General features: G+C 63.4%; 56 protein-coding genes and 1 other RNA gene (2 of these 57 running past the window's edge). 21 read left to right on the plus strand and 36 right to left on the minus strand.

The genetic code is table 11. From position 1 onward, the window contains the following. Positions 1–396, minus strand: partial view of an amidase gene (locus tag G4D77_RS26605; protein ID WP_047470508.1) — the 5' portion only. The gene continues 915 nt to the left of window position 1, outside the view; the window shows 396 of its 1,311 coding nt (coding positions 1–396); its start codon is at positions 394–396; its stop codon lies beyond the left edge, outside the window. A gap of 281 nt (positions 397–677) precedes the next feature. Here G4D77_RS26605 and G4D77_RS26610 point away from each other — a divergent pair, with 281 nt between their 5' ends. Both G4D77_RS26610 and G4D77_RS26615 read left to right on the plus strand, forming a co-directional pair. Then, positions 678–1,337: a GntR family transcriptional regulator gene (locus G4D77_RS26610; RefSeq protein ID WP_016454373.1), complete on the plus strand. Its 660-nt coding sequence runs from the start codon at positions 678–680 to the stop codon at positions 1,335–1,337. A gap of 169 nt (positions 1,338–1,506) precedes the next feature. Further along, positions 1,507–2,829, plus strand: coding sequence for an MFS transporter (locus G4D77_RS26615; RefSeq protein ID WP_016454372.1), 1,323 nt, complete (start codon positions 1,507–1,509; stop codon positions 2,827–2,829). Positions 2,830–3,008: 179 nt separating this feature from the next. On the opposite strand, the gene G4D77_RS26620 is transcribed toward G4D77_RS26615, so the two are convergent. Next, positions 3,009–3,557 (minus strand): phasin family protein, encoded by a 549-nt coding sequence (locus G4D77_RS26620; protein ID WP_016450488.1) that lies wholly within the window; start codon positions 3,555–3,557, stop codon positions 3,009–3,011. 323 nt (positions 3,558–3,880) lie between these two features. Between G4D77_RS26620 and G4D77_RS26625 the strand changes: the two genes are divergently transcribed. The 6 genes from G4D77_RS26625 to G4D77_RS26650 all read left to right on the plus strand — a co-directional run bounded on the left by G4D77_RS26625 (position 3,881) and on the right by G4D77_RS26650 (position 10,996). Further along, on the plus strand, positions 3,881–4,342 hold the full coding sequence (locus G4D77_RS26625) for an acyl-CoA thioesterase (protein WP_017404735.1): 462 nt from the start codon (positions 3,881–3,883) through the stop codon (positions 4,340–4,342). 115 nt (positions 4,343–4,457) lie between these two features. After that, a complete protein-coding gene (gene pncB, locus G4D77_RS26630; protein ID WP_047218007.1) occupies positions 4,458–5,678 on the plus strand; it encodes a nicotinate phosphoribosyltransferase in 1,221 nt (406 codons plus the stop codon). Positions 5,679–5,739: 61 nt separating this feature from the next. Then, complete coding sequence (locus tag G4D77_RS26635) at positions 5,740–7,167, plus strand: sodium:proton antiporter (protein WP_034363676.1); 1,428 nt, start codon at positions 5,740–5,742, stop codon at positions 7,165–7,167. Between the two features lie 37 nt (positions 7,168–7,204). Next, entirely contained in the window at positions 7,205–8,212 is a 1,008-nt protein-coding gene (locus G4D77_RS26640) for a 2-hydroxyacid dehydrogenase (RefSeq protein ID WP_016450492.1), read from the plus strand. A 110-nt stretch (positions 8,213–8,322) separates the two neighbouring features. Continuing rightward, positions 8,323–9,813, plus strand: a complete 1,491-nt coding sequence (locus G4D77_RS26645) for a DNA recombination protein RmuC (protein WP_154836342.1) — start codon at positions 8,323–8,325, stop codon at positions 9,811–9,813. 1 nt (position 9,814) lies between these two features. Next, positions 9,815–10,996 (plus strand): MFS transporter, encoded by a 1,182-nt coding sequence (locus tag G4D77_RS26650; RefSeq protein WP_016450494.1) that lies wholly within the window; start codon positions 9,815–9,817, stop codon positions 10,994–10,996. Between the two features lie 70 nt (positions 10,997–11,066). On the opposite strand, the gene G4D77_RS26655 is transcribed toward G4D77_RS26650, so the two are convergent. The 17 genes from G4D77_RS26655 to gyrA form a co-directional block, all read right to left on the minus strand. Continuing rightward, on the minus strand, positions 11,067–11,936 hold the full coding sequence (locus tag G4D77_RS26655; RefSeq protein WP_016450495.1) for an LOG family protein: 870 nt from the start codon (positions 11,934–11,936) through the stop codon (positions 11,067–11,069). Between the two features lie 242 nt (positions 11,937–12,178). Then, positions 12,179–12,565, minus strand: a complete 387-nt coding sequence (locus G4D77_RS26660) for a monovalent cation/H(+) antiporter subunit G (protein WP_016450496.1) — start codon at positions 12,563–12,565, stop codon at positions 12,179–12,181. Then, entirely contained in the window at positions 12,562–12,840 is a 279-nt protein-coding gene (locus G4D77_RS26665; RefSeq protein WP_012206532.1) for a K+/H+ antiporter subunit F, read from the minus strand. The genes G4D77_RS26660 and G4D77_RS26665 overlap by 4 nt, the downstream gene beginning before the upstream one ends. After that, a complete protein-coding gene (locus tag G4D77_RS26670; RefSeq protein ID WP_016450497.1) occupies positions 12,837–13,328 on the minus strand; it encodes a Na+/H+ antiporter subunit E in 492 nt (163 codons plus the stop codon). Before G4D77_RS26670 ends, G4D77_RS26665 begins: the two co-directional genes overlap by 4 nt. Then, positions 13,325–15,121, minus strand: coding sequence for a monovalent cation/H+ antiporter subunit D (locus G4D77_RS26675; protein WP_154833927.1), 1,797 nt, complete (start codon positions 15,119–15,121; stop codon positions 13,325–13,327). Before G4D77_RS26675 ends, G4D77_RS26670 begins: the two co-directional genes overlap by 4 nt. Further along, positions 15,118–15,483, minus strand: coding sequence for a Na+/H+ antiporter subunit C (locus G4D77_RS26680; protein ID WP_016450499.1), 366 nt, complete (start codon positions 15,481–15,483; stop codon positions 15,118–15,120). Before G4D77_RS26680 ends, G4D77_RS26675 begins: the two co-directional genes overlap by 4 nt. Continuing rightward, entirely contained in the window at positions 15,483–18,461 is a 2,979-nt protein-coding gene (locus G4D77_RS26685) for a monovalent cation/H+ antiporter subunit A (RefSeq protein ID WP_016450500.1), read from the minus strand. The genes G4D77_RS26680 and G4D77_RS26685 overlap by 1 nt, the downstream gene beginning before the upstream one ends. 139 nt (positions 18,462–18,600) lie before the next feature. Next, on the minus strand, positions 18,601–19,002 hold the full coding sequence (locus G4D77_RS26690; protein WP_016449520.1) for a ComEA family DNA-binding protein: 402 nt from the start codon (positions 19,000–19,002) through the stop codon (positions 18,601–18,603). Between the two features lie 260 nt (positions 19,003–19,262). Then, positions 19,263–20,438: a lipopolysaccharide assembly protein LapB gene (gene lapB, locus G4D77_RS26695; protein ID WP_016449519.1), complete on the minus strand. Its 1,176-nt coding sequence runs from the start codon at positions 20,436–20,438 to the stop codon at positions 19,263–19,265. Then, a complete protein-coding gene (locus G4D77_RS26700; protein WP_047218011.1) occupies positions 20,428–20,745 on the minus strand; it encodes a LapA family protein in 318 nt (105 codons plus the stop codon). The genes lapB and G4D77_RS26700 overlap by 11 nt, the downstream gene beginning before the upstream one ends. A gap of 80 nt (positions 20,746–20,825) precedes the next feature. After that, entirely contained in the window at positions 20,826–21,164 is a 339-nt protein-coding gene (locus G4D77_RS26705; protein ID WP_017404723.1) for an integration host factor subunit beta, read from the minus strand. Positions 21,165–21,254: 90 nt separating this feature from the next. Continuing rightward, complete coding sequence (rpsA, locus tag G4D77_RS26710; protein ID WP_016449516.1) at positions 21,255–22,940, minus strand: 30S ribosomal protein S1; 1,686 nt, start codon at positions 22,938–22,940, stop codon at positions 21,255–21,257. A 184-nt stretch (positions 22,941–23,124) separates the two neighbouring features. Next, positions 23,125–25,152, minus strand: a complete 2,028-nt coding sequence (locus G4D77_RS26715; RefSeq protein ID WP_154833928.1) for a bifunctional 3-phosphoshikimate 1-carboxyvinyltransferase/cytidylate kinase — start codon at positions 25,150–25,152, stop codon at positions 23,125–23,127. A gap of 102 nt (positions 25,153–25,254) precedes the next feature. Continuing rightward, positions 25,255–26,133, minus strand: a complete 879-nt coding sequence (locus G4D77_RS26720) for a prephenate dehydrogenase (RefSeq protein WP_016449514.1) — start codon at positions 26,131–26,133, stop codon at positions 25,255–25,257. Further along, complete coding sequence (pheA, locus tag G4D77_RS26725; RefSeq protein WP_016454364.1) at positions 26,133–27,233, minus strand: prephenate dehydratase; 1,101 nt, start codon at positions 27,231–27,233, stop codon at positions 26,133–26,135. The genes G4D77_RS26720 and pheA overlap by 1 nt, the downstream gene beginning before the upstream one ends. An 18-nt stretch (positions 27,234–27,251) precedes the next feature. Then, positions 27,252–28,361, minus strand: a complete 1,110-nt coding sequence (serC, locus tag G4D77_RS26730) for a 3-phosphoserine/phosphohydroxythreonine transaminase (RefSeq protein ID WP_154833929.1) — start codon at positions 28,359–28,361, stop codon at positions 27,252–27,254. 123 nt (positions 28,362–28,484) lie between these two features. Next, on the minus strand, positions 28,485–31,151 hold the full coding sequence (gene gyrA / locus G4D77_RS26735) for a DNA gyrase subunit A (RefSeq protein WP_016454362.1): 2,667 nt from the start codon (positions 31,149–31,151) through the stop codon (positions 28,485–28,487). A gap of 229 nt (positions 31,152–31,380) precedes the next feature. Between gyrA and ompA the strand changes: the two genes are divergently transcribed. From ompA to ssrA, 4 genes are all read left to right on the plus strand, one after another. Continuing rightward, positions 31,381–32,040, plus strand: a complete 660-nt coding sequence (gene ompA, locus G4D77_RS26740) for an outer membrane protein OmpA (protein WP_016449510.1) — start codon at positions 31,381–31,383, stop codon at positions 32,038–32,040. Positions 32,041–32,125: 85 nt separating this feature from the next. Then, a complete protein-coding gene (gene ubiG / locus G4D77_RS26745) occupies positions 32,126–32,848 on the plus strand; it encodes a bifunctional 2-polyprenyl-6-hydroxyphenol methylase/3-demethylubiquinol 3-O-methyltransferase UbiG (protein ID WP_017406940.1) in 723 nt (240 codons plus the stop codon). 5 nt (positions 32,849–32,853) lie between these two features. Next, on the plus strand, positions 32,854–33,519 hold the full coding sequence (locus tag G4D77_RS26750) for an HAD-IA family hydrolase (protein ID WP_016449508.1): 666 nt from the start codon (positions 32,854–32,856) through the stop codon (positions 33,517–33,519). A gap of 12 nt (positions 33,520–33,531) precedes the next feature. After that, positions 33,532–33,909: a transfer-messenger RNA gene (gene ssrA / locus G4D77_RS26755) on the plus strand. Between the two features lie 76 nt (positions 33,910–33,985). Here the strand turns inward: ssrA and G4D77_RS26760 are convergent. Next, entirely contained in the window at positions 33,986–34,204 is a 219-nt protein-coding gene (locus tag G4D77_RS26760) for a hypothetical protein (protein ID WP_016453327.1), read from the minus strand. Between the two features lie 62 nt (positions 34,205–34,266). Continuing rightward, positions 34,267–34,563, minus strand: a complete 297-nt coding sequence (locus tag G4D77_RS26765; RefSeq protein ID WP_016449506.1) for an H-NS histone family protein — start codon at positions 34,561–34,563, stop codon at positions 34,267–34,269. A 466-nt stretch (positions 34,564–35,029) separates the two neighbouring features. On the opposite strand from G4D77_RS26765, the gene G4D77_RS26770 reads away from it, so the two are divergent. Next, positions 35,030–38,851, plus strand: coding sequence for an ExeM/NucH family extracellular endonuclease (locus G4D77_RS26770; protein ID WP_154833931.1), 3,822 nt, complete (start codon positions 35,030–35,032; stop codon positions 38,849–38,851). A gap of 973 nt (positions 38,852–39,824) precedes the next feature. After that, complete coding sequence (locus tag G4D77_RS26775; RefSeq protein ID WP_016453324.1) at positions 39,825–40,151, plus strand: tetratricopeptide repeat protein; 327 nt, start codon at positions 39,825–39,827, stop codon at positions 40,149–40,151. A gap of 17 nt (positions 40,152–40,168) precedes the next feature. On the opposite strand, the gene G4D77_RS26780 is transcribed toward G4D77_RS26775, so the two are convergent. Beyond that, a complete protein-coding gene (locus G4D77_RS26780; RefSeq protein ID WP_016449503.1) occupies positions 40,169–40,522 on the minus strand; it encodes a ribonuclease HI family protein in 354 nt (117 codons plus the stop codon). A 212-nt stretch (positions 40,523–40,734) separates the two neighbouring features. Between G4D77_RS26780 and G4D77_RS26785 the strand changes: the two genes are divergently transcribed. Further along, on the plus strand, positions 40,735–41,358 hold the full coding sequence (locus G4D77_RS26785; protein ID WP_016449502.1) for a glutathione S-transferase family protein: 624 nt from the start codon (positions 40,735–40,737) through the stop codon (positions 41,356–41,358). A gap of 71 nt (positions 41,359–41,429) precedes the next feature. Here G4D77_RS26785 and G4D77_RS26790 read toward each other — a convergent pair whose 3' ends face one another. Beyond that, on the minus strand, positions 41,430–41,864 hold the full coding sequence (locus G4D77_RS26790; protein WP_016449501.1) for a YbaY family lipoprotein: 435 nt from the start codon (positions 41,862–41,864) through the stop codon (positions 41,430–41,432). 663 nt (positions 41,865–42,527) lie between these two features. Between G4D77_RS26790 and G4D77_RS26795 the strand changes: the two genes are divergently transcribed. Beyond that, positions 42,528–42,815 carry an H-NS histone family protein gene (locus G4D77_RS26795; RefSeq protein ID WP_016449500.1) on the plus strand — a complete coding sequence of 96 codons (288 nt, stop codon included), beginning with the start codon at positions 42,528–42,530 and terminating at the stop codon, positions 42,813–42,815. A 642-nt stretch (positions 42,816–43,457) separates the two neighbouring features. Here G4D77_RS26795 and G4D77_RS26800 read toward each other — a convergent pair. Continuing rightward, on the minus strand, positions 43,458–44,567 hold the full coding sequence (locus tag G4D77_RS26800; protein ID WP_154833933.1) for an extracellular catalytic domain type 1 short-chain-length polyhydroxyalkanoate depolymerase: 1,110 nt from the start codon (positions 44,565–44,567) through the stop codon (positions 43,458–43,460). A gap of 10 nt (positions 44,568–44,577) precedes the next feature. After that, positions 44,578–44,997, minus strand: coding sequence for a ribbon-helix-helix domain-containing protein (locus tag G4D77_RS26805; RefSeq protein ID WP_154833934.1), 420 nt, complete (start codon positions 44,995–44,997; stop codon positions 44,578–44,580). A 204-nt stretch (positions 44,998–45,201) separates the two neighbouring features. On the opposite strand from G4D77_RS26805, the gene trhA reads away from it, so the two are divergent. After that, positions 45,202–45,855 carry a PAQR family membrane homeostasis protein TrhA gene (trhA, locus tag G4D77_RS26810; protein WP_052151651.1) on the plus strand — a complete coding sequence of 218 codons (654 nt, stop codon included), beginning with the start codon at positions 45,202–45,204 and terminating at the stop codon, positions 45,853–45,855. 248 nt (positions 45,856–46,103) lie between these two features. Here trhA and G4D77_RS26815 read toward each other — a convergent pair whose 3' ends face one another. The 5 genes from G4D77_RS26815 to G4D77_RS26835 all read right to left on the minus strand — a co-directional run bounded on the left by G4D77_RS26815 (position 46,104) and on the right by G4D77_RS26835 (position 49,908). Further along, complete coding sequence (locus G4D77_RS26815; RefSeq protein ID WP_213757760.1) at positions 46,104–47,132, minus strand: tyrosine-type recombinase/integrase; 1,029 nt, start codon at positions 47,130–47,132, stop codon at positions 46,104–46,106. Further along, positions 47,129–47,359, minus strand: coding sequence for a DUF4224 domain-containing protein (locus G4D77_RS26820; RefSeq protein ID WP_123695802.1), 231 nt, complete (start codon positions 47,357–47,359; stop codon positions 47,129–47,131). Before G4D77_RS26820 ends, G4D77_RS26815 begins: the two co-directional genes overlap by 4 nt. A 66-nt stretch (positions 47,360–47,425) precedes the next feature. After that, a complete protein-coding gene (locus G4D77_RS26825; protein WP_213757761.1) occupies positions 47,426–49,264 on the minus strand; it encodes a DNA cytosine methyltransferase in 1,839 nt (612 codons plus the stop codon). 79 nt (positions 49,265–49,343) lie between these two features. After that, on the minus strand, positions 49,344–49,535 hold the full coding sequence (locus G4D77_RS26830) for a hypothetical protein (RefSeq protein WP_213757762.1): 192 nt from the start codon (positions 49,533–49,535) through the stop codon (positions 49,344–49,346). 124 nt (positions 49,536–49,659) lie between these two features. Continuing rightward, positions 49,660–49,908, minus strand: coding sequence for a DUF7220 family protein (locus tag G4D77_RS26835; RefSeq protein WP_213757763.1), 249 nt, complete (start codon positions 49,906–49,908; stop codon positions 49,660–49,662). Between the two features lie 82 nt (positions 49,909–49,990). On the opposite strand from G4D77_RS26835, the gene G4D77_RS26840 reads away from it, so the two are divergent. The 3 genes from G4D77_RS26840 (at position 49,991) to G4D77_RS26850 (ending at position 52,128) form a co-directional block, all read left to right on the plus strand. Next, positions 49,991–50,257 (plus strand): hypothetical protein, encoded by a 267-nt coding sequence (locus G4D77_RS26840; protein ID WP_213757764.1) that lies wholly within the window; start codon positions 49,991–49,993, stop codon positions 50,255–50,257. A 446-nt stretch (positions 50,258–50,703) separates the two neighbouring features. Beyond that, on the plus strand, positions 50,704–51,675 hold the full coding sequence (locus G4D77_RS26845; protein WP_213757765.1) for an endonuclease/exonuclease/phosphatase family protein: 972 nt from the start codon (positions 50,704–50,706) through the stop codon (positions 51,673–51,675). A gap of 9 nt (positions 51,676–51,684) precedes the next feature. Beyond that, a complete protein-coding gene (locus tag G4D77_RS26850) occupies positions 51,685–52,128 on the plus strand; it encodes a hypothetical protein (protein ID WP_213757766.1) in 444 nt (147 codons plus the stop codon). A gap of 180 nt (positions 52,129–52,308) precedes the next feature. Here G4D77_RS26850 and G4D77_RS26855 read toward each other — a convergent pair whose 3' ends face one another. From G4D77_RS26855 to G4D77_RS26875, 6 genes are read right to left on the minus strand one after another with little or no spacing between them, the layout of a single operon-like run. Beyond that, the gene (locus tag G4D77_RS26855; RefSeq protein ID WP_213757767.1) at positions 52,309–52,638 is read right to left on the minus strand and encodes a hypothetical protein; all 330 of its coding nucleotides are present in this window, start codon (positions 52,636–52,638) and stop codon (positions 52,309–52,311) included. Positions 52,639–52,663: 25 nt separating this feature from the next. Next, positions 52,664–52,879, minus strand: a complete 216-nt coding sequence (locus G4D77_RS26860) for a hypothetical protein (protein ID WP_213757768.1) — start codon at positions 52,877–52,879, stop codon at positions 52,664–52,666. Then, positions 52,857–52,985 (minus strand): hypothetical protein, encoded by a 129-nt coding sequence (locus G4D77_RS31015; protein ID WP_255247323.1) that lies wholly within the window; start codon positions 52,983–52,985, stop codon positions 52,857–52,859. Before G4D77_RS31015 ends, G4D77_RS26860 begins: the two co-directional genes overlap by 23 nt. Positions 52,986–52,998: 13 nt before the next feature. Continuing rightward, positions 52,999–53,232: a hypothetical protein gene (locus G4D77_RS26865; RefSeq protein WP_213757769.1), complete on the minus strand. Its 234-nt coding sequence runs from the start codon at positions 53,230–53,232 to the stop codon at positions 52,999–53,001. A gap of 28 nt (positions 53,233–53,260) precedes the next feature. Further along, entirely contained in the window at positions 53,261–53,512 is a 252-nt protein-coding gene (locus G4D77_RS26870; RefSeq protein ID WP_213757770.1) for a hypothetical protein, read from the minus strand. Beyond that, positions 53,509–53,844, minus strand: a complete 336-nt coding sequence (locus G4D77_RS26875; protein ID WP_213757771.1) for a hypothetical protein — start codon at positions 53,842–53,844, stop codon at positions 53,509–53,511. Before G4D77_RS26875 ends, G4D77_RS26870 begins: the two co-directional genes overlap by 4 nt. Positions 53,845–54,050: 206 nt before the next feature. Between G4D77_RS26875 and G4D77_RS26880 the strand changes: the two genes are divergently transcribed. Continuing rightward, on the plus strand, positions 54,051–54,743 hold the 5' portion of the coding sequence (locus G4D77_RS26880) for a hypothetical protein (protein WP_213757772.1). 639 nt of this gene lie beyond the right edge of the window; only the first 693 of its 1,332 coding nucleotides appear in the window; the start codon lies at positions 54,051–54,053; its stop codon lies beyond the right edge, outside the window.

Below are 54,743 nucleotides of genomic sequence, written 5' to 3' on the forward strand. Positions count from 1 at the left end.
GTTGAGCAGCCGTGGTGAATGGAGGCTCTCTGCCGTGGCGCCGCATGCAAATTCCGCCATGGTGAGCGCGCCCAGGTGCAGTGCGCCCTGCGCCTTCAGCCGTTGCAAGACGGTGGCGGCCGGCCGGATCTGCCCCGTTGTGCGAGGCCGGCCCAGACCTGGTACGTGCAGGCCCGTGTCGAAGACGTCCTTGTGTGCTAGTGGCACGCCGGAGAGCAGGCCGCCGGGTTGGGGCGACGGTGCGGCAAAGATGTGCTCCGCGCAGTGCCACTGCGCGTTGCGGCGCCTGAATTCGGTGGCCAGTGCTGCCGCATGACTGTCATGTGCCGAGGGAGGCAGCAGGGCGAAGCGCCGGAGCATTTCGTCCACTGAAGGAAGCGTCTCGAACTCAGCCATGGCCGGGCTCCGTGCACTCCAGTTCGTTCGCCACGGCGCTCAATCGGGCCAGTGTTTGAGCAATGGCCTGAAGGTCCTGCGGTGGCAAAGCCAGGCCCCGCAGTCGGCAGGCCAGCGCAGCCCAGGCCAGCCAATCATGTGAGCAGTCTTCGTGCATGGTGCTTGTCTCCTGCTACGCTTGTGCATTGATCTAATTTTGAGTGTCATAAATATATTTATGAAAGTCAAGGAAATAAAATCAGGCGGCGATCCGTTCTGTTTTTGCGAAGGGGAGGCTTGCTATGAAGGCTGCTGAGCGCATCCGCCTTTCCATTGAGGAATCCATACGCGACGGCAGCCTGCTGCCCGGGGATGCGGTGGATGAACAGGCGCTGATGCAGACCTATGACGTGTCACGCACACCCGTACGCGAGGCTCTGCTGCAGTTGCAGGCCCAGGGCCTGGTGGTCAATCTGCCGCGCGCCGGCATGGTGGTGGCCAAGATGGATGTGGGCCAACTGCTGGCCATGTGGGAGTTGCTGGCGGAACTGGAGGGCATAGGCGCAAGGCTGGCCTGCGAGCGCATGACACCAGCAGAGCGCGAGGAGCTGGCCGCCATCCATGAACGCGCGTCAGCCGTGGCGCGTCGAGAGGACGCACAAGCCTGGCAGGAGCACAACCGGCGCTTCCACGAGGCGCTGTACCAGGGGGCGCGCAATCCCTATCTTCGGCAGGAGATCCTGCGTATGCGTTCACGCACCGGTGCCTACAGACGCCATGCATTTTCGGCCTTTGGCCAGACGGCCCTGTCCTGGGCTCAGCATGGAGAAATGGTCGAAGCAGTCCAGGCGCAGGATGCTTCGCGGGCGGCCTCCCTGATGACCCGGCACATGAGTCCTGGCCAGGGCTCGGCCAGTTTCGCGTCGTTCATCGCGGCCCTGCCCAAGCACCTGCTGGCTTGAGCGCACGAGGGCGCAGGCAGGACATCTGCGGGAAGTCCCGGGGTATATAAGTTATTTGCGCGATCAAAAATATATTTATAGAAATCAAAAAAATTTGATCGTGCATCCTGACCTCGCTGTTTCGAGGGGGATGTCTTGTGCAGGCATACCTACCAAGGAACCACCCATCATGGACGCTCTTTCCCCGCAGTTGCCTTTGCCCCAGGCGCTGGTCCAAGCGCCGGCTTTCGATTCGGACGCCGTGCATCGCAAGGTTGCATGGCGGCTGATCCCCTTTCTTGTCTTCCTGTTTCTGTTGGCCTGGATAGACCGTGTCAATGTCGGCTTTGCCAAGCTGCAGATGCTGCAGGACCTGCGATTCAGTGAGGCTGTCTACGGACTGGGCGCAGGCATCTTCTTCATCGGCTACTTTCTCTTCGAGGTCCCCAGCAATCTGTTGCTGCAGCGCATAGGTGCGCGCAAGACGCTGGCGCGCATCACCATCCTGTGGGGGCTGGCGTCCATGGGCATGGCTTTTGTGACCACGCCCGAGGCCTTTTATGCGCTGCGCTTCCTGCTCGGTGTGTTCGAGGCGGGGTTTTTCCCGGGCGTCATGCTTTACCTGACCTACTGGATTCCGGCTGCCAGGCGAGGCCGCATCAACGGATGGTTCATGACTTCCTTCGGCATCGCGGGCGTGGTGGGCGGGCCCATCGCTGGGCTCATCATGAGTGGAATGGAGGCAGTGGCCCCTCTGCGAAACTGGCAGTGGCTGTTCGTCCTGGAAGGCATTCCCTCGGTGATCGCTGGCTTGGTGGTCCTGGCATGGCTGCCCGACAGGCCCTGCCAGGCTCACTGGCTGTCCGAGGCAGAGAAAAGCGCGTTGGAAATGCAACTCGACGCCGAGCGGCAGGGTGCGGGCAAGCATGCAAGCTTCATGCAGGCACTGCGTCTGCCCGCGCTGTGGCTGTGCACGGCGGCGTACTTCTGCATCGTGGGCGGCAATGCCACGCTGGCCTTCTGGATGCCTTCGCTGGTGCGTGAGCTGGGTGTGCACAGTGCGTTGCACATCGGCCTGCTGTCGGCGATTCCGTTCATGCTTGGCACGGCGGCCATGGTGATCAACGGGGCACATTCCGACGCCACCCGCGAGCGCCGTCTGCATTGTGCGGGTGCCACCTTGGTCGGTGCTGTCGGGCTTGCGCTGACTGGCGCCACCATGGGCAACCCGGTGCTGGCCATGGTGGCCTTGAGCATTGCTGCCATTGGTGTTCTGGGCGCCTTCCCGGTGTTCTGGGCCATGCCAGCTTCGTTTCTGACCGGCACAGCGGCTGCTGCGGGCATTGCCTTCATCAATTCGGTAGGCAATCTCGCAGGCTTTGCCACGCCGTTCATGATGGGCTGGGCCAAGCAGTGGACCGGTGGTGTCGGCGCGGGCCTTTATGGAGTGGCCGCAATGCAGCTGGCCGCATCGGCCATTGTGGCTTTGGCCATGCGCAGGCTCAAACCATGAACAGGCCATGGCAGGCGAAAAAAAAACCCAGTCCAAGGACTGGGTTTTGAAAGGATCCAGAAACGGGGGTTTCGAGAGGATCCAAGGAGACAACTGGTCAGGTCTTGCGACCCGGGATGCATGCAATTATGAGGGTAATCACTGATTCTTGCACGCAACCCTGTTGTAAGACGGCGTGATCAACGCTTGCGGGTCTGGGCCGACTGGACGGCTTCGCTGGCGGTGTTGGTCACGGCCGTGAAGTTGGCTTCCGCCAGGTCCGAAGCCTGCTTGACGGCCTTTTGCACCGACTCGAAGGCATTGTTGGCAGCCGACACGGCGCTCTTCATCACGGCCACGGCGGTTTCGGAACCTGCGGGTGCGTTCTTGGCGGTGGTGTCCACCAGGGCGCTGAAGTTCTTCTGCAGATCGGACGCCTGGCTTTCGAAGGCCTTGGCCAGCTCGGCACCGGTGCCGCTGGCGATGTCGTACAGGTGGCGGCTGTAGGCAGCGGTCTTTTCAGCCAGGGGCTGGAACAGGTTGGCCTGCAGCGACAGCAGCTCCTGCGCATCCTTCACGCTCAGGACGGCCTGGGTGTGCTGGGCGGCTTCGTTCAGTGCGGCGCGCGAGGCGGTCACATTCAGTTCCACCAGCTTTTCAACGCCTTCGAAGGCCTTGCTCGTCAGGCCGAACAGGGTTTCCAGGTTGGCCTTTTGTGCGCTCAGGATTTGGTCAGGGGTCAAGCTCATGTCAGTCTCCAGAAAAACGGACCACAGGGGTCTCGGGTTACGGGGAATTGCCTGCGCTGACCTGACTGAGTGTCATGTTGCAGTGCAGCATGGGTCTTATTGTAGGGATTGCAAAAAAGGAATCAAGTACCTGATGCTGCGGTGCAGCAAAAAAATCGGCAAAGCTGTGGGTTTTTTGTAAGTCTTTGATTTTGAATTGGTTTTATGTCGGTTTGACGACATTTTTCGGTTTGCATGCTTACTCGCTTGGCGAGTGATTGGCAGCAGTGCGCGTCGTGATGGCGACAGTGGCTGGGGACAGGGCGCATTCGGCCGGCGGCACAATGGCCGCCATGAATGAATCGCCCCCGAGCCGCCCCGCGCCGCAGCCCCGTTCGGCCTATGCGGCATTCCGACGCATCAGCACGCGCTGGTCGGACAACGACGTCTACGGGCACGTCAACAACGTCGTCTATTACAGCTGGTTCGATACGGCGGTGAATGCCCATCTGATCGAGCAGGGCGCGCTGGACATTCATGCGGGCGAGACGATAGGCCTGGTCATAGAGACGCAATGCAATTACTTTGCGCCGCTGGCCTTCCCGCAGGAGGTGGAGGCCGGTATCCGGGTGGCCCGCATCGGTGGCTCCAGCGTGCGCTACGAGGTGGGGCTGTTCGCGCAGGGCGAGCCATTGACGGCGGCGGCCGGGCATTTCGTGCATGTCTATGTGGACCGGCATACGCGCCGGCCTGCCCAGATTCCGCAGGCGCTGCGACAGGTGCTGGAGCCGCTGCTGCGCGGTTGATGGCGTTCGGGGCGCATGCAAGGCGCCCGCTCGCAGCGCGGCAGCGTGTGTATGGCCTACACTCGAAAGCTGTCTGCCATCTGACCGCTGGGGCGCTTACCGCCCGGCTCTGTCCATGATCATCACCAGCCTGCTCGATACCGACCTGTACAAATTCACGATGATGCAGGTGGTGCTGCACCAGTTTCCCGGAGCACAGGTCGAGTACCGCTTCAAGTGCCGCAACCCCGGCGTGCAGCTCGCACCCTATGTGAACGAGATCCGCTCCGAGATCCGCTCGCTGTGCAGCCTGCGTTTCCAGGACGCGGAGCTGGCCTATCTGAGCTCGCTGCGCTTCATCAAGAGCGACTTCGTCGATTTCCTGGGCCTGTTCCACCTCAACGAGAAATGCATCACGGTGCAGGCGCTGCCCAATGGCGAGATCGACATCACCATCCGCGGGCCTTGGCTGCACACCATCCTGTTCGAGATTCCCGTGCTGGCCATCGTCAACGAGGTGTACTTCCGCAACACCCAGCCGGTGCCCGATTTTCCGGAAGGCCGGCGCCGTCTCGACGCCAAGATTGCGCTGCTGCAGCAGCCCGGCCTGGAGCAGCTCAAGATTGCCGACTACGGCACGCGCCGCCGCTTTTCGCGGGCCTGGCATGAAGAGGTGCTGCGCGTGCTGTGCGCACGCCTGGGCCGGCCCGGCACATCCGTGGAGTCCGAGGGCCAGTTCGCCGGCACCAGCAATGTGCTGTACGCCATGAAGCTGGGCGTGCGGCCCCTTGGCACGCTGGCGCATGAATACCTGCAGGCCTGCCAGTCCCTGGGCCCGCGCCTGCGCGACAGCCAGATCTTCGGCTTCGAATCCTGGGCGCGCGAATACCGGGGCGACCTGGGCATTGCGCTGTCGGACGTCTACGGCATGTCGGCCTTCCTGCGCGATTTCGACCTGTACTTCTGCAAGCTCTTCGACGGTGCGCGCCACGACAGCGGCGACCCGTTCGAGTGGGGCGAGCGGCTGCTGGCCCACTACCGTGCCAACCGCATCGATCCGCTGACCAAGACGCTGATCTTCAGCGACGGCCTGACGGTGCCGCGCACCATCGAGCTGTTCCAGCGCTTCCATGGCCGCTGCCAGCTGGCCTTCGGCATAGGCACCAACCTGACCAACGACCTGGGCGACGCGCCCGACCATGTGCCGCTGCAGATCGTCATCAAGATGACCCGCTGCAACGGCCAGCCCGTGGCCAAGCTCTCGGACACGCCGGGCAAAAGCATGTGCGATGACGAGAAGTACCTGGCCTACCTGCGTCAGGTGTTCGAGATTGCGCCGCCTGCGGCGCAGGCTTGATTGCGGCACCATCTGCCGCCAGGAGGGGACAGTGAATAGAGAACAAAGAGGAGACGGGACCATGAAGGCATTGCGCGGATTGCTGGCGCTGCTGGCCACCTGCGTGCCATCCTGGGCCCTGGCCGCCGATATCGACGGCGGCCAGCTTTCGGTACTTTGGGGCGTGCCGTTTGCGGGCATGCTGTTGTCAATCGCCCTGGTGCCGCTGGCGGCGCCCCATTTCTGGCACCGGCATTTCGGCAAGGTGACGGCCGCCTGGGCGCTGGTCTTTCTGCTGCCCTTCGCGGCGGTGTTCGGCGTGGGCGCGGCCATGGCCAACCTGGTGCATGCCCTGCTGGCTGAATACCTGCCGTTCGTGATCCTGCTGACGGCGCTGTACACGGTGTCGGGCGGCATCTATGTGCGCGGCAATCTCAAGGGATCGCCGGGGCTGAACACGGCCATTCTGGCGATCGGCGCCGTGCTGGCCAGCTTCATGGGGACCACGGGCGCCTCGATGCTGCTGATCCGGCCGCTGCTGCGCGCCAACGACAACCGCAGGCACCAGGTGCATGTGGTGGTGTTCTTCATCTTCATCGTCTCCAATGCCGGCGGCTCGCTGACGCCGCTGGGCGATCCACCGCTGTTCCTGGGCTTTCTCAAGGGGGTGGATTTCTTCTGGACGGTACGCCACATCTTCACCGAGACGCTGTTCCTGGTGGGCGCGCTGCTGGCGCTGTTCTACGCAATCGATGCCTGGCTGCTGCGCAAGGCCGGCGAAGCGGATCTGCCCGATCCCACGCCCAGCGTCGATGCCTTGGGCCGCGCCAGCCGCCTGGGCTTTGATGGCGGCGTGAACTTCGTGCTGCTGCTGGCCGTGGTGGCACTGGTGCTGATGAGCGGCCTGTGGCGTACCGATGCCGGCCTGGTGCTGGCCGGCACGCATGTGGGCCTGCCGGGTCTGGTGCGCGATGCGGGCCTCGTCGCCGTGACTGTGCTGTCCCTCAGGCTCACGCCGCGCAGCGTGCACCAAGCCAATGAATTCGGCTGGGGGCCGATGCAGGAAGTGGCCAAGCTGTTCGCGGGCATCTTCCTGACCATCATTCCCGTGATCGCCATGCTCAAGGCGGGAACGGCCGGACCCTTCGGCGCCATCGTGGGGGCCGTGACGCGTGCCGACGGCACGCCCGATCCGCTGATGTATTTCTGGGCCACGGGCCTGCTGTCCTCGTTCCTGGACAACGCGCCGACCTACCTGGTGTTCTTCAATACGGCGGGTGGAGACGCCGCTCAGATGATGACGGCCATGGCCTCGACGCTGGCCGCCATCTCGGCGGGCGCGGTGTTCATGGGCGCCAACACCTATATCGGCAATGCGCCCAACCTGATGGTCAAGGCCATTGCCGAGGAGCGCGGCGTGAAGATGCCCAGCTTCTTCGGCTACATGGCCTGGTCGCTGTGCATTCTGGTGCCGCTGTTCGTATTGATGAGCTTCATCTGGTTCCGCTGAAGAACCGCCTAACGCCAAGACAAGGAAAGAGACAGACATGGCAAGCAAACCCCGCATCCTGATCGCCCGTGCCATCCCGCCCGAAGTGGTGCGCAAGCTGGAGCAGCACTTCGAGGTCGAGTCCAACCAGGATGACGTGGTCTGGAGCCCGCAGGAACTGGCCCGGCATCTGCAGGACAAGGATGGAGTGCTGACCACGGGCTCGCAGACCATCGATGCGGCGCTGCTGGCCGCCTGCCCGCGCCTGAAGGTGGTGGCCAACATGGCCGTGGGCTACAACAACTTCGACGTGCCTGCGATGACGGCTGCAGGTGTGCAGGGCACGAATGCCCCCGACGTGCTGACCGAGACCACGGCCGATTTCGGCTTTGCCCTGCTGATGGCCACGGCCCGCCGCGTGACCGAAAGCGAGCACTACCTGCGCGCAGGAAAGTGGAACTCCTGGCGCTACGACCTGTTTGCCGGCTCGGAAGTGCACGGCAGCACGCTGGGCATCATCGGCATGGGCCGCATCGGCCAGGGCATCGCCAAACGCGGGGCGCATGGCTTCGGCATGAAGGTGGTCTATCACAACCGCTCGCGCCTGTCGCCCGAGCTGGAAGCCGAATGCAAGGCCGGCTACGTGGGCAAGGATGAACTGCTGGCCATGGCCGACCATGTGGTGCTGGTGCTGCCCTACACCAAGGAAAACCACCACACCATAGGCGCGGCCGAGATCGCCCGGATGAAGCCCACGGCCACGCTGATCAACATCGCGCGCGGCGGCATCGTCGATGACGCGGCGCTGGCCAGGGCACTGCGCGACAGGACCATTGCTGCAGCAGGCCTGGACGTGTTCGAGGGCGAGCCCTCGGTCCATCCCGACCTGCTGACCGTGCCCAACGTGGTGCTGACCCCGCACATCGCCAGCGCCACCATGGGCACGCGCAGCGCCATGGCCGAGCTGGCGGCCGACAACCTGATCGACTTCCTGTCCGGCAAGGGCCCGCGCACGCCCGTGAACCAGCCCGAAGCGGCGGCCGCCGGCGCGCGCGCCAAGGCCTGAACACGGTGTTGTGACAATCGCGGGAAGGCTGGCCGTGGCCGCTTCCCGCTGCATGGAGCGCAAGCAAAATCTTGACCCAGATATCCGGAGTGTGGTGGGCGGCCTGGGCCGTGCTGCTGTTGGGGCAGGCGGCCGTGATCTGGCTGCTGTGGAGGCGCTCGGCGCAGCGCGAGGACGGGGTGGCGCCCCAGCAGGTGCTGCAGGCGCTGCAGATGCTGGACGTGCGGCTGCAGCAGCTCGAGCGCGGTGCCCAGGCCACGCAGATGGCCGTGGCCAAGAGCGATGGCGGGCTGGACCGCGTGTCGCAGCAGCTGCAGGCCCATCTGGCCCAGGCCCAGCTCGATGCCCAGGCGGCGCGGCGCGAGCAGGGCGAGGCGCTGGCAGCCTTTCGCATGGAACTGGGCCGGCTCACCGTGCGGCTGGCCGCCGACAGCGCCCAGGCCCGCGAGGCCCAGGGCGAAAGCACGCAGCGCTTCAACGCCCATGTGCAGGAGCGCTTCGAGGCGCTGGCGCAGACCACGCGCAGCACGCTGGACTCCCTCAAGAACGACATCCAGCAGCAGCTGGGCGGGCTGGCGCAATCCAGCCAGGTCCATGCCGAGCAGCTGCGCGGCACGCTCAACGAGCGGCTGGCCACCATCCAGTCGGACAACGCGGCGCGCCTGGAAGAGATGCGGCGCACGGTGGACGAGAAGCTGCATGCCACGCTGGAGCAGCGCCTGGGCGAATCGTTCAAGCTGGTCAGCGACCGGCTGGAGCAGGTGCACAAGGGCCTGGGCGAGATGCAGACGCTGGCCGGCAGCGTGGGCGATCTCAAGCGCGTGATGACCAATGTGAAGACGCGCGGCACCTGGGGCGAACTGCAGCTGGGCGCCATCATCGAGAACGTGCTCACGCCCGAGCAGTACGCGCGCAACGTCAAGACCGTGCCCGGCAGCGACGACATGGTGGAGTTCGCCATCCGCCTGCCCGGACGCAGCGACGAGACGCCGGTCTGGCTGCCCATCGACGCCAAGTACCCGGTGGAGCAGTACCAGCGCCTGCTCGACGCCCAGGATGCGGCGGACAAGGCGGCCATTGTCTCGGCAGGCAATGCCTTCGAGGCATCGATCAAGTTCGAGGCGCGCAAGATCCACGGCAAGTACGTGAGCCCGCCGCACACCACGGACTTTGCCGTGCTCTACCTGCCTACCGAAGGCCTGTTTGCCGAGGTCATGCGCCGCCCCGGCCTGGTCGAGGCCGTGCAAAACGGCTGCCGCGTGATGGTCACCGGCCCGGCCAACCTGGCCGCCATGCTCAGCAGCCTGCAGATGGGCTTCAAGACGCTGGCCATCGAAAAGCGCTCGTCCGAGGTCTGGGCGGTGCTCGGCCAGGTCAAGACCGAGTTCGCCAAGTTCGGCGAAGTGGTGGATGCCACGCGCAAGTCCATAGACGCGGCGGCCAAGCGCTTCGAGCAGGTGGGTGTGCGCACGCGCGCCATCCAGCGCCAGCTGCGCGACGTGCAGGAGCTGCCCGCGCCGACCTCTAGTGCAGCGCGGCCCGGCCTGCCGGATGACAAGGACGCTGCGGCCGGAATGGAGCCGGGATCGGATCAGGATTGAGATGAACCTGGCCCTGTTCAAGGTCATCATGGCGCAGGTCAGCGTGCATGCCACCATGGCCGGCATGCGGCTGGCAGCGCCCTTGCTGGCGCTGCAGCAGGGCTATAGCGCGGCTGCCGTGGGCATCTTGCTGGCGCTGTTCGCGCTGACCCAGGTGTTCCTGGCGCTGCCGGCCGGGCGCTTCGCGGACAAGCATGGTTTTCGAAAGCCGTTTTTCCTGTCCATGCTGGCGGCCAGCGGGGGCTGCGCGCTGGCGCTGGCATTGCCGCTGTATCCGGTGCTATGCCTTGCGGCGTTGTTGACGGGCGGAGCCAGCGGCGCCGTGGTGATTGCCGTGCAGCGCCATGCGGGCCGTGTCACGCACGATGCGGTGGCGCTCAAGAAGGTGTTCAGCTGGTTGGCCATAGGCCCGGCCATCTCCAACTTCATCGGGCCCTTCAGCACCGGGCTGCTGATCGATCACGCGAATTTTGGCGGCGAGGGCAGCACCATGGGCTACCGCGTCGCCTTCGGCCTGCTGGCCCTGGTGCCCGTGCTGGCCTGGAGCTGGGTGCGCCACACGCAGGAGCTGCCGCCCGTGCGTGCGCCCATAGGCGGTCCGAAGCAGCATGCCTGGGACCTGCTGCGCGACCGCAATTTCCGCAACCTGCTGCTGGTCAACTGGCTGCAGTCCGCATGCTGGGACGTGCACACCTTCGTGCTGCCGCTGCTGGGCCATGAGAAGGGCCTGAGCGCCTCGGTCATCGGCACGCTGCTGGGCATTTTTGCCGTGGCGGCCGCCGCCATCCGCCTGGCCATGCCGCTGGTGGCCGAGCGCCTGCGCGAAGGCGCCGTGATCTCCGGTGCCATGGCCATCACCGCCTTCGTCTTTGCGCTGTACCCCTTCATGGACTCGGCGCTGACCATGGGCATGTGTTCGGTGATGCTGGGTTTTTCGCTGGGGTCTGTGCAGCCCATGGTCATGAGCATGCTGCACCAGATCACGCCCGAGCACCGCCATGGCGAGGCACTGGGCCTGCGGCTCATGGCCATCAATGCCTCCAGCGTGGCCATGCCCGTGCTGTTCGGCTCGGCGGGGGCATTGATTGGCGTGTCTGCGCTGTTCTGGGTGGTGGGCGCGGCCGTGGCCTCGGGCATCCGCACGGCCTGGTTCATGGGGCTGACGCCGCGCAAGCCGGAATGAAAAAAAGCGACCTGCGCCTTGGTGCGCAGATCGCCTTGCGATGCGGTGGCGGCCTGCCGGCCGCTGCGGCTTACCAGCCGCCAGCGTGGAACTGCTTGATCAGCGCCCAGGCTTCGACCGGATCATCGGTATAGCGGAACAGCTGCAGGTCCTTGGGCGAGATCGTGCCTTCCTCGATCATCAGGTCGATGTTGAGCAGGCGCTTCCAGAACTCGGTGCCGAACAGGATCACGGGCACGGAATGCGTCTTGCCGGTCTGCATCAGGGTCAGCACCTCGAACAGCTCGTCCAGCGTGCCGAAGCCGCCGGGGAAGGCCACCAGGGCCTTGGCGCGCATCATGAAATGCATCTTGCGCAGGGCGAAGTAGTGGAACTTGAAGCTCAGGTCCGGCGAGATGAAGCGGTTGCCGTTTTGCTCGTGCGGCAGCTCGATGTTCAGGCCGATGCTGGGCGCGCCCACGTCATGGGCGCCTCGGTTGGCCGCCTCCATGATGCCGGGGCCGCCGCCGGTGCAGATGTAGAGGCGCTCCTCGGGCGGCTGGTTCAGGCTGTCGGCGGCCACGATGCGCGTGAAGGCGCGGGCCTGTTCATAGCGGTGCGCATTGCGCACGGCGCGCTCGGCCAAGGCAACGCGCTGGGGATCGCCGCTGGCCTGTGCGTCGGCCAATTGCTGCTCGGCCTGCTCCAGGTCCACGAAGCGCGCGCTGCCATAGACCACGACGGTGTGCTCGATGCCGCGCTCGATCTGGGCCAGGTCCGGCTTGAGCAGCTCCAGCTGCATGCGGATGCCGCGGGTTTCGCGGCGGAACATGAATTCCGGGTCCGCGAAGGCGAGGCGATTGGAGTTCTGCTGCAATGCCATGCCGTTGTGTGCCTGGTTGTGAAGGGCCGACCAGCCGTTGGCCAGATCGGTATCGGTCAGGGGGGAAGAGATTTGCATGAACCCTCGTACACAGGAAAAACCAGGGCGGCCACGCCTGTGGCCGTTCCATCAAATACGTTGCCAGCGCAGATGATGACTGCACTATACGCTCACAAACTCATAGCCGCGGGGCTCGCGCACCGGGTGCTTTGGCGCATTGACGCAGCCGTGGGCGAATTCGTATGCTGGACAGTTGGCAGTAGGGCTTTTGCCTGCCGCTGCCTGCCGCATCGGCGGGTATTTTCAGGCCCGATTGCGCTTCAGACGTCCGGGTGTTCGGCCGGCTCGTTGCGCACGACGCTGCTCAGCGGTGGCGGCACGTCCTGGCCCGCACGGCGTGCGCGGAACAGGGCTGCACGCATCAGGAAGATGGTCGTGATGGGAACGGTCACCGAGATGAACACCGCAATCAGCAGCGCATGCACGGCCAGGCTCTGTCCGCTGACGGAAAAGTAGATCCAGGTGGCATGCATGATCAGCCAGCAGCCCATGGTGGCGATGATGGAAGGCGCATGCACGCGCTCGAAATAGCTGTCCAGGCGCCACAGGCCCATGGAGCCCAGAAAGGCGATGATGGCGCCGCCCAGCGCCAGCACAGCCACCAGGATCTGGCACCACAGCGGCAGCGTGGTGGTTTCCGGCATCATTCGATCACCTCGCCGCGCAGCAGGAACTTGGCCATGGCCGTGGAGCCCACGCAGCCGAACAGCGCAACCAGCAGGGCGGCCTCGAAATAGCTGGTGCTGTCATAGATGATGCCCATCAGCAGCATGGCCAGCATGCCGTTGAGGTACATGCAGTCCAGCGCCAGCACGCGATCCTGGGCGTGCGGGCCCTTGAGCAGGCGCAGCACGGCGCAGCCCATGGCGGCGACCAGCAGGCCCAGCGCGAACATCAAAGTCCAGTGGAACCAGGGCATCATTCGAAAATCTCCATCAGGGGGCGCTCGTAGGAGCGCTTGACGTGCTGGACGATCTCTTCGGGGTCATCGACCTCCAGCACATGCAGCATGAGCTGGGAGCGGTCGCGCGAGATCTCGGCCCAGGCCGTGCCGGGCGTGATGCACACGATCATGGCGAGCACGGCCAGGCCGTTGGGGTCGCGCAGTTCCAGCGGGATGCGCACGAAGTTGGCCGGGTGCTTGCGCATGCCCGGAAACAGCATGAACCGCACGACGTTGAAGTTGGACACCGAGGTGTCCCAGACCACGCGCAGCCCCAGGCGCACGATGGTCAGCGGATGGCGCACGCGCACGGGCAAGGGGCGCAGGCCGCGCAGCAGCAGCGGCAGCAACAGGCCCAGCAAGGCGCCCAGCAGGATCTGGCCGCTGCTGAACGAGCGGTTGAGCAGCAGCCACAGCAGGAACAGCGCCACCGACAGCAGCGGCGCGGGCAGCAGGGTTTTCATCATCGGGAATCCTCCTTGCCGGCCGTTGGGCCTGCATCGCCTATGCCTGCGGGCATGGGGGCGCCGCTGGCCTGGGCAGCGGCGCGCGCGGCGCCTTCGGGGCCGGCTTCCAGCCGCGCCTTCTTTTCTGCCGGGCTCGGCTCCGGCTGCGTGCCCATGACGGAGCGCACATAGACATCGGGCGCCAGCAGCGCATCGGCCGCACGCTGCGTGTAGCCCATCAGCTGGCCACCCTGCACGGTGAGCGCCACGCAGCAGGCCAGCAGCACGGCGATGGGCAGGCCTTCGGCCACACGCAACGAGGGCGAGTTCTGCTCCTCGGTCGCCCAGAAATGGCGTATGCCGGCGCGCACCAGCGACAGCAGGGCGAGCAGTCCCGTGGCGATCATCAGCGCCACCAGCGCCCAGCCGGCCCAGCCGGCCTGGAAGCCGCTGGAGTTGCCCAGGCCCAGCGGGTTGAGCAGGGCAGACAGCATGGCGAACTTGCCCACAAAGCCCGAAAGCGGGGGCAGGCCGGTGACCACCAGGGTGGCCAGCATGAAGCTCAGGCCGATGAAGGCGGCCGCTGCGGGAATCGCGCGGCCGATCAGCACCTCTTCGGATTCGTCGAGGTTGAAGCCCTCCGTGGGCAGCAGTTCGGCGTTGAGGAAGGGAGCCTCGTCATCCTCATAGGGCTCGCCCGCATCGTCATCCACGCGCCAGCGGTCCACCACGTCGGCGATCAGAAACAGGGCGCTCACGGCCAGGGTGGAGCTGGGCAGGTAGTACAGCAGCCCCGCCGTCAAGGCGTTCTGGCCAAAGCCCGTGGCGGCCAGCAAGGTGCCCGAAGAGAGAACGGCCGCAAAGCCTGCGATATGCGTCAGGCGCTGCGAGCCCAGCATGCCCAGGCCGCCGAAGGCCATGGTCAGCATGCCGCCGACGATCAGCCAGGTGCTGCCGAACAGGGCGGAGGCGCCGGCCTCGGAGCTGAACAGCAGCGTCCACAGCCGCAGCACCACGTAGACGCCCACCTTGGTCATGAGCGCGAACACGGCGCCCACGGGAGCGGTGGCTGCGCTGTAGGCCGGCACCAGCCAGAAGTTCAGCGGCCACATGGCTGCCTTGGTCAGGAAGGCAATGCCCAGGATGGCAGCGGCCGAATGCAGCAGCCCGCGGTCGTCGCTGCTGACCTGGGGGATGGCACGTGCCAGGTCGGCCATGTTCAGCGTGCCGGTCAGGCCGTAGAGCATGGACACGCCGATCAGGAACAGCGACGAGGCTGCAAGATTGATGGCGATGTAGTGCAGGCCCGCCTGGATGCGCGTCCGCCCGGAACCATGCAGGACCAGTCCATAGGAGGCCGCGAGCATGATCTCGAAGAACACGAACAGGTTGAACAGGTCCGCCGTGAGGAAGGCGCCGCTCAGGCCCATCAGCTGAAACTGGAACAGCGAGTGAAAGTGCATCCCCGCGCGGTGCCAGCGGGCGCTGGAGAAGACCAGCGAGGCCAGGGCCACCGTATAGGTCAGCACCAGCATCATGCCGGTCAGGCGGTCCAGTGCCAGCGAGATGCCGAAGGGCATGGGCCAGTTGCCCGGCATGTAGACGCCCAGGTTGACGGGCGCGCCGGCCTGGTCGGTCCACAGCATCAGCATCACGGCCACGCCCAGCCCCATCAGGGTGGATACCAGTCCAAGAGCGAATTTGAGGCGCTGGCGCTCTTCGCGCAGCAACAGCATCAGCGCTGCCGAAAGCATGGGCAGCACGATGGGCGCCAGCATCAGGTGCGGCATGAGACGGGCGGTCAGCTCGTTCATGGCATCTCCTGCTCGGTGCGGGAATGGGCTCCGTCCACATGGTCGGTGCCCGTGGTGCCGCGCGATGCCAGCAGCACCACCAGGAACAGTGCCGTCATGGCAAAGCCGATCACGATGGCCGTGAGCACCAGCGCCTGCGGCATGGGGTCCGCATAGTGCGCAAGATCCTGCGGCACGCCGGCGCGCAGCACGGGCTCCTTGTCGATGGCCAGGCCCTGGCGGCCCATGCTGAAGATGAACAGGTTGACTGCGTAAGACAGCAGGGCCAGGCCCATGATGACCTGGTAGGTGCGTGGGCGCAGCAGCAGCCACACGCCCGAGCCCGTCAGTACGCCGATGGCAATGGCAAGCACGACTTCCATCAGAAACCTCCTCGTGCAAGCGCTGCAGCGGTGGCTTGCTGCACGGCGGCTTCGGCCTCTTCGGCCTGTTGCTGCTGCTCCTCCAGCAGACGGGCGTGGTAGCGGTGGCTGCGCACCGATTGGTGGGCGATGGCCGTCAGAATGAGCATGGTCGCGCCGACCACCAGCGAGAACACACCGATGTCGAAGAACAGGGCGCTGGCGAGATGCACGTCGCCGACGACTGGCAGGGTCATATGGAAGGTGTGGCTGGTGAGAAAGGGATAGCCGGCCACGATGGAGCCCATGCCGGTACCCAGTGCGAACAGCAGGCCGACACCGATCCATCGGCGCGGGAAGATCGGCAGGTGGGCCTCGACCCACTGCGTGCCGGAGATGATGTACTGCATCAGCAAGGCGACCGAGAACACCAGGCCGGCCACGAAGCCGCCGCCGGGCTCGTTGTGGCCACGCATGAAGATGTAGACGGAAACCAGGGCGGCAAACGGCAGCAGCAGCCGCACCAGCACGGCGGGCACCATCAGGTAGCCCACGGCCGTATCGCCTGCGTTGCGCGGATTGAACAGATCGGTCTGCAGGTCGCCAGGCATGTAGCGCTGCTGCTCGGGCAGGTCCAGCGTCTCGCGGGCCGGGCGAAAGCGCCTGAGCAGCGCATAGACGACCAGGGCCACGATGCCCAGCACCACGATCTCGCCGAAGGTGTCGAAGCCCCGGAAGTCCACCAGCATGACGTTGACCACATTGGTGCCGCCGCCATCGCTGAGCGCATGTTCCAGGAAGAAGGTGGAGGCCCCGTCATAGAAGGGGCGGCTCATCATGGCGAAGGCCAGCCAGGCCATGCCGCCACCTGCAACCAGCGACAGCAGCAGGTCACGCATGCGGCGCGAGCGGGCGCGCAGCTCGGCGGACAGCACGGGAATGTGCAGGCTTTTGTCGCGCTTGGGCATCCAGCGCAAGCCCAGCAGCATCAGCACCGTGGTGGCGACCTCGACGACCAGCTGGGTCAGCGCCAGGTCAGGCGCCGAGAACCACAGGAAGGTCAGGCAGGTGCACAGCCCGGCGCCGCCCAGCATGATCAGCGCCGTCAGCCGGTGGTACTTGGCCTTCCAGGCCGTACCCAGGGCGCAGAGAATGCCCACGGCCCACAGCATCACGAAGGCGGGCGACAGCGGCAGCATGCTCCGGTCTCCAAGCTTGATGCCTTGCAGCCACAGCGGCAGAACGCCCGCCAGCACGGCGGTGCAGACCAGCCACAGCATCTGCCACTGCAGGCGCATGGTGGACAGGCGCCGGCGCGACCAGCGGCCCAGCAGGGACAGGCGGGCCAGCAGGTTCTCGAAAACACGCTGGCCGCTGAGCGTCCCCACCAGCGGCGCGGTATCCATATGGCCGGCCTGGCGCTGCCAGCGCAGCAGCATGTACAGCAGGATGCCGCCAATCAACGCCACAAGGCTCATGATCAAGGGCATGTTCCAGCCGTGCCAGATGGCCAGGCTGTACTCGGGCAGGTCGCCGCCGACCACGGGCGTGGCGGCCGCTGCGAGAAAGCTGCCCACGGCCCACGCCGGCAGCATGCCCACCACCAGGCAGGCCAGCACCAGCAGCTCGACGGGCACGCGCATCCAGTGCGGAGGCTCGTGCGGGTCGTGCGGCAGGTCGGTGGCCTTGGGGCCGAAGAAGACGTCGATGGTGAAGCGCAGCGAATAGGCCACGCTGAACATGCCCGCCACCGTGGCGGCCACCGGCAAGGCCGTGCGCACCCAGGGAGCGGCATCCAGGTAGACGGTCTCGGCGAAGAACATCTCCTTGGACAGGAAGCCGTTGAGCAGCGGTACGCCCGCCATGGCCGCACTGGCCACGCAGGCCAGCGTGGCCGTGATGGGCATCATGTGCCGCAGGCCGGAGAGGCGGCGGATGTCGCGCGTGCCGCTTTCATGGTCGACGATGCCCGCGGCCATGAACAGCGAGGCCTTGAAGGTCGCGTGGTTCATGATGTGGAACACCGCAGCCACGGCGGCCAGCTTGCTGTTCAGGCCCAGCAGCAGCGTGATCAGGCCCAGGTGGGAAATCGTCGAATAGGCCAGCAATCCCTTGAGATCGTGCTGGAACATGGCCAGATAGCCGCCGATGAGCAGGGTTGCCGCGCCGGCTCCGCCCACCAGCCAGAACCAGGCATCGGTGTCACCCAGCACGGGCCACATGCGCGCCAGCAGGAACACGCCGGCCTTGACCATGGTGGCGGAGTGCAGATAGGCCGACACCGGCGTGGGCGCGGCCATGGCGTGCGGCAGCCAGAAGTGGAACGGGAACTGCGCACTCTTGGTCAGCGCGCCCAGCAGGATCAGCACCAGTGCGATCAGGTACAGCTGGTGGTCACGCACCTGCTGGCCGGCGATGAGCACGTTGTCCAGGTCATAGCTGCCCACGATGTGGCCCAGCACCAGCATGCCGGCCAGCATGGCCAGGCCGCCTGTGCCCGTCACCGTCAGCGCCATGCGCGCGCCGCGGCGTGCATCCTTGCGATGGTGCCAGTATCCGATCAGAAGAAAGGAGAAGAGGCTGGTCAGCTCCCAGAAGAAGGCAATCTGGATGATGTTGCCCGACAGCACCACGCCCGCCATCGCGCCCATGAAGGCCAGAAAGAAAGAGAAAAAGCGCGGCACTGGATCGGCCGGCGACATGTAGTAGCGCGCATACAGCACGACCAGCGAGCCTATGCCCAGCACCAGCATGCAGAACATCCAGGCAAAGCCGTCCATGCGGATCACCAGGTTCAGTCCCAGTGCCGGCAGCCACTCGATCTCCTGGCGCAGCACTTCCCCATCGGCGATCTGTGGAAACAGCAATGCGGTCTGTATGGCACAGCCCAATGCGATCACGCCGGCCAGAGTCGACTCCGTATTGCGCGCATTGGCGGGCAGCATTGCGGCAATCAGGCTGCCGATGAAGGGTAGGAGTATGAGGGTGATCAGGGGCATGGGCGGTCCATTTTACGGGCAAGGTTTTTTGCTTCGCTATGAAAACCTGAGCATGTTTCAGGCTATGGCCGCGCATACCCCGAGGGTCGTACGCATGAAAAACCCGCCGAAGCGGGTTGGATAGAGACAGTTCGCGTCTTCAGGAGGCCGAGCCGGCCTTGGCTGGAGTGGCCGGCTTTGCCGCCTGCTCCTTGGTCGGCTTGGCGCCCTGGGCCGCCGTGTCCTTGCCCCCCTTGGCCGCAGTGTCCTTGGCATCAGGCTTGGCGCTGTGGCCTTTGTAGCTGCTGCCGTTGACAGTCAGGCCTTCGCCCGAAAACTTGGTGGCGGTCGGTTCCGCCACACCCTTGACCCGTGCGATGAAGTCGGGCCAGTCCTTGAAGGGGGCGGATTTGCGTTCCTCGAGAATGCGTGCCGACATGGCCGGGCCTATGCCCTTGATGGATGTCAGTTCGGCTTCATTCGCCTTGTTGGCTTCCACAGCGGCCAAAGCCATCACGGACCACAACAGCGCAATGAAGCCAGCCATCAATTTTCTGAACATACAAACCTCCTGATCCCTCAATGTTGAGGGCCGCAACATTGCGACCCAGAAGCATCTTATGCAGGCCTCTGGCGTGCCGCCAGGCAGTCGCGGGCTCCAGGAGGCCGGCGCAGGCACGGCCGCACGCGCCCAAAGCCAATGGCCACGCGCCCTCCAGGGCGGTTTCTAGGAATACTCTGAAAATACACTGGCCATGCCGTGTTTGCCAATGGGGGTGACGCGGTGCCGGGGATATGGCCGCCTTTCGCCACCCCGGCCCATCACAGCTCCTCGACGCGCCGGGCCGGGTAGCTGTCCCAGCTCTGGCAGCCGGGGCAGTGCCAGAAATGCTGGCGCGCCTCGAAGCCGCAGGCCGCGCAGCGGTAGCGGGTCAGCGGTTTGGCGGCGTGGTCCAGCGCGCGTTGCACGGCTGGGTGGTATTGCTCCTCGGACAGTTTCTCGCCAGCCAGCCACTGCGCAGCAGCCACCAGGGAAGGTTCCCGGTCCAGATGCTGGACCAGGCGGGCGCGTCCCGGTGCCTTGGTTTCACCATCGGTGCTCTGTTCTTCAATTTGAGCGTCCAGCGCAACCAACGCCTGCAGCAGGTCCAGCGAAGGTGCCTGGGCGTATTGCTGGCTGAGCAGCTGGTGGACATGCTGGCGTTGGCCTGTGGCGGCTGCGATGTCCACCAGCAACTGAGCTGCCAGCGGCAGCGCGGCGGGGGACTGCTCGGCCAGGCTTTCCAGCGTTTGCAAGGCCTGGGCCGATTGCCCCATGCGATGCTGCAACTGGGCATGCTCCAGGCGCGGTCGCGCAGCCTGGGGTGCTGTGGTGATGGCTTGCTGCAGCCGCTGCAGCGCCTCGGCCTGCTGGCCCTGCGTGAGCAAGGACTGGGCGTCTTCGCACAGGTAGTGCGCCAGCCGGCCACTGAAGTCCCCCTGGTTGGCATCCTGCATGCGGCGAGCAATGGCGGCGGCCTGTGTCCAGTCGCGCGAGCGCTCGTAAATGGCCAGCAGGGCCAGGCGGGCCTCGGCCTCGAAAGCCGTGCCTTCCAGGCGGCGCAGCGCGTCCTCGGCGCGATCGAGCAGGCCTGCCTTCAGAAAGTCCTGGGCCAGCGCGTGCTGGGCGCGGTCGCGGTCCACGCGGCTGAGGTCGCCGCGCGACAGCAGGTGCTCATGCACGCGCACGGCGCGGTTGTATTCGCCGCGGCGGCGAAAGAGATTGCCCAGGGCGAAGTGCAGCTCCGAGGTGTCGGGGTCGTTCTGCACGGCTTCGATGAAGGCGTCGATGGCCTTGTCCTGCTGCTCGTTGAGCAGGAAGTTCAGGCCCTTGAAATAGGCCTTGGGCGCCTGGCGGTTTTCGGCGCGGATCTGCCTCAGGTCCCAGCGCGAGGCCAGCCAGCCCAGCACGAAGGCCACGGGCAGGCCCAGCAGTATCCAGCTCAGATCAAATTCCATGCACGTCGCCCGGCAGGATGGGGGAGGGGGGCGCCTTGGGCGCCGTGGCTGGCGCCGCTCCTTCGGCTGCAGGCGCGGTGCCCTGGGTCGAGCGCGCGGCATTGCGGTGCTTGAGCCAGCGCGGCACCATGCCCAGCACGCCCACGATCAGGCCCAGGGCGAAGGCGGCCAGCACCACCAGTACCAGCGGCGCAGTCCAGGAGGTGCCGAAGAAGAAGTGCACCGTCGCGTCCTGCTGATTGTTCAGTGCGAAGGCGAACAGCGTAAAAAAAATGGCCGCCTTGAGCAGCCACAGGAAGTACTTCATGTGTTCCCTTGTGTGACGGGAACGATTCTAGAGCCTGGCGGTGACGACGGCTGCAGTGCGCGCAGCCGGCAAGCCGGCTTTCAGGCGGCAGGGCCGGTGCCTGCGGAACTGGCGGCAACCGTGTCGGGCGCCGCGCCGGGGCGCAGGTCCACGGCTTCGCGCAGGGCCTTGCCGGGCTTGAAGTGCGGCACGCGCTTGGACGGAATGTGGACGGCCTCGCCGCTGCGGGGATTGCGGCCCATGCGGGGCGGGCGGTGGTTGACCGAGAAACTTCCAAAGCCGCGGATTTCGATGCGATGGCCGCGCACCAGGGCATCGCTGACGGCGTCAAGAATCGTCTTGACGGCCTGCTCGGCGTCGCGCTGGCTCAGTTGGCCAAAGCGTGCTGCGAGTTCTTCGACGAGATCGGATCGGGTCATCAAGGATAGGAATCAGGGGTTGAAATGGCGACGGGCGCCCGGAGGCACCCGTCGCATCCGACCTTCAGCGGTCAGCAGACTGGCTGCTGATTACTTGTCGGAGTTGTCCAGCTTGGCGCGCAGCAGGGCGCCCAGGCTGGTCGTGCCGGCGTTTTCCTTGGCCGACTGGGCGGACAGGGAAGCCATGGCTTCTTGCTGGTCAACCTGGTCCTTGGCCTTGATCGACAGCTGGATGTTGCGGGTCTTGCGATCCACATTGACCACCACGGCGGTGATCTCGTCGCCTTCCTTCAGCACCGAGCGGGCATCTTCCACGCGGTCCACGGCGATTTCCGAAGCGCGCAGGTAGCCGACGATGTCTTCGCCCAGATCGATTTCAGCACCGCGTGCGTCCACCGTCTTGACCTTGCCCGACACGATCTGGCCCTTGTCGTTCACGGTCACGAAGGTCGTGAAGGGATCGCTGTCCAGCTGCTTGATGCCCAGGGAGATGCGCTCGCGCTCGACGTCCACGGCCAGCACGATGGCTTCGACTTCCTGGCCCTTCTTGTAGTTGCGCACGGCAGCTTCGCCGGGCTCGTTCCAGGACAGGTCGGACAGGTGCACCAGGCCGTCGATACCGGCAGCCAGACCCACGAACACGCCGAAGTCGGTGATCGACTTGATCGGGCCCTTGACGCGGTCGCCGCGCTTGGTGTTCTGCGCGAACTCTTGCCAGGGGTTGGCCTTGCACTGCTTCATGCCCAGCGAGATGCGACGCTTGTCTTCGTCGATCTCCAGCACCATGACTTCGACTTCGTCACCCAGGGTCACGAGCTTGGTCGGAGCAATGTTCTTGTTGGTCCAGTCCATTTCGGAGACGTGCACCAGGCCTTCGATGCCGGGTTCCAGCTCGACGAACGCGCCGTAGTCGGCAATGTTCGTGACCTTGCCGAACAGGCGGGTGCTGGAGGGGTAGCGGCGCGAAACGCCCATCCACGGGTCGTCGCCCATTTGCTTCAGACCCAGCGAGACACGGTTCTTCTCGGTGTCGAACTTGAGGATCTTGGCCGTGATTTCCTGGCCAGCCTGCACGACTTCCGAAGGATGACGCACGCGGCGCCATGCCATGTCGGTGATGTGCAGCAGGCCGTCGATGCCGCCCAGGTCCACGAACGCACCGTATTCGGTGATGTTCTTGACCACGCCTTGAACGATGGCGCCTTCCTTCAGCGTCTCCATCAGCTTGGCGCGCTCTTCGCCCATCGAGGCTTCGACCACGGCGCGGCGGCTCAGCACCACGTTGTTGCGCTTGCGGTCCAGCTTGATGACCTTGAACTCCATCGTCTTGTTTTCGTACGGAGTCAGGTCCTTGATCGGACGGGTGTCGATCAGCGAACCGGGCAGGAAGGCGCGGATGCCGTTGACCAGCACCGTCAGACCGCCCTTGACCTTGCCGGAGGTCGTGCCGGTCACGAATTCGCCCGATTCCAGGGCCTTTTCCAGAGCCAGCCACGAGGCCAGGCGCTTGGCGGTGTCGCGCGACAGGATGGTGTCGCCGTAGCCGTTTTCGATCGAGCCGATGGCGACCGACACAAAGTCGCCCACCTGGACTTCGATTTCTCCCTGGTCGTTCTTGAATTCGTCGATCGGCACATAGGCTTCCGACTTCAGGCCAGCGTTCACGACGACGAAGTTGTGCTCGACGCGCACGACTTCAGCGGTGATGACCTCGCCAGGACGCATTTCCGTGCGTTGCAGCGATTCTTCAAACAGGGAGGCAAAAGATTCAGACATGTATTTCCTTGCCCGCAAACAGGTTTCCGTTGGCACCATTGCCAAGCGTTTCTAGGACTGTTTGCGGAGGTGTTGTGGGTTCAACCACGGGGTTGGAGTCTATGAACCTCGGGCCGTACACGGGGCGGTGCCGCCATGTCTGGGCCCTGAGGGCGGGTTGCCGACCGTGCGGCGCAACTGGCAATCAGTCGCGGCCGAACGGCTGGCGTTCCTGCCACCATGAAAGCACCTGCTCTGCCACCTCTTCGATGGAAAGCTCGGAGCTGTCAAGCAGCATGGAATCCTGGGCGGGCTTGAGGGGGGCAACGCTGCGGTTCATGTCCCGCGCATCGCGTGCTTCAAGGTCTGCCCGAAGGGCGCTTATGTTAGCGGCAATTCCTTTGGAAATCAACTGCTTATGCCGGCGCTCGGCGCGACAGGCGGCGGAGGCCGACAAATAGACCTTGAGGGGAGCATGGGGAAAGATCACCGTGCCCATGTCGCGGCCGTCGGCGACCAGTCCCGGCAGCTGCTGGAAGGACAGTTGCAGGTCCACCAGTGCATCGCGCACGGCCGGCAGGGCCGAGACGCGCGAGGCGTTCATGCCCGACTCCTCGCTGCGCAGGATCAGGGTGACATCCTCGTCGCCCAGCCAGATGCGCTGCTCGGCATCAAAGCGCACGGGCAGCGCGCGCGCCAGCGCGGCAATCTGCGGGGCGTGGGATTCGTCCAGCACCATGCCGGCCCGCGACGCGGCCAGTCCTGTGAGGCGGTACAGCGCGCCCGAGTCCAGCAGGTGGTAGCCCAGGGCCTCGGCCACCTCGGCGGCGATGGTTCCTTTGCCGGAGGCGGTGGGGCCATCGATGCAGATCACGGGGATGCGGGCACGGGCGGTCTCGCAGACCGAGAACAGGGCCTCGAAGTAGTCGGGGAAGGTCTTGGCGACGCACTTGGGGTCTTCGATGCGCACCGGCAGGGCGGCCGGGTTGAAGGCCGCCAGCGAGAAGCACATGGCCACGCGGTGATCGTCGTAGGTGTGGATGCTGGCCGCGCGCCATGCGGCGGTGGATGCGGGTGGTGTGACGCGGATGAAGTCCGCGCCTTCCTCGACTTCGGCGCCCAGCTTGCGCAGCTCCTTGGTCATGGCCGCGATGCGGTCGGTCTCCTTGACGCGCCAGCTTGCGATGTTGCGCAGCGTGGTCGTGCCATCGGCATACAGGGCCATGACGGCCAGCGTCATGGCGGCATCGGGGATGTGGTTGCAGTCCAGGTCGATGGCCTTGAGCGGCCAGGCGCCACGGCGGATGCGCAGCCAGTTCGGGCCTCCCTCCACCTCGGCGCCCATGGCGCGCGCGGCTTCGACAAAGCGGATATCGCCCTGGATGGAGTCCAGTCCCACGCCGAGGATGCGGATGCCTTCGGCGCTGTCCGAGGCGATGGCGCCCAGTGCGATGAAGTAGCTGGCCGACGAGGCGTCTGCCTCGACATGGATCTCGCCCGGCGAGCGGTAGCGACTGCCGGCCGGGATGGTGAAGCGCTGCCAGTTCTCGTTGTGCACGGCGATGCCGAAGCGGGCCAGCAACTCCAGCGTGATATGGATGTAGGGCTTGGAGATCAGCTCGCCCACGACTTCGATGGTGATGTCGCGCGTGGTGGCCAGCAGCGGCAGCGCCATCAGCAGCGAGGTCAGGAACTGGCTGGAGACATCGCCACGCACCTGGATGGGGCTGTGCGGCAGCTGCGAGAGATCGGGCTGGCGGATGTGCAGCGGAGGAAAGCCCTCGTTGCCCAGATAGTCGATGCGGCAGCCGAGCTGGCGCAGCGCATCGACCAGATCGCCGATGGGGCGCTCATGCATGCGCGGCACGCCGCTGAGTTGGAAGTCGCCGCCCAGCACGGACAGGGCAGCCGTCAGCGGCCGCATGGCCGTGCCGGCGTTGCCCATGAACAGCTCGGCACTGGCGCCGGAGGGCAGGACGCCGCCCAGGCCGGTGATGCGCACAGGCTGGCCGAGGGTGATGGAGGTGGGCTCCACCGTGCAGCCCAGTTGCTGCAGGGCCCGGAGCATGACGCGCGTGTCGTCCGAGTCAAGCAGGTCGTGGACCACGGTCGTTCCCTGGCTCAGCGCTGCCAGCAGCAGCACGCGGTTCGAGATGCTCTTGGAGCCTGGCAGGCTCACCGTGCCCTGAGCGCGGGAAAGAGGGGGGATATCGAGGAAGGCGGTACTGAACATGGCAATTCGGAGGCAAACAGGCTGTCGGAAGGCATTGCGGCCGCGCTGGCCGCAATCCACAGATGCGCTCGGGGGCGCTTGGAGCGCGGCCGCCGTTGCGCGTCAGCGGCGCGGTACGCCCATGCGCCAGTGGGCACGCGCCGCGCTGGCCAGGGTCAGGTGGTCTTCCAGGCCTTGGCCGTCGCCGGCCTGGATCAGGCATTCGAGTTGCTGCAGCGCCTGCTGGAACTGGCGCGACTGCGCCAGCACCTGTTCGCTGTTGGCCAGCAGCACATCGCGCCACATCTTGGGGTCGCCTGCTGCAATGCGCGTGAAGTCACGGAAGCCGGGGCCGGCCAGGGACAGCACCTCATCGGAATCGGGCTGGGTGATCACGCTTTGCATCATGGCGAAGGCCAGCAGATGCGGCAGGTGGCTGACCGTGGCAAAGGCGCTGTCGTGGGCTTCTGGCGACATGGCGCGCACGCGGCAGCCCAGCAGCTCCCACAGGGACTGGGCCTTTTGCAGGTGCTCGGTCAGTGTGCGTTCCGTGGGCGTCAGGATGACCTGTGCGCCCTTGTACAGCTGGGGGTCGGAATGCTCGACGCCCGAGACTTCCTTGCCCGCAATGGGGTGGGCCGGCACGAAGGAGCCGAGCTGGTCGCGCAATGCCGAGCGGGCGGCATGCACCACATCGACCTTGGTGGAGCCCACGTCCATGATCATCATCCCGGGCGTGACCAGGTGCTTGATGGACTTGAGCGTGGCCTCGGTGGCCGCCACGGGCACCGCCAGCAGCACCAGGTCTGCGCCGGCGGCGGCCAGCAGGGCCGAGGGTGCCTCCACATCGATGACGCCCATCTGGCGTGCGCGCTCGGTGGTGGACGGGGATTTGCTGTAGCCCACGACACGCTTGACCAGCCCGGCCTGCTTGAGCGCCAGCGCGAACGAGCCGCCCATGAGGCCGCAGCCGATCAACCCCAGTTGTTCGAACGGCTGCATCACTTGGAGACCGGATAGGTGCCCAGCACCTTGTAGAAGGCGCACAGCTCGCGCAGCTCTTGCAGCGCGCTGGCCACGTTGGGCTGGGCCGGGTGACCTTCGAGGTCGATGTAGAAGTAGTACTCCCACTGGCCGGTGCGTGCGGGGCGCGATTCGAAGCGCGTCATGGAGACGCCGTGCCGCTTGAGCGGTACCAGCAGGTCATGCACGGCGCCGGGACGGTTGGGCACGGAGATGATGATGCTGGTGCAATCCTGCCCGCTGGGCGCGGGCGTCGCCAGCGTGTGCGGCAGGCAGATGACGGCGAAGCGCGTACGGTTGTAGGCATCGTCCTGAATGGCATGCGCCACCACGTGCAGGCCGAATTGCTGGGCCGCGCGTTCGCTGGCCAGGCCGGCGATGTCGGGGTGCAGCGCCGCCAGGCGGGCGCCTTCGGCGTTGCTGGACACCGGGCGGCGTTCGGCATGCGGCAGATGCTTGGACAGCCAGCCCTGACATTGGGCCAGGGCCTGGGGGTGAGCCGCAACCACCTTGATGCCTTCGGTCGTGTTGGTGCTGCGCAGCAGGTTGTGGCGCACCAGCAGGCTGACCTCTCCCACCACGTGGCAGGGCGTATGCAGGAACATGTCCAGCGAGCGCGTGACCACGCCTTCGTTGGAGTTTTCCACGCCCACCACTCCGTACTGCGCGCTGCCCGCGGCCGTGGCGTGGAACACCTCGTCGAAGCTGTTGCAGTACATCAGGTCGGCCGCGCCGCCGAAATACTGGATGGCCGCTTCCTCGCAGAACGTGCCCGCCGGGCCCAGCACGGCCACGCGCTGGGGTGACTCCAGAGCCAGGCAGGCCGACATGATCTCGCGCCAGATCGCCGAGACATGGGCGTTCTTGAGCGGGCCGGGGTTGGCGGACTCGATCTTCTGGATGACCTGGGCCACGCGGTCAGGGCGGAAGAAGGGCGTGCCTTCCCGCTTCTTGACCTCGCCGACCTGCTCGGCCACGCGGGCGCGTCGGTTCAGCAGATCCAGCAGTTGCTGGTCGATATCGTCGATCTGCACGCGCAGATGCGCCAGATCGGGAGAGGCTTGGGGTGGGGTGCTCATGGAAGGGGGTGTGGTCGGTCAGGCGTTGCGCTGTTCGAATTCGCGCATGTACTCCACCAGCGCCTGCACGCCAGCGATGGGCATGGCGTTGTAGATGCTGGCACGCATGCCGCCGACGGACTTGTGGCCCTTGAGCTGCAGCAGGCCGCGTTCCCGGGCTCCGGCCAGGAAGGCGTCATTGCGCGACTCGTCGCGCAGGAAGAAAGGGATGTTCATGCGCGAGCGGCAATTGGCAGCGACCTTGTTCACGTAGAACGAGGACTGGTCCACGTACTGGTAGAACAGGTCGGCCTTGGCGATATTGCGCGCCTGCAGGGCCGCCACGCCGGTCAGGCCGCCTTCGGTCTGGCGCTTGATCCACTGGAAGGTCAGGCCCGCGATGTAGATGCCCCAGGTGGGCGGCGTGTTGTACATCGACTGGTTGTCGGCCACGGTCTTGTAGTCGAAAGCCGAAGGGCAGGCGGGCAGGGCGTGGCCCAGCAGGTCCTCACGCACGATGACCAGGGTCAGGCCGGCCGGGCCCAGGTTCTTTTGCGCACCGCCGAACGCCAGGCCCACGCGGCTCCAATCGACGGGGCGCGAGGCCACGTGCGAGGAGAAATCCACCACCAGCGGAGCATCGCAGTCCAGCGCCTTCAGGTCGGGCAGTTCCTGGAACTCCACGCCATGGATGGTTTCGTTGCTGCAGATGTGTACGTAGCTGGCGCCACGGCTCAGTTGCCAGCTTTCAGGGGCGGGCAGGGTGGTGAATTGGCTGTCCTCGCCGCTGGCTGCGATGTGTGCATCGGCCACGTACTTGCGTGCTTCCTTGGCCGACTTCTGGCTCCAGCTGCCGCTGAGCACGAAGTCCACCGTGCCGGCGCGCGACAGGTTCAGCGGAACGATGGCGTTCTCGGCCAGGCCGCCGCCCTGCATGAACAGAATCTTGAATTCGGGCGGCACGGCCAGCAGCTCGCGCAGATCGGCCTCGGCCTGTTCGTAGATGGAGATGAACTCCTTGCCGCGGTGGCTCATCTCCATCACGCTCATGCCGGACCCGTGCCAGTCGAGCATTTCGGCGGCTGCCTGCTGCAGCACTTCGGCGGGAATGGCGGCAGGGCCGGCGGAGAAGTTGTAAGGGCGGTTCATGGAGTTCACTGTCAAGTCACGCGCAGGCGCCAGTTCGGGCCGGGCCTGCAACTGTCAAAAATCTGGGCCGCCGCTACGGCTGCACTCCCGGTGTGGGAGGCAGCCCCAGCGGCGGCCGGGTCATCAGGCGGGCTCGCCCGTGCCTTCGGCAGCGGCTTCGTCGCCGCCCGGGGCTTCCTCGCCCGTGGCCTCGCCCTCGACTTCGTTGGCATCGTTTTCGACGATGCGCTGCAGGCCGCCCAGCTTGGCGCCTTCGTCCAGCGAGATCAGCGTCACGCCCTGGGTGGCTCGGCCCAGCTCGCGGATTTCCGACACCCGGGTACGCACCAGCACGCCAGTGTCGGTGATCAGCATGATTTCGTCATCGGCGTGGACCAGGGTGGCGGCGACCACCTTGCCGTTACGCTCGGACTGCTGGATGGCAATCATGCCCTTGGTGCCTCGGCCATGGCGCGTGTACTCGACGATGGAGGTGCGCTTGCCGTAGCCGTTTTCCGTGGCCGTGAGCACGCTTTGCGATTCGTCCTCGGCCACCAGCATCGCGATCACGCTCTGGCCCTCTTCCAGGGTCATGCCCTTGACGCCGCGCGCGTTGCGGCCCATGGGGCGCACGTCGTTTTCGTCGAATCGAACGGCCTTGCCGCCGTCGCTGAACAGCATCACGTCATGCTTGCCGTCGGTGAGGGCTGCGCCGATCAGGAAATCGCCCTCGTCCAGGCCCACGGCGATGATGCCGGCCTTGCGCGGGTTGGAGAACTCGTCCAGCGCCGTCTTCTTCACGGTGCCCATGCTGGTGGACATGAACACATAGTGGTCGGCCGGGAAGCTGCGGTACTCGCCCGTCAGCGGCAGCACCACGTTGATCTTCTCGCCATCCTGCAGAGGGAACATGTTGACGATGGGGCGGCCACGCGAACCGCGCGAGCCCGCCGGCACTTCCCAGACCTTGAGCCAGTACAGGCGGCCGCGGTTGGAAAAGCACAGCAGGTAGTCGTGCGTGTTGGCGATGAACAGCTGGTCGATCCAGTCGTCTTCCTTGGTGGCCGTGGCCTGCTTGCCGCGGCCGCCGCGCTTTTGCGAGCGGTACTCGGACAGCGGCTGGCTCTTGATGTAGCCCGTGTGGCTGAGCGTGACCACCATGTCGGTGGGCGTGATCAGGTCCTCGGTGGACAGGTCCTGCGCGCTGTACTCGACCGTGCTGCGGCGGGCTCCAACCTTGCTCTGGCCGAACTCGGCCTTGATCTGCTTGAGTTCGTCGCCAATGATGGCCGACACGCGCTCGGGCTTGGACAGGATGTCCAGCAGGTCCTCGATGATGGACATCACGTCCTTGTACTCGGCGACGATCTTGTCCTGCTCCAGGCCGGTCAGGCGCTGCAGGCGCATCTGCAGGATTTCCTGGGCCTGGGTCTCGGACAGGCGGTACAGGCCATCGGCCTGCATGCCGAATTCGCGCTCCAGGCCGTCGGGGCGGTAGTCGTCGGCGTTGACCACGCCGCCATCGGTGCGGGTGCGCGTGAGCATCTCGCGCACCAGCTTGCTGTCCCAGTTGCGCGTCATCAGTTCGGCCTTGGCCACAGGCGGCGTCGGCGCGTTGCGGATGATGGCGATGAAGTCGTCGATGTTGGCCAGCGCGACCGCCAGGCCTTCCAGCACATGGCCGCGCTCGCGCGCCTTGCGCAGTTCATAGACCGTGCGGCGCGTGACCACTTCGCGGCGGTGCTGCAGGAAGACCTCGACCAGATCCTTCAGATTGCACAGCTTGGGCTGGCCATCGACCAGCGCCACCATGTTCATGCCGAAGGTGTCTTGCAGCTGGGTCAGCTTGTACAGGTTGTTGAGCACGACCTCGGGCACTTCGCCGCGCTTGAGCTCGATCACCAGGCGCATGCCCGACTTGTCGGACTCGTCCTGGATGTGGCTGATGCCCTCGATCTTCTTTTCGTGCACCAGCTCGGCCATGCGCTCCTGCAGCGTCTTCTTGTTGACCTGGTAGGGCAGCTCATCGACGATGATGGCCTGGCGCTGGCCGCGGTCGATGTCCTCGAAGTGGCACTTGGCACGCATCACCACGCGTCCGCGACCCGTGCGATAGCCCTCCTTGACACCGTTGATGCCATAGATGATGCCGGCCGTCGGGAAGTCGGGCGCGGGGATGATCTCCATCAGCTCGTCGATGGTGGCCTGGGGCGTCTGCAGCAGGTGCAGGCAGGCGTCCACCACCTCGTTGAGGTTGTGCGGTGGAATATTGGTGGCCATGCCCACGGCAATGCCCGAGGAACCGTTGACCAGCAGATTGGGCAGCCGCGCAGGCAGCACCAGCGGCTCGCGCTCGCTGCCGTCGTAGTTCGGGCCGTAATCGACCGTTTCCTTGTCGATATCGCCCAGCATTTCATGGGCAATCTTGGACAGGCGGATTTCGGTGTAACGCATCGCCGCCGCGCTGTCCCCGTCCACCGAACCGAAGTTGCCCTGACCGTCCACCAGCATGTGGCGCAGCGAGAAATCCTGCGCCATGCGCACGATGGTGTCGTACACCGCACTGTCGCCGTGCGGGTGGTATTTACCTATCACATCGCCGACGATACGCGCCGACTTCTTGTACGGCCGGTTCCAGTCGTTGTTGAGCTCGTGCATGGCAAAAAGCACGCGCCGATGCACAGGCTTGAGACCATCTCGCGCATCGGGCAGCGCCCGGCCCACGATCACGCTCATTGCGTAATCGAGATAGCTGCGACGCATCTCCTCTTCGAGGCTGATGGGCAGGGTTTCTTTAGCAAACTGGGTCATGTGTGGCGATACTCTGACGGCGGGAAAAGGCCCATTTTAGGTCGAATGACGTGTAGCAGCCGAGCAACATAACCCTGGAATTCCGCCGCTGTCCTACTTGTTGGCCCCCGCTTGGCGGTCCGTCTGCATGTGACGTATGGCACAATCAATTCAACGTTTTTGGTGATGGTCACTGATGACGTCCACAGATTCGCAGCCCTGCTGCGGCTTTTTCCCCAAGAGGAGAACCATGAAGAAACTGAACAAAGTGGCGATGTTGTTTGCCTCTGCCGCCCTCGCAACGGCCGCTGGCGCACAAGTGAAGGCTGCTGACGGTGGCAAGACCATCGACAACTGGCAAAACGGCACCAGCGAACTGGTGTGGAAGAACGGCACGAACGAACTGTGCTGGCGCGATGCCAACTGGACGCCCGCCACTGCAGCTGCTGACTGCGACGGCGCTCTGAAGCCTGTGGCCGCCGCTGTGGCTCCCGCCGCAACGCCCGCTCCGGCAACTCCCGCACCCGCACCGGCACCCGCTCCGGCCGTGGCCTCCAAGGTGACCTTCTCTGCCGACGCTTTCTTCGACTTCGACAAGTCGGTTCTGAAGCCCGAAGGCAAGGCCAAGCTGGATGACCTGGCCTCCAAGGTCAAGGGTATCAACCTGGAAGTGGTCATCGCCGTCGGTCACACCGACTCCGTTGGCTCTGACGCCTACAACCAGAAGCTGTCGGTTCGCCGCGCTGAAGCTGTGAAGGCTTACCTGGTGTCCAAGGGCATCGAAAAGAACCGCGTCTACACTGAAGGCAAGGGCGAAAAGCAGCCCATCGCCGACAACAAGACCAAGGAAGGCCGCGCGAAGAACCGTCGCGTGGAAATCGAAGTGGTCGGCACCCGCGCCGCCCAGTAATCTTTCGATTGCTTCTCGCAAAAGCCCCGGCAACGGGGCTTTTTTTATGGCTGAACGGTCGCTGCAATCGCCGACAATCGACTCCATGAGCAACGCAATCAACCTCAACGCCGACCCGGCGGAGCTGGAGAAATTCTCCAGCCTGGCCCATCGCTGGTGGGACCCGGAAAGTGAGTTCAAACCCCTGCATCAGATCAATCCGCTGCGGCTGGACTGGATCGATGCGCAAGTTCCCTTGAAGGGGCGCAGAATTCTGGATGTCGGGTGTGGCGGCGGCATCCTTGCCGACTCCATGGCGCGCAAGGGTGCGCGCGAAGTGGTTGGCATCGATCTGGCCACCAAGGCATTGCGCGTGGCCCAGCTGCATGCACTGGAGACGGGTACGCCCAACATCCACTACCACGAAGTGAGTGTGGAGCGTCTGGCACAGGAGCAGCCTGGTTCCTTTGACGTGGTGACCTGCATGGAGATGCTGGAGCATGTGCCCGATCCCGCCTCCGTGGTATCGGCCTGTGCTGAGCTGGTCAAGCCTGGCGGCTGGGTGTTCTTCTCCACGATCAACCGCAGTGCAAAGGCCTTCGGTCTGGCCATCGTCGCGGCAGAATACCTGCTCAAGATGATTCCCAAGGGTACGCATGAGTACGCGAAACTGATCCAGCCCAGCGAACTCGCCATGTTCGCCCGTCAGGCTGGCCTTGATCTGCAGGCCAGCAAAGGCCTGCAGCACAACCCCATCACAGGGCGCTACTGGCTCAGTGCAGACACATCTGTGAACTACATGCTGGCCACGCGCCGGGCCGAAGGGTAAGCCGCATGTGGAAAGAAGTCCGAGCCGTGCTGTTCGATCTGGACGGCACCTTGATCGACAGTGCACCAGACCTGGGTGCAGCCGCAGACAGGATGCGTACGGATCGGGGTATGCCTTCAATTCCCTATGAGCGATATCGACCCATGGCGGGCGCGGGGGCGCGGGGCATGCTGGGGGTGGGGTTCGGGCTCACGCCCGACTCGCCCGAGTTTGCGCAGATGCGCGAGGAGTTCTTCCGCAACTACGAGCAATGCATGACAGAGCGCACCTATGCGTTCGAGGGTGTCGAGGAACTGATTGCGCGACTCCAGGCTGTGTCCATGCCCTGGGGCGTGGTCACGAACAAGTCCATGCGCTTTACCGATCCGCTGACGCAACAGATGCCGCTGTTCGCAACTGCGTCAGCCGTCGTCAGCGGCGACACCACGCCCCATGCAAAGCCCCATCCTGCACCCTTGCTGGAGGCTGCCGCGCGTATCGGCCTTCCTCCCGAGAGTTTTGTCTATGTCGGTGACGACGAGCGCGACATCGTTGCAGGCAAGGCCGCAGGCATGAAGACCGTGGCGGCTTGCTACGGCTACCTTGGCGCAGCCGGCGATACGCTGCACTGGCAGGCGGATGCGCAAATCAATTCTCCGCTGGAGCTCTTGAAACTGCTGGAAAGAGGCTAAGATAGGAGCCTTGGGGCTGTCCTGGTTTCGACGTGGGTTCGGGACCGGTGTGGTGCATGTCGAGCTTGATTGACGCTCGTAAATCTCCATTCAAAAAACTAACTGCAAACGACGAACGTTTCGCACTCGCCGCTTAAATCCGGTGAGCCTTGCAACAGCACGCTGATGGGCTGGGCAAGGGGGTAGCAATACCTCCCGGCTGCAAGGGAATTCACATCAGCTGGCTGCGTGCTGGGCTTCTTAGTACGTGGCAAGATCCAAGGAAGCTGGCATCCCGGGTAGCGTGCGCCTGCGCGACTCGGGAGGCGAGACTCAAAACAGAACGCTAAACATGTAGATCTGCCCGGCGAAGGCTTGCGGACGCGGGTTCAATTCCCGCCAGCTCCACCATCCAAGATACCGCCACACACTGAAGACCTCAGTGTGTGGCGGTTTTTTCTTGCCTGTTCGTTGCCTCGCGCCCGCCTCAGTGGCTGTTCATGTCGGGCATGGGCTGCTGGGACAGTTCCTGGATCAGCGTCAGGCGGAAATGTGCCAGGGCCTTGGCTCCATGCTGTATGTGGTTCAGGTCTGCCACTCCGCCGATGCCCGACACCAGCAGTTCGGGCTTGGTCGACAAAATGACTTCTATGAAGTGGTCGGCCAGTTCTGCAGCCAACAGCGTGTCCGAGTTCTGTTTGCTCATGTGTGCTTGCTCCTGGTGATGGAAGCACATGGTATGGCATCGCGCCTGAATATGGCTGGCGATCAGATGGCGAGGCTTGCGCGGTCCTTGCCTTCTATCCACTTGGGCGGCTTTCCGCGGCCTGTCCATGTTGCGCCGGTTTCGGGGTTGCGGAATTTGGGTTCGCCCACGCTGCGCTGTCCGGTCTTGCGAGGTTTGATCCTGGCGGAGGGGAAGACATCCTCTTTCGTCAGGCCATATTGCTGCACCATGGCCTTTGCTTCAGTGATCGCATCCGTTCTTGCGTGCTTGATCAGAGCGTCGATCTTTTTCTCAAGATCGGCTTTTTGTTGCAGCAGGGCCCTGTAGTCGGATGTCATGGCGATGATGATTTTCAGTGGGAGATGCGCGTGTATATCACGGGAATGAATATTTTGTAAGTTATGAGTAAGAAAAAGAGTGTGGGAGTGTGCGGACGCACGAAAAGCCACCAGCGACGTGGCGCGTTCAAGACGGGTGACGAGGATGGTTGTGGCGACGAGGCGCGCCCAAGAAAAAGGCCAGCGGCTTGCGCTGGCCTGGGAAGAAAGAGCCGGTGCCTTTTTGAAGGCTTCCTGGGGGAATGAGAGGGAGGGAGGAGGAAATGCCCCAGGGCCGGCAATGAAACGATTCAGAAACTGGGTGCAATGATGCATGCCGTGTGGGGAGTGGCAGATGGGTGAGCGGCCAGTCTGCGCGTAGGACGCGGGAGCATCCGCCGAGTCACAGGCTGGTCATGTCCATGCGCGATAAACCGAAAGTTGCGCAACCACGGGGGGATGCGCATTATTTTTTTATTGCACATCCATGTCCATTGCCCGCACGCTGATTCCGTTTATGTTCAACCCGGCCAATCCGATGAGTCCGCCGCTGCAGCGCCATCGTTGGCGTCTGTATGGTGCAGGCCTGCTTCTTTCGGCCTCCGCCGGCGTATGGGCGCAGGTTCCTTTCACTGGCACCTATGCGCAGAATTTCGACACCCTGGCCGCGTCCGGGACGGGGCTGGCCTGGGCCAATGACAGCACCCTGCCGGGCTGGTTTCTCTTCAACAGGAGCCTGGCGGCCATCACTGCATATGCGGCAGGCAATGGCGCGTCCAATGCCGGCAGCTTCTACAGCCTGGGGCTGGATGCGGACCGTGCATTGGGTGGCGTGGCATCGGGTGGAGCTTACTTTGGCAGCCCCTCCCAGGGTGCCGTGGCCGGCTGGATTGCACTGGCGATGCGCAATGACACGGGCGGCGCGGTGGATGGGATCAGCCTGCGATTCAGTGGCGAGCAATGGCGCAATGGCGGCAACACCTCCGAGCAGCCCATGGAGCTGGAGTACGGCATGGGCGCGACCTTTGCCGATGTGCCTGAATGGCTGCCTGCCGGTGCGAATTTCAATTGGAAATCGCCGATCGCTACCGGTACTGCCGCCCCGGTGGATGGCAATGTGGCCGGACGGGTGAATGATGTGGGCGGCGATCTGCGCGGTCTGGGCTGGGCGCCAGGGGCCACGTTGTGGCTGCGTTGGGTCGAACTCAATGATGTGGGCAACGATCACGGCCTGGCCGTTGACGATGTCTCCATCGCCCTGGCACTGCCCGATACCACGCCACCCACTGTGCAGGCCACCATTCCTGCTGCGGCGGCAACCGGGGTGGCGCTGAATCCCGAAATCAAGCTGAGCTTTGATGAGGCGGTGAAACCCGGTAGCGGCAGCTTCGAACTGCGCCAGGGCAGCACCGTGGTGGCAATGCTGCAGGCTGGCGATGCGGCGAAGGTGAAATTCAGTGGCTCGACCATCACGCTCAACGCCGGTGTACGGCTGGCGGTCAATACGTCCTACAGCCTGGTTCCCGTGGGCGAGCCGGTGTTGGATACCTCGGGCAATGTGTGGACCGGCACGGCGCTGGGCTTCACGACGGGGGACGAGCCGCCCATCACCAGAATTTCTGCACTCCAGGGTTCCGGCGACCAGTCTCCCCTGGTGGGGCAGAAGGTGACAGTGAGCGCCGTGGTAACGGCCTATATGTCAGGGTTGAGCGGCTTCTTCGTGCAGGAGGAGGAGGCGGATTCCGATGGCGATGCTGCCACCTCGGAGGGCGTCTTCGTCTATTACGGCAATGCGAATCCCGGGGTGGATGAGGGCACGGTAGGCAAGCTGGTGCAGGTCTCCGCCTCGGTGAGCGAGTTTCGCAACCAGACCCAGCTCAGCGCCGTCACGGACTTCGTGGTCCGTGGCGCGGCCGCCTTGCCGGAGCCCGTGCGCGTCACGCTGCCTGTCAGCGACATGGGGCAGTGGGAGCGTCTGGAGGGGATGCGTGTGGAGGTCGCGTCCGCCACTGCGGGCGGCAAGCTGGTGGTGAGCGACAACCGCACGCTGGGCCGCTACGGCAATGTCACGCTGTCTGCCGACGCGCCGCTGGCGCAGTACACCGAACTCAATGCGCCCAGCGTGACGGGCTATGCCGCCTATGTGCAGACATTGCAGCGCAGCCAGATCATTCTGGATGATCGCTCTGGCGCACAGAATCCAGCCTCTGTGCCGGGCCGCGGCGGACAGTCTCTGTCGGCCTCCAACACGCTGCGTGCCGGCGATGGCGTGGACCGTGTCATCGGCGTGCTCGATCAGTTCTCGGATGCAGCTGCCAGCGAGCCGTATCTGACCAGCTACCGCGTACAGCCCACGCAGACGCCGCAGTTCTCGGGGGCGGTGCGTCCCTCGGCTGCTCAGTTGCAGCAGGCTGTGGGGGCGGCATCGCTCAAGATTGCCTCGGCCAACGTGCTCAATTTCTTCAACCTGACGGGCGCCACCAGCGGCTCTTCCCAGGTGATGTTCAGCACGCCCCTGGGCAATCAGCAGGGTATTCGTGGTGCCAACAGCATTGCCGAGCTGGACAGGCAGCGCGCCAAGATCGTGGCCAATCTGCTGGGGCTGGGCGCCGATGTGTATGGCCTGATGGAGGTGCAGAACAACGGCTTTGGCCCGGGCAGCGCCATCCAGGATCTGGCCGACGCCTTGAACGCGAGTGCGGACAAGCCTGCCGGCGCCGTGTATGCGGTGGTCAAGGCGCCTTTCAGCGAGGCTTCAGGTACGGTGGCGGGTGCTGGCACGGATGCGATCACCGTGGCCATCCTCTATCGCAGCGATCGTGTCACACCGGTGGGCAGCGCAGCGGCACCCAGCGTCACCACCTACGACGCCTTCAACCCAGGCGTTGGCGGCGCTCGCGTACCGATTGCACAGACTTTTGCGGTAGGCGGCAGCACGGAGCAGTTCACGCTGGTGGTGAATCACTTCAAATCCAAGGGCAGTGTGCTTAGCAGCCCCGGCAATGCAGACGCACTTGACGGCCAGGGCGCCAACAACGCCGCGCGTGTGAAGACGGCCGAGCAACTGAGCAGCTGGCTGGCAACCCGGCCCACAGGCACGACCAGTCCGCATGTGGTGCTGGTCGGGGATTTCAATGCGTACTCGAAGGAGGACCCCATCAAGGCGCTGGAGGATGGCGGCTACGCCAAGGTGTCTCAGGGCCTGTCCTATGCGTTCGATGGAATGTGGGGCTCGCTGGACCATGTGCTGGTAAGTGCCAGCCTGCAGCCGAGCGTGGGGCGCGCGGTCAAGTGGGCCATCAATGCCGAGGAGCCTGAAGTCCTGGACTACAACCTCGAGTTCAAGTCGCTGGACCAGCAGGCCGGCTTCTATGCGCCGACGGCCTATCGTTCCAGCGACCACAATCCGATTTTGCTGGGTCTGAATTTCGGTGGGCAGGCGCCATCGCTCAGTGGCTTGCCCGCCAATGCGCAATCCGTGGTGGTTGGCCAGGCGGCCGATCTGGCCGATGTGCAGGTGGCAGATGCCGACAGCCCTGTCGTGACGCTGTCCATTGTTGCCAGCAACGGGCAGGTGCTTGGACTGGAGGACGCCGATGCCGCGCAGCCGGGCATACAGTTGCGCGGCAGCCCCGCTCAGGTGTCGGAGCAGTTTCGCTCCGCCGTCTATCTGGCATCGGTGGCCGGTTCGGCCAGCTTGCAACTGAGCGTGAGCGATGGGGTCCATGCGGCTGTGACTGCCAGCTATCCGTTGCTGGCGGCTGCTGCAGGTCCTGTGGACCAGGCCAACCGCTTCAACATCACCGGGTCGGGCCAGATGGCGGTATCGGGCGAAGTCGCCGGCGGCGGTATCAACTGCCGCCTGGCCGAGCCGCCTCAGGTCATGGCGGCGCCTGGCACACCGCGTCCGGGGGCTGTGGTGCCCCACGGACTGCTGAAGCTGAATACCGATGGCTGTGATGCGGGTGCGCTCGTGACTGTCAAGCTGACCTATCCCAGTGATCTGCCCAACGGTGCCGAGTACTGGAAGTGGGGGCGCACAAGCGACAACGCCACGCAGCACTGGTATCGGATACCGGCAACGCTGCAGGGGCGCGTCGTCTCCTTCGTGCTGCGCGATGGTGGCCTGGGTGATGACGATCTGGTGGCCAACGGCCGGGTGGAAGATCCCTCTGCACTGGTTGTGCCTGCTGCGGCGGTCGGCGGCGGCACGGCAGCGGCGATTCCTTCACTGAGCGAATGGGCTGTGGCTCTGCTGAGTCTGATGATGGGCGGGCTGGCCATCCGTTTGCGCCGCCGCGGTTCCTGATCCGGCAACGGGAAAGGCCCGGCTTGCGCTTGGCGCGGGCCGGGCCTGTTGCATTGCGCGAAGGAAATCTGCAGTCAGGGCATTGCCTGGATGCGATGGAGTTCAGAGAAATTTGGCGTGCAGTTGCAGGCCGGTGCGCGATGGATGCGCGATGGCAGTGTTGAGGCGAAGAAAAAGCGCCTGCTGTGGACGCTGCCTCAATGCAACTGATGCATTGAATATTCAGAAATGATCGTGCTTTAAAAAAAGAGCCTGGCTAACCGGCATACCGCTGGCTGGCAAAAACGACTGCAGGCTGAACTGGCCTGACGAGTCGCCCCACGATGAAACTGAACTGCTGCAACACCATGAATGCTGCGGCATGGGTTGAATCATATACGCAAACAAGAATCATTCTCAAATAAACCTGTGCTTTTCTCTGGAATTGAGAAAAAACTTGCCTTTGTGCCCGTTTCGGTTGTTGCCAGGGCGCCTGAGCGATCGTCGTCAAGAAAAAACGCCCCGGCTGCGGAGGCGGCCGGGGCGCTGAATGGAGCGTTCCATGCGATCAATCCAGGAAGGACACATGCTAAGAGTTTGAAATGAGAGCGCTGGCGTCTGGCGCCTCCGGTCCTTCCTGGTTGTCAAGTGTAAATTGAAACAAGGTGCTTGACGGAGCTAACTCGGGTGAAGTTGCATGCAACTGAGTCGTAAATCCTGTTTTTCACACGCCATCGTGAGACCAGCCATGCAGTGGGAATGCAAAAAGCCCGCTTGAAAGCGGGCTTTTTGCGGGTGATGTGGACGATGGCTCTTACGCGACCATCGTTTTACGGCAGAACGTCTCTGCGGCTGTCACCGTTGTTTTTTTCGTCGTAGTGCACGACGCGCCGGCGTGAGATACAGCATTGTCTGCGCAGACAACCGCGAGATTGTAGCATGACCGCAATTTCAGCTGGATCGAGAACATGCATTGCCACCAAAGGATGAAACCATGAACGAAATGACGCAAAGGCTCGAGGGCCTCCTGGCGTCCGGCAAGGACTCGGCTTTGATGCGCTGCACGTTGGGCAAGGCGTATCTTGATGGCGATGCGCCTGCTGTGGCGCACTCGCACCTGCAGCGCGCCACTGAACTCGATCCCGGCTATTCGGTGGCATGGAAGCTTCTGGGCCGGGCATTGCTGGCGCTGGACGATGCTTCGGGGGCTCGGCAGGCGTGGAGCACGGGGTTGGCCTGTGCGCAGGAAAAGGGAGATGCCCAGGTCGTCAAGGAGATTGGTGTGTTCCTCAAGCGGCTGGACAGGCAGCAGTCCGCCTGAGTGCGGCAAGCGCGGGGTCACGGCTGCAAAAGGGCCGCTCTGGCCAGCGCGTCGGCCTCGGTGTTGCGGTGACGAGGAATCCAGCGCAGTTGCACATGCTCGAACTCGGCCAGCATGGCGCGGGCCTGATCGAAAAGGTCGGCCAGCCGCACGATGGGCCTGGTGGGGCGGGGCGATGGCGCCAACTGCTCTACCAGGACGCTGCTGTCCGTGAAGATGGCCAGCCGGCGAGCCTGCAGGCCTAGCAGGGTCTGCAGCACAGCCATCAAGGCCCGCAGCTCGGCTTCGTTGTTGCAGCCTTGGTCGGGGCAGACCTGGGACAGAAGCTGCCGTGTTCCGTCGGGCGCCGTGATGACGGCTCCCAAGGCCATGCGACCCGGGTTGGGCAGTGCGCTTGCATCAATGTATGCAGTCCACAGGTCAGTGTCGGTCGGAGAAGGGCCAGAGTGGTTTCGGCGGGATGAAAGCTGTTCCAGAGGCATGTCTGCATCATGCGGCAGCAGTGGGAATCTGACCGCATTCCTCATCGGATTGGACGGGACAATGCAGGATTGCAAATCACCGAAACCGAAGAAGGCTGCGAATGATCAGGATTCTGGGAAAGTCATCGTCCATCAATGTGCGCAAGGTGCTGTGGCTTTGCGTGGAGCTGGGAGTCTCGTTCGAACAGGAAGAGTGGGGTTCGGGCCATCGGTCAACGCAGGAGCCGGGATTTCTTGCACTCAACCCGAATGCCATGGTTCCCGTGCTGCTTGATGGGGCGCTGGTGCTGTGGGAGTCCAACACCATTTGCCGCTATCTTGCCGCGCGCCAGGCTCGGCATGACCTGCTGCCTGCAGCACCCGCAGAGCGCGCACGCGTCGAGCAATGGATGGACTGGCAGGCGACCGAACTGAACAACTCCTGGCGCTATGCCTTCATGGGATTGGTGAGAAACAGTCCGGAGCATCAGGATCCTGCGCTGCTGGCCAGCAGCATGGCGAACTGGCATCGCCACATGCGCATACTGGAGGAGCAACTGTCGCGCACAGGCGCCTTTGCTGCAGGCGCGCAACTCACCCTTGCCGACATCGTGCTGGGCCTGTCTGCCCACCGCTGGCTGTCTGCCCCGATGGATCGCCCTGACTTGCCCGCAGTCCGTGCGTACTATGAGCGGCTTTGCGAGCGCCCAGGCTTTCGCACGCATGGTGCCAACGGCATGCCTTGATGGCCGCCTGGTGCCCTCTGCGCGACAAAGCCCGCCGGAATGTCCTGCGGGCTTTGTCTTTTTAGGGAAGGTCAGGGGGCAACCCGCACCAGCACCATATCGGCCTTCGGGCCTGCTCCACGGGTCAGGACCGGGTGGACGGTGTCATTGGTGAAGATGAGCTGGTTGCCCTGGGTGATGCGTGAGGTCACCGTATATTGCGCCGCAGGATTGAGACGATTGGGCTCCACGGGCAGCTTGTAGCTGAACGGGGGCTTGAGGCCTTCAAGCCGCACGGATTGCTGAGATATCACGGGGGCGGCGGCATCGGCGCGAGAGGTGTCCTGCAGCTCCACAACCAGCACGGCATCGGACGGGAGCGGCATGGGCTCTCTCAGATCGACCGTGCCCATGACGGCGGTGACCGGCGCGTTGGGCGAGGGCTGGGACTGGGCACATGCGCCCAAAAGTGCGGCGGCCATCACGATGGCGAGAGAGGTGCGGCGCTGGAGGATGTTGGGATTCATGGGAATTCCTTCTTGATTGGAAAGGTCCCAGTCTGGCTTGGCGCATTCTGGAGGGCTGTAGGAACGGGTTCCACAGAGGCTGCTGCCATTTCCCAAAGTCGCATACGCCGATCTGCGGTCGGGTTGCCAGCCAGGGCGACGGGCGTGTGAAAGATCAGGTCGCGTCGGCGCATGAAGGACGCTGCCAGGCAGTCCACAGGGTTTCGGAGGGGGCTGCATCGTTCGAGGCCTGCGCCATGCCAAGAGCGATGGGTCAAGTGTCCCGATCTATTTGCGTTGCTTCTCATCAATCCGCCACTCCTGTTTGGGCGGTGAATCGTTCTTGCTTTTGCCATCGCTCGCCGCAGGGGAGAGCACCGTTTCTTTTGACGTGCCGGGGCAACTATCTCCACATTCCACATCGCGGCAGCCGAGGGCAAGTCATTGCTGCCCAAGGGGCTGACTCCTTGGCGCGAAGAGGTGTGCGCAAGTGTGCAGAGGTGCGGCAGCGATTGATCTGGGCAGCCGCCGCGTCGGCCACGGAGCCTCGCTCCACGGCTGTGGGGTGCCAAGCGGAAGGGCTTCTCTGTCCCAGCACACGGCGGTGGAAAGCTTGTGCTTTGGGGTGCGGAGCATTTTTTGAATAGAATGCGTTTTTGCTAGCATGCATCCAAAGAAAAAGCCATGACATCTGATTACAAGACTCTCCTTCAGCAAAAGGCCGAGATCGAGGCTCGCATTGCCGAGGTCCTCAAAGCCGAAAAAGGCGGTGCCATCGCCAAGGTCCGTGAACTGGTCCAGCAGTTCCAGTTGACCCAGGAAGACGTGTTTGCTACCGGTAAGCGCAAGTCTCCTGCTGGCACAGGTGTGGCCAAGTACCGTGATCCGTCTACTGGCGCAACATGGACCGGCCGGGGCAAGCCTCCCGGCTGGATCAAGGACGCAGCGGACCGAACCGCTTTCGAGATCTGAATCTGATCAAGGGCCCGCAGTCGCGGGCCTTTTCTTTTGTGGGTCCCCGTGTGGTTTTGATCGGCCGGCAGCTGTCCGGGAAAGGGCGACTGAGCGCTGTCTTGCCCGAAGGTCTCCCAGACCGAGCTGGACATGTGGAAGAGCGCGGTAAAGGTATCTCTCGCGGACCATGCCGCTGGCGCTGGCAGTGCGTCCACCGCGTATTACTGCGCAGCATCTGCTGCCATGCAGGCCTGCAGGCCAGGCTTACAAGAAGATCCTGTACGTCCTGCCTGGCTTTCACTGCATATCCTTCGCAGGCGTAGCCCGGATTTATCAAGGTCTCCAGCATGGACAAGGCTCCTGTATTCCAGCTTCCGAAATGGTCAGGGCTGTGCTTATCTCATCTGGCAGAGCTTTCAACCCATCGTGAATTTCATATGGCTGCCTTGTCTCTTGTGCCTCGCGGTGATTTCCCATGCCTTTCGAGGCAGCTTGACTCCATGCAGGCAAAAAAGGACCCTGGGGGCCCTTTTGCTGTCCTGGCCAGCCCATTTATTGCTGAGCCTGCTCTTCCGGAGTAATAGGCCCATGCTCAACCATTCCTAACCCTTGTGAGCCTTTGAAATCATGTGGTTGGCGAATGCGAGCAGCGGCGCCTAATCAGCAGTTGCGCGCACGCTGGTGCGACAGGAAAAAGCGCAGCATCTCGGCGCTGGCGTCGATTCCTCCCGGCGCGGTGTAGCTGCCCGCTGCGCTGCCGCCGGACCAGGCGTGGCCTGCGCCATGCAGTTGCCAGTGCTCGATGGCGGTACTGCCATCGGCTGCGATATAGGCAGAGCGGGTGAACCGTTGGCGGTTCGGCGCATGGCCCCGGCTGACGCGAGGTGCGCCTGTGGGGCTTTGCGCGCTGCGTGCAGCATGCACGACGGCCGCGCCGTTGTCGTGATGTACCGTGGTGTCCGCGTCACCATGAAACACGATCACTGGACACACGCTGGGGCCGCTGGCCGAGCCAGATGCTGCGCCTCTTCGCATCGCCTCGAGGGCTGAGGGCAGATTGGACGCGGCACCGGCGGCCAGGCCCGAATGCACGCCCACGGCGGCGAACAGCTCGGGATAGGTGCGTCCCAATATGTCCGCCATTGCACCTCCGGCCGAAAGTCCGGCGACATAGACCCGCGATGCGTCCGCGCCATGGTCGGCCATCACCTGGCGCGTGAGGCCTGCCAGCAGTGCGGGCTCGCCCCGGCCCCGTTGCTGGTGCTGGGCCTTGAACCAGTTCCAGCACTTTTGCGAGTTTGCATGCTGTGTTTGTTCGGGATAGAGCACCAGTACGCCAGCGCTGCGCGCCTGGTCATTCATGCGCGTGCCGGCGGCGAAGTCTTGCGGCCCTTGGGTGCAGCCGTGCAGCATGAGGATGAGCGGGCGAGGTCCCGCTTCGAGGGCACTTCCTGGCGGCACGTACAGACGATAGGCCAGTTGCCGGCCTCCGTGACAGTAGCTGCCGAGCAGCCATTGCTCGTCGCTGGAGGTGCCTGCCTGCGATGTGCCCACAGGCACGGCGAGTTCGGGAGCATCGTCGATGAAGCGGGCTTCGGCATCGACGATCCAGCCTGCATCCCGATGACTGGTTGCGGCTGGCTTGTCGTGGGGTGTGGGCGCACTTTGGCCTCGCAGCGTGCGCTGAATCAGCGCGGTGGCTTCCAGCAGATTGCCGGTGCGCGTCAGGCGTGTCGCCTCACCCAGCATGTCTTGAAAAAGCTGTTTCATGGAATGGTTCTCAGGTAATGCGGCCGGCCAGAGCGGCACGAACGGCGGGGCTGGCCTGGAGCGCTCCCAGCACCGTGATGGATTCGATGGTTTCGGCGGCAAGCTGCGCAGGCACGTCCTGCGCAATGCTGGCCAGGCCCAACACGCGGATCTGCAGCTTTTCCCCGGCAGCATGCACCCGCATGAGATCGGCCTGGGAGAAATGCTGCATCCCAAGGACCAGCATCTTGCGGGCGACGACCTGTTGCACCGCGTCCGCATGGCTGCGCAAGTGATTGCGTATCGCTGTGCGGATGAAATCGCTGCGGTTGGCGTAGAAGCCTTCGGCGACCAGCAGGTCGATCTGGCCCAGGTCGACATAGCCCAGATTGATGGTGAGCTTCTCGGATTCGCTCACGCGAGGGTTGGAGGTGGTTGTGTTTGCGGCCATGGAACATCCTTATGCCATCCATATGGATGGTTTGGGGATGGTTTCAAGGCCTGGTGTTGCAATTTGACGCGGCACGTCGTGGGGTATCCGGCGGACGGCGCTGCAGCGTGTGAGTTGCAATCATTGCCCTGTCACGTCTGAGCCGTAAGGTGGCGGAGCCGGGCTCGGCGTCCGGCGTTCCTTGGTCATGTGACAGGAGGCTTCATGCCAGACTTGCAGGCAGGCTTGCCGAGCGGCACGAGCGTTTGGTGCCAGCCCGGCGAGCGGTTCAATACCTGGAGTCATCTGGCAGCCCTGCTTGTGGGCGTGGTGGCCAGTGTGGGCCTCATCTGCGAAACGGTGGCCGGCGGCGATGCGCGCAAGATTGCGGGCTCTGTGGTGTTTGGCCTCTCTCTGGCGGCGCTGTTCGGTGCCTCGGCCCTCTTTCATGGCTGCACCGGGGCACGCAAGCGTTTTTGGCAGCGCGTCGACCACGCCTGCATTTACCTGCTGATTGCCGGCAGCCACACGCCTTTTGCCTTGATGGCGCCCTCTGGCTTGTGGGCTTGGTCCTTGCTTGCCGGTGTATGGGCGCTCGCATTGCAGGGCGCGATACGTGCACTTGGTTTCGATTCGCCGCCGCGCCTGTCCCTGTACATCAGCCTTGGCTGGCTCAGCTTGGGGGGCGCGGTGCCGATGGCCTTGCGCCACGGTGCGCAGACCCTGGCCTGGCTGCTCGCGGGCGGACTGCTCTATTCGGCAGGAACGGTGTTCTACCGAAGCCTTTCGAGCATGCGCCATTCGCATGGCATCTGGCACCTGTTCGTGGTTGCCGGCAGCGCCTGCCATACCGTCGCGGTGGTCGGTTTGCTGGCCTGAAGCGAGGGCTCGTGCTGGCGGCGCTGCGTTAGACGCTTTGGATTCTGTTAGACAAAAGCCCCTGGCTCTTTCGAACCAGGGGCTTGAATGATTTGGTCGGAGCGGCGGGATTCGAACTCGCGACCCTCTGCTCCCAAAGCAGCCGGTCGAATTATTGAAATCAACGGCTTGCACCGTTTTCTTCTAACGCGCGCACCTGCAATCGGTGCTGCCCGCCATAGGCAGCGCAGAGGCGCGTTAGAAGAAATTCAGCGTGTCGCGTCCACCTTCAGCGCGCGTTTGTGGCGCACATAGTCGGCGGTCTGGGACTGGGTGGAGTGGGCGCCCATGCGCTGCGCCTCCATGATCCCGCGCCCACGGTCCACATCGGTCAGGGCCTTGCCGCGAAGGTCGTGGAAATGGCAGTCCATGACCCCGGCCCGCTTCACTGCGCGTTTCCAGGCGGTGGACGCGCCCGAGTAGGTGTAGGGCTGGCCTTGCAGTGTGCAGAACACGAAAGCGGGGCTTTGGTTGGGCAGTGCCCGCAGGCGGTCCACCACATCTCGCAGGCGCTGCGTCCATGCAATCAGGACTTGAGCGCCGGTCGAGCCCTCGGTTTTTGCCGGCTGGAACGTGATGCCCTGCTTGCCCACATCGCTCCACCGCAGGGTCAGCAGGTCGCCAATGCGCTGCCCGGTCAGGTACGCCATGTCGATCAGCGCGCAGATCGTATGGCCGGAGCGCGTGCGCTTGCCGTCGTCCCCGTACATCACGGCAACTTTGATGCGGCGCACCTCGGAATCCGTGATGTACCGCGTGCGCGCCTTCACGGACATTGTCTTGAGGCTGTCCACCGGGTTCGTGCCTGGCGGCCGGTAGCCTTTCTCTTCGGCGAACCGCATCAGTTCTCGCAGCATGGAGCGGTACGCGTTGTAGGTGCGCGGCTTGTCGCTGAAGTGTTTCAGGAACTCCACGATGGCCGGCGCGGTGACCTCCTGCGCGCGAAACTCCTGGAACGATTCGGAGATGGTCCGCGTTTGGTAGGCGTCGTTGGCCTGCGTTTTCACGCTGTGCCGGCTGCCGACCTCCGCCAGCCAGTCCGCGATCAGTGCGGCCATGCTGTCCCGGGCCTGGTCTGCCTGCTCCATATCAGCCATGGCTCGATACAGAGCAGGCAGGCCATCGCGAATCGTGGACAACCGCGTCCAGATCCGCTTTTTCCCTTTGGCGCGGACATGCCAATAGGCGCCGCCCTTTTCGTAGACACGCTTCGGCAGGTCGCTGCGGCGCTTGCTCATGCTGGCCTCCGCATCTGCGGCGGCCGCACGCGCGGCGCGGTGGACGGAGCTGGGCCAGCGCACACCGCCAGGTAGTGGTCGCGCTCCAGCAGCACTTTGCCCGTGCGCTCGCTGAGCCGTGCACGGAAGAATCCGCGCTTGTGCAGCGCCTTGAGTTGCATGGAGGGAAATTGGTAGTGGGTGAGCTCCCTGATTTCGTCTTCAGAGAGGGTCAGGCTGATGCTCATGGTGGGCACCTTTCTGGAAATAGAGCGGCCCGCGTGGGGCGGGCCAGATTGTGGGTGGAGTCGCGCTCAAGCCGCGCGACGCAGTTGCCAGGCCGTGGACTCGGGGGAGTTGAGAGAGACGATTTGCTGCATGGGCACGGGGCTCACGGAGTTGCCCACCATCCGCACCTGGGCGGTTTTCGTCAGGGGCTTGCCGGATGCGGTCCGGTCGATGACGTAGCCGGGGGGGAAGTCCTGGGCGTTGTAGAGCTCACGCGGCACCAGCATGCGCAGAGTGATGTCCACGATCACCCAGGGCTCGCCCTTGAGCCACACGGTCACGAGCGCCAGACGGTCGCGCGTGGTGATGGTTGTCATCGGGTCGCGCAGGTCCGCCCACTGGCCGCCGCTGGCGTGGTAGCGCATGAGGAAGGCAGCGCAGCGCAGGGCACCGGCCTCCTGATCGGGAGACAGGTGGTACTGGATCAGGGCATGGTGCTCGGCCCCGGCTGTGACCGTGGGCACGGGCTCGCGCATGTCGCGGCCAACGCTGTTCCGGCGCAGTGTGCACAGGTGGGCGGCGATCAGCTGCTGCTGGCTGCCGCTGGTGGTCACGGTCGATACAGGGTCGCGCAGGTCCCGGGCCGGCGTGCTGTTGAATCCGCCGTTGGCTTGGACCATGAAGGCGGATGCCAGGCTCTGCCCGCCGCCGCTGGCCGTCAAGGTGCCCAGCGGCCCCCGTATGTCGTTGGCCCCGTGGCTCCAGCGCTTGCCACCGTCCTTGCCCTCGCCGTGCCCGGCCTGCACCAGGTATGCCGAGCTGATGGCGTGCTTGATGCCGCCGGCCACGGCCGTGCCCAGGGGCTGGGCCAGATCCAGCACGCGCGGGGCCTGGCCCTTGGCTTCGCCGTAGCCCATCTGAATCAGGGTCGGTGATACCAGGGCACGGCAGCCGCCTTTCTCCGTGGCGATGGTGCTCATGGGCCGGTCGAGCAGCTCGATCTTCCCGCCGTGGGCCATGTTCACGATGAACGGCTGGGGGCTGTTCAGCACGAACTTGTCCAGGCCATGCGCGATCCGCCGCATGGTGGCCGGCGCCAGTTCCTTCTTGCGCCCGAAGATGCTCTGCCCAGGGATGCTCCAGTCGATGCACTCAGCTGCCTGGCGGAATGGCTTCTGGCCCGCCTTCGGATTCTTCCAGTGCGTCTGCGCTGGCCACATGATGGGCAGGCCGTCGCGCCGGGCGATCAAGTACAGACGCGTGCGGGTGCTGCGCGAGCCCAAGGTCGCATTGCAGATCACGCGCCATTCCACCTTGTAGCCCAGGTCGCGCAGGGCCTGGATGAAGTGGCGCCAGTTGCGGCCCTTGTGCTTGGGGTCCGGCACCAGGAACTGATTGCGACGCGGCACCACCTCGCCGGGGTCGGCTACTCGGAAGGTGGCCTTGCCCGTGGCGGGGTCCGTGATGCGGTCCAACGTGATGGCGCGGCCGGTGGCTGGATCGCGCTTCGCAATCAGGGGGGACCACTGCATCATCTGCTCGACGTTCTCCAGCGTGATGACATCGGGCTGGGTCTTGCCGGCCCAGCGGATGACGATCCATGCGAGCGACCGGATTTCCCCGTTGCGGGGCTGGCCGCCCAGGGCCTGGCTGTGGTGAGTGCAGTCGGGCGAAGCGTGGAGCAGGCCCACCATCTCGCCGCGTGTCACGGCCAGCGGATCCACTTCACGGATGTCGGAACGGTAGTGCTTGGTCTGCGGGTGGTTGACCTCATGCATGCCGATGGCGTCGGCATCATGGTTGATGGCGACATCGACGGGCCGGCCGATGGCCTGCTCGATGCCGGTGGATGCGCCGCCGCCGCCGGCAAACAGGTCGATCACCAGCTTGGCCGCGAGGGGCAGGAGAAATTGGGGGGTGAGCATGCGGCTCCTCGAAATTTGGGCCAAAAAAAGCCGCTCGCGGCACGGTGGCCGGGCGGCTATGGGGGTGGAATTGCTCGAGCTAGATCCCGAGCGCTTGCTGGACGGCGGGTGGCGTGGCCAGGCGCTGCTGGCACGCTGGGTTGAGCCACAGCGCCTCGGTCTTCACTGCGGTGCCGCGCCCGGCAGAGATTCGGGTGCCCGTTGTGTGGACCTGCCACTCGGCGAGCTCGCGCTCGTACAGCTCGGACGGGTAGCCGCTGAGCACGACCATGCCCTGCAGGCCGCGCCGCCGAAGGGCTCGACGTAGCAGCGGTGTGCTGGAAAGTGCTGGAGCACCCAGGGTGCAAGCCGGAACTTGGCGCCGTGGTAGCGCAGGGCTGGGGATGTGACTTGGCTCATGCGCTGACTGCCTCGGCCAGCCTTGCCGCCGCGCGCTGCAGCCGGGCGTTGAACCAGCGGCGCAGCACGTACTGGCGAGCGATGGAGATGGCTGTGTAGATCATGCTGATGGCAACGTTCTCGCCCAGGCTGGGCGCGAAGCCGAAGCGGGGGAACACCAGGGCGTTTGCCACGATGCTGACCATCAGTCCGATGGCCACGTTCATCAGGGCCTCAATCAGCGAGCCCAGGCGTGTTTGATTCATGGGAGGCTCCAGATACGACAAAGCCCTTGGTGGCGGGCTGTGGGTGGAGGGTAGGATGTGCGTTCCAAAAGGAGAATCGACAATGAGCGATAGCAATGGACCAGCAAGCCAGAACCCCCTGCGGGAGGGCGAGTACTTGGTTTACGGCGATGCCGAGCGGATGCCCAATGGTGGCTGGGCTGCGTTCTTTAGGATCGATCACCACCCAGAAGGGCAGCCCCTGGTGGAGAAGTTGATGTCCCGAAAAATAGTGAATCGCGACGCGCATAAAACAGCAGATCTAGCCCGGCTACACGGCGCTATTTATGGTCGCGACTTCCTTCGGGAAGCGATGGGGAAGAAGGCTTGACGGCGATCAGTTTGCAACTGTCGGGCGGCAGCCATTGGAAAATAAAAAACCCCTGGAGGTCTCACATCCAAGGATCTGAGGCGCCGCCTAGACTTGGCGCGCACCCCCTTGCTTGATGTAGCGGCAGCCCGTTGCCTAAATTTTGGCTGCTTGGGCCTGGAATTGCTTCCGGTCTTTGCCGTTGATCCAGTTCAAGGGCATGCTCCACCCGCTCAATATGAGGTACGTAAGAGATCAATTTAATGAGATGGGTAAATAGATTGTATATAGCTGATTTTATTTTAAAATATGAATTTTAATTTATGGAATTTGAGCTGTAATTATCCTGTTATATTTCTTGGTATTTCTAATAATTATTGAACTAGGTTATTTTAGAAGCCGTCTCGATAGACTTATAAAGTGTTCGTGGCAAAATTTATTGTTAATTCAGCTTAATAATGTTGCGTATGACTTCCATAGGCGTAGATATATTTTGGTGGAATGCCAATAATTACTATCATTTCGATGTTTCTAATTCTGGTGATCGTTGGCCGAAAGACCTAGCGGATTATATGGAGAAGTGTAGGCGCGTTGATTTGGCGCTAAATTCATTTTTCTCATCCAAAAGAAAACCTATGATTTTGGCTATTTGTGAAATAACAAGAAAAGCTGCTGAAGATTTGCGTCAACGATTGTTTCCTGATTACGAGATAATATCTCTAGATGTGATGTTGAGTCGACCTAGTTTGCAAATAGCGATTTTATTTAAAAGAGATGCTCATATTAGAATTTCAGAACAAAATCCGATAGTGGTTAGCGATATGCCCAAGAGCACTAGACCGATGGCCGTCTTGGATGTCGAGTATGGTGCGAAATGTGTAAGGATGGTGTTTTGTCATTGGCAAGCTCGCTTTGAGGACGAGGCTAAGTCCTCTAGAGAAGCTATGGCCGGGTTTTTGAATAAATACACGTATGATTATTTGCGCGATTCTCCGGATAGAAGTATTTTAATTATGGGTGATCTTAACGAGGATCCATTTGAGGAGGCTCTGAATAAGTTGCATGCCCATAGATATCGATCTCGCGCTGGCGAAAAGCATTATACTGACAAAGATACGCGCAGAGTGCATTTATATAATTGCACTTGGCGCTTACTTGGAGAAAAAGCCGCTTATTCTAAAGATGTTTCCTCGATCCCCAATGCAACTGCAGGAACTTACTACTGGAAACTAAAGAAAAGGTGGCATAGCTTTGATCAGATAATTGTAAGTCATGGGTTGATTTCCAAAAAATCTCCTCATCTTGACGAGGAAGCGACGCATATTGTTGATTTGCCAGAATTCTTACCAGAAAAGCTCCCAGCCACCTTTAAGCGCGAGCGTGGTGGCTATGTGGGCCTTTCTGATCATCTTCCGATTTACACCAATATATTTTTTTAAGGAATGATCATGTCAAAGTATATAAAAATTGTTGAAAGTTTGGTTGACGGTATAAATGCGGGTTACAAAGCTGCAAAAGATGATTTGTTTGAAGTTGTTGAGGAAATTGCTTCAGCCTTGAGGACGATTCTTCCTGACTCGAAAATAACTATAGAAAACTTAAGTGACGCTTCAGAGGGGACATTTTTTCGTATTTCTATCGACCTTCTTCCGAAGGATGAAAGCGTAAAAATAGTTCGTCTTGGCACCTACTTCGTCCCAAGTGCTGGCTATCCAATTAGTACAGGGAGGTTTCTGGGCCCTGCAAATTATGATGCAGTGGATTTTTTCGGCGATCGTGATTCACTTGATTCATATTTTCAGGAATTTTTTAATAGTCCAGGATCTAGCCTTGTCCAAACAATGGGTTTTGCACTAAGGCGGCGGGAAATGGATGATGAAATTCCTTTTTAGAAGTGATTGGCGATTTTATCTGCGGTAGTTTCGTTGCTTTGATCTAACCTAGGTCAGAGGCCCTCTGCTGCACATGCCTGGCCGAGCGCTGCAGGTGCGCAGCGACGGCCGCTGTGGGCTGGGTGGGGTAGTGCGCCCGCAGGTAGGCGTCATCCTCGGCCCGCCATGGCGTGTTCTTGTTCATAGCGGGAGACCGACCTGCTGCCCCTTGATCTGCAGCACGCGGCGTGCGTGGTTGCCGACCTCGGGAGTGACCGAATAGCCGTAGCCATCGGGGTTGATCAGTTCGCGGATCAGGTCGAAGGCCTCGGCCACATCCGGCGCCAGGTGGCTGGCGTCGTAGGTGGTGGTTTCGAGGTTGGGCAGGTGCTGGGCCATGCGAAGCAGCTCCAGGGCGGCTGCGTCCTCGGTGTGCAGGCCGCGCCCAGGCACCGGGCGGGGCAGGTTGGTGGTCAGGGCAACACGGCCCTCGTCGTCGGCGGAAATGGCAATGATGATTTGGCGGGTCATAGTGGTCTCCTGTGAAGTGGCGGGGTCAGGACGGGGTTTCGTCCAGGTGCAGAAGGCGGTGGATCTGGTCGCGCGAGCGGTCGAACTGGACAGCCCACGCGGCACGCTGGGTGATGGGGGGCCTGCTGGCGTGCTCTGCCGCTAGGGCGTGGGCGTCGGCCAGCGCGAGGGCATGGCGCAGCGCGTAGTGCCAATCGCTGGCCCAGTGGTGGTCGCGGTCAGCGGTGGCAGATGACGACATAGGGCCGGTCTCCGAATTGCTCCAGCGCCCAGGCGCATGCGTCTTGCGTGCAGGCGCCGACGAATTGCTGCTGCGTGCAGCCGCATTTGATGGTGAAGGTGCGCATGTGACTCCAGTAATCAGAGGGATGGCAGTTCCAGCGGGATCTGCTGGAGCTTGGTTGCGGCGGGCGCATCAGCCGTGCTGGCCTTGCGGGTGCGGCGCTTCGGTGGAGTGGCTGCAGCTGCAGCACTGGCCAGCTGCTCGCGCGCCCTGGCGAAGGTCTGGGCCACGTTGGTGTGTTCGCTGCGGCGGTAGACAAAGGCCTGATCGGTGATCGGCGTGGAGGGGCGTGTGATGCGCGCGTGCTGCATGCGGCTCTCCTGAATGAGTACGGCCCGCTCAGTGGCGGGCCGTTGGTTGGTCAAAGAAGGTGGTGCCGCACCAGGCGTAGAGCAGCATTCCGCAGTGCCTGGCCTCGTCCAGCGCCGCATATCCCGCGTTGCTCAGCAGCGCGCATGCGCTCCAGATCAGTGGTTGGCCGGCGCCCTCGCGCTCCATCACCGCGCCTTCGGCCAGGTCGCGGAAGTAGGTGGCCAGCCAGAACGGGCCGGGTGGTGCCGCAGGCGGTGTCTCGGGGTAAGGAGGGCTCATGGCTGGTCTGTGTTTTCCTGGAAATACCTCGTCCCAGTCCAGGCGAAGAGCAAGAAACCTTCTTCCAGCGCAAGCGACAGGGCTTCGCTGGCGCGCTCCTGAATCAGGACAGCCGCGAAATGCAGTGCGTCAGTCGTGATGCCGTCGCGGCGCCTTTTCTGCTGGATGAGGCTCTCAATTGCTGTTTCCCGAGCTACATGGCGGAAGTAAGCGGCGATCCAGAATCGGTTCTTTGAGGTGTCGTAGTCAGCCGGCGTTTCTGGGAGCACGATGCCCAGATGCTCGACCGCGACCTTGCGCGGAGGGCGTCGCGGTGGGATGGCATTTGCCATAGCAGATCTCCAGTGGTGGACGAAGAAAAGGGCCGGTGCCGCGTGGCGGCTGCGTGGGCGTGATGGCTGGTGGTTGCGAAGAAAGAAGCCCAGGCCCGGCGGAAATGAAAGCCACATGTGCCATTCAGAGCAGATGTGCTGCGTGGAGGACGTGGTCGTGTGGCGTGACAACCTGTAAACTCGGGTGTCAAAAGTTTGGAGCAGATATGAATTTGAGGACGGTTGGCAGCACCATTGCCCTGAGCATTCTTCTCACCGCTTGCGCTACTACTTATGAAGATAGGGCAATTAAGGATAAGAATTATTCTGGTGCTCTGTACTCGGTCAGTTACTACGAGGCCAAGGCCGGCAGAGACGACGTTGATAAGCTGGTGGCAAGAATCAAGGATGCCGCCGGTTCTCAATATCAGCTTCAGTTCTACGAAGACACTAAAAAATTCATCCAATATAAAGAAAAGAATCGCGCCTTCTTCAAGGATATGGTCTTGTATATGGCCAATGCTCAAAGAGGTGGACTGCTGGATGCGGGGCAAGCGGCAGATATCAACCAAATTCTTTATAAAGAATTGGCGCAGCAAGCGATCTTGAAGCCCACGACTTTGAACGCTGAGCTTAAAGAGAGTTATCCAGATTTGCCGAAGTACATGGGCGCGGCGTACGAATCTGAGTATCGCCGAGCGCTCAATGGAGAACTGCCGGATTTGGAGGCGTATGCGTCCGTTTACTCGGCCATGAAGAATAGTGACAATGCAAAGGCTGCTGCGCTTTTGCCAGTTGTGCGCACAAAAATGGCTGACCTGATCAAGTCAATGGGGCCAGGCGCGTGGCGCGACCTCGCTGGAGTTCTTGCCGTCTACACAGCGACGCGTGACCCAGTGATTGAGCAACATGTTCTGCAG

This window comes from Delftia sp. WY8 (genome assembly GCF_018437695.1).
GTDB classification, from domain to species: Bacteria; Pseudomonadota; Gammaproteobacteria; order Burkholderiales; family Burkholderiaceae_C; genus Comamonas; species Comamonas tsuruhatensis.

What these genes read in the sequence shown, in the direction of transcription:
- G4D77_RS26610 (WP_016454373.1), top strand. Translation starts at nt 678, where the DNA reads ATGAAGGCTGCTGAGCGCATCCGCCTTTCCATTGAGGAATCCATACGC.
- G4D77_RS26615 (WP_016454372.1), top strand. Translation starts at nt 1,507, where the DNA reads ATGGACGCTCTTTCCCCGCAGTTGCCTTTGCCCCAGGCGCTGGTCCAA.
- G4D77_RS26620 (WP_016450488.1), bottom strand. Translation starts at nt 3,557, where the DNA reads ATGAGCTTGACCCCTGACCAAATCCTGAGCGCACAAAAGGCCAACCTG.
- G4D77_RS26625 (WP_017404735.1), top strand. Translation starts at nt 3,881, where the DNA reads ATGGCCGCCATGAATGAATCGCCCCCGAGCCGCCCCGCGCCGCAGCCC.
- pncB (WP_047218007.1), top strand. Translation starts at nt 4,458, where the DNA reads ATGATCATCACCAGCCTGCTCGATACCGACCTGTACAAATTCACGATG.
- G4D77_RS26635 (WP_034363676.1), top strand. Translation starts at nt 5,740, where the DNA reads ATGAAGGCATTGCGCGGATTGCTGGCGCTGCTGGCCACCTGCGTGCCA.
- G4D77_RS26640 (WP_016450492.1), top strand. Translation starts at nt 7,205, where the DNA reads ATGGCAAGCAAACCCCGCATCCTGATCGCCCGTGCCATCCCGCCCGAA.
- G4D77_RS26650 (WP_016450494.1), top strand. Translation starts at nt 9,815, where the DNA reads ATGAACCTGGCCCTGTTCAAGGTCATCATGGCGCAGGTCAGCGTGCAT.
- G4D77_RS26655 (WP_016450495.1), bottom strand. Translation starts at nt 11,936, where the DNA reads ATGCAAATCTCTTCCCCCCTGACCGATACCGATCTGGCCAACGGCTGG.
- G4D77_RS26660 (WP_016450496.1), bottom strand. Translation starts at nt 12,565, where the DNA reads ATGATGCCGGAAACCACCACGCTGCCGCTGTGGTGCCAGATCCTGGTG.
- G4D77_RS26665 (WP_012206532.1), bottom strand. Translation starts at nt 12,840, where the DNA reads ATGATGCCCTGGTTCCACTGGACTTTGATGTTCGCGCTGGGCCTGCTG.
- G4D77_RS26670 (WP_016450497.1), bottom strand. Translation starts at nt 13,328, where the DNA reads ATGATGAAAACCCTGCTGCCCGCGCCGCTGCTGTCGGTGGCGCTGTTC.
- G4D77_RS26675 (WP_154833927.1), bottom strand. Translation starts at nt 15,121, where the DNA reads ATGAACGAGCTGACCGCCCGTCTCATGCCGCACCTGATGCTGGCGCCC.
- G4D77_RS26680 (WP_016450499.1), bottom strand. Translation starts at nt 15,483, where the DNA reads ATGGAAGTCGTGCTTGCCATTGCCATCGGCGTACTGACGGGCTCGGGC.
- G4D77_RS26685 (WP_016450500.1), bottom strand. Translation starts at nt 18,461, where the DNA reads ATGCCCCTGATCACCCTCATACTCCTACCCTTCATCGGCAGCCTGATT.
- G4D77_RS26690 (WP_016449520.1), bottom strand. Translation starts at nt 19,002, where the DNA reads ATGTTCAGAAAATTGATGGCTGGCTTCATTGCGCTGTTGTGGTCCGTG.
- lapB (WP_016449519.1), bottom strand. Translation starts at nt 20,438, where the DNA reads ATGGAATTTGATCTGAGCTGGATACTGCTGGGCCTGCCCGTGGCCTTC.
- G4D77_RS26700 (WP_047218011.1), bottom strand. Translation starts at nt 20,745, where the DNA reads ATGAAGTACTTCCTGTGGCTGCTCAAGGCGGCCATTTTTTTTACGCTG.
- G4D77_RS26705 (WP_017404723.1), bottom strand. Translation starts at nt 21,164, where the DNA reads ATGACCCGATCCGATCTCGTCGAAGAACTCGCAGCACGCTTTGGCCAA.
- rpsA (WP_016449516.1), bottom strand. Translation starts at nt 22,940, where the DNA reads ATGTCTGAATCTTTTGCCTCCCTGTTTGAAGAATCGCTGCAACGCACG.
- G4D77_RS26715 (WP_154833928.1), bottom strand. Translation starts at nt 25,152, where the DNA reads ATGTTCAGTACCGCCTTCCTCGATATCCCCCCTCTTTCCCGCGCTCAG.
- G4D77_RS26720 (WP_016449514.1), bottom strand. Translation starts at nt 26,133, where the DNA reads ATGCAGCCGTTCGAACAACTGGGGTTGATCGGCTGCGGCCTCATGGGC.
- pheA (WP_016454364.1), bottom strand. Translation starts at nt 27,233, where the DNA reads ATGAGCACCCCACCCCAAGCCTCTCCCGATCTGGCGCATCTGCGCGTG.
- serC (WP_154833929.1), bottom strand. Translation starts at nt 28,361, where the DNA reads ATGAACCGCCCTTACAACTTCTCCGCCGGCCCTGCCGCCATTCCCGCC.
- gyrA (WP_016454362.1), bottom strand. Translation starts at nt 31,151, where the DNA reads ATGACCCAGTTTGCTAAAGAAACCCTGCCCATCAGCCTCGAAGAGGAG.
- ompA (WP_016449510.1), top strand. Translation starts at nt 31,381, where the DNA reads ATGAAGAAACTGAACAAAGTGGCGATGTTGTTTGCCTCTGCCGCCCTC.
- ubiG (WP_017406940.1), top strand. Translation starts at nt 32,126, where the DNA reads ATGAGCAACGCAATCAACCTCAACGCCGACCCGGCGGAGCTGGAGAAA.
- G4D77_RS26750 (WP_016449508.1), top strand. Translation starts at nt 32,854, where the DNA reads ATGTGGAAAGAAGTCCGAGCCGTGCTGTTCGATCTGGACGGCACCTTG.
- G4D77_RS26760 (WP_016453327.1), bottom strand. Translation starts at nt 34,204, where the DNA reads ATGAGCAAACAGAACTCGGACACGCTGTTGGCTGCAGAACTGGCCGAC.
- G4D77_RS26765 (WP_016449506.1), bottom strand. Translation starts at nt 34,563, where the DNA reads ATGACATCCGACTACAGGGCCCTGCTGCAACAAAAAGCCGATCTTGAG.
- G4D77_RS26770 (WP_154833931.1), top strand. Translation starts at nt 35,030, where the DNA reads ATGTCCATTGCCCGCACGCTGATTCCGTTTATGTTCAACCCGGCCAAT.
- G4D77_RS26775 (WP_016453324.1), top strand. Translation starts at nt 39,825, where the DNA reads ATGAACGAAATGACGCAAAGGCTCGAGGGCCTCCTGGCGTCCGGCAAG.
- G4D77_RS26780 (WP_016449503.1), bottom strand. Translation starts at nt 40,522, where the DNA reads ATGGCCTTGGGAGCCGTCATCACGGCGCCCGACGGAACACGGCAGCTT.
- G4D77_RS26785 (WP_016449502.1), top strand. Translation starts at nt 40,735, where the DNA reads ATGATCAGGATTCTGGGAAAGTCATCGTCCATCAATGTGCGCAAGGTG.
- G4D77_RS26790 (WP_016449501.1), bottom strand. Translation starts at nt 41,864, where the DNA reads ATGAATCCCAACATCCTCCAGCGCCGCACCTCTCTCGCCATCGTGATG.
- G4D77_RS26795 (WP_016449500.1), top strand. Translation starts at nt 42,528, where the DNA reads ATGACATCTGATTACAAGACTCTCCTTCAGCAAAAGGCCGAGATCGAG.
- G4D77_RS26800 (WP_154833933.1), bottom strand. Translation starts at nt 44,567, where the DNA reads ATGAAACAGCTTTTTCAAGACATGCTGGGTGAGGCGACACGCCTGACG.
- G4D77_RS26805 (WP_154833934.1), bottom strand. Translation starts at nt 44,997, where the DNA reads ATGGCCGCAAACACAACCACCTCCAACCCTCGCGTGAGCGAATCCGAG.
- trhA (WP_052151651.1), top strand. Translation starts at nt 45,202, where the DNA reads ATGCCAGACTTGCAGGCAGGCTTGCCGAGCGGCACGAGCGTTTGGTGC.
- G4D77_RS26815 (WP_213757760.1), bottom strand. Translation starts at nt 47,132, where the DNA reads ATGAGCAAGCGCCGCAGCGACCTGCCGAAGCGTGTCTACGAAAAGGGC.
- G4D77_RS26820 (WP_123695802.1), bottom strand. Translation starts at nt 47,359, where the DNA reads ATGAGCATCAGCCTGACCCTCTCTGAAGACGAAATCAGGGAGCTCACC.
- G4D77_RS26825 (WP_213757761.1), bottom strand. Translation starts at nt 49,264, where the DNA reads ATGCTCACCCCCCAATTTCTCCTGCCCCTCGCGGCCAAGCTGGTGATC.
- G4D77_RS26830 (WP_213757762.1), bottom strand. Translation starts at nt 49,535, where the DNA reads ATGGTCGTGCTCAGCGGCTACCCGTCCGAGCTGTACGAGCGCGAGCTC.
- G4D77_RS26835 (WP_213757763.1), bottom strand. Translation starts at nt 49,908, where the DNA reads ATGAATCAAACACGCCTGGGCTCGCTGATTGAGGCCCTGATGAACGTG.
- G4D77_RS26840 (WP_213757764.1), top strand. Translation starts at nt 49,991, where the DNA reads ATGAGCGATAGCAATGGACCAGCAAGCCAGAACCCCCTGCGGGAGGGC.
- G4D77_RS26845 (WP_213757765.1), top strand. Translation starts at nt 50,704, where the DNA reads ATGACTTCCATAGGCGTAGATATATTTTGGTGGAATGCCAATAATTAC.
- G4D77_RS26850 (WP_213757766.1), top strand. Translation starts at nt 51,685, where the DNA reads ATGTCAAAGTATATAAAAATTGTTGAAAGTTTGGTTGACGGTATAAAT.
- G4D77_RS26855 (WP_213757767.1), bottom strand. Translation starts at nt 52,638, where the DNA reads ATGACCCGCCAAATCATCATTGCCATTTCCGCCGACGACGAGGGCCGT.
- G4D77_RS26860 (WP_213757768.1), bottom strand. Translation starts at nt 52,879, where the DNA reads ATGTCGTCATCTGCCACCGCTGACCGCGACCACCACTGGGCCAGCGAT.
- G4D77_RS31015 (WP_255247323.1), bottom strand. Translation starts at nt 52,985, where the DNA reads ATGCGCACCTTCACCATCAAATGCGGCTGCACGCAGCAGCAATTCGTC.
- G4D77_RS26865 (WP_213757769.1), bottom strand. Translation starts at nt 53,232, where the DNA reads ATGCAGCACGCGCGCATCACACGCCCCTCCACGCCGATCACCGATCAG.
- G4D77_RS26870 (WP_213757770.1), bottom strand. Translation starts at nt 53,512, where the DNA reads ATGAGCCCTCCTTACCCCGAGACACCGCCTGCGGCACCACCCGGCCCG.
- G4D77_RS26875 (WP_213757771.1), bottom strand. Translation starts at nt 53,844, where the DNA reads ATGGCAAATGCCATCCCACCGCGACGCCCTCCGCGCAAGGTCGCGGTC.